The 57,671-nt window shown below is 37.7% G+C and carries 52 protein-coding genes and 1 pseudogene (1 of these 53 only partly in view); 15 read left to right on the top strand and 38 right to left on the bottom strand.

Annotated features, from left to right (window positions below):
- Positions 1–164 carry the beginning of a biotin transporter BioY gene (locus BN1243_RS15355; protein WP_062108212.1) on the bottom strand. 433 nt of this gene lie to the left of the window's left edge, so 164 of the gene's 597 nt are visible here — the first part of the coding sequence; its start codon is at positions 162–164; its stop codon lies beyond the left edge, outside the window.
- Positions 165–318: 154 nt separating this feature from the next.
- Between BN1243_RS15355 and BN1243_RS15350 the strand changes: the two genes are divergently transcribed.
- Genes BN1243_RS15350 through BN1243_RS15340 form a run of 3 tightly spaced genes read left to right on the top strand, consistent with a single transcriptional unit; the run spans position 319 to position 2,067 of the window.
- Positions 319–819, top strand: coding sequence for an RNA polymerase sigma factor (locus tag BN1243_RS15350; protein WP_062108211.1), 501 nt, complete (start codon positions 319–321; stop codon positions 817–819).
- Complete coding sequence (locus tag BN1243_RS15345; RefSeq protein WP_062108210.1) at positions 812–1,354, top strand: zf-HC2 domain-containing protein; 543 nt, start codon at positions 812–814, stop codon at positions 1,352–1,354. The genes BN1243_RS15350 and BN1243_RS15345 overlap by 8 nt, the downstream gene beginning before the upstream one ends.
- Complete coding sequence (locus BN1243_RS15340; protein ID WP_062108209.1) at positions 1,351–2,067, top strand: YfjL-like protein; 717 nt, start codon at positions 1,351–1,353, stop codon at positions 2,065–2,067. Before BN1243_RS15345 ends, BN1243_RS15340 begins: the two co-directional genes overlap by 4 nt.
- Positions 2,068–2,108: 41 nt before the next feature.
- Here the strand turns inward: BN1243_RS15340 and BN1243_RS15335 are convergent, their stop codons facing one another.
- The 3 genes from BN1243_RS15335 to BN1243_RS15325 all read right to left on the bottom strand — a co-directional run bounded on the left by BN1243_RS15335 (position 2,109) and on the right by BN1243_RS15325 (position 4,698).
- Entirely contained in the window at positions 2,109–3,146 is a 1,038-nt protein-coding gene (locus BN1243_RS15335; RefSeq protein WP_084781955.1) for a lactonase family protein, read from the bottom strand.
- A gap of 85 nt (positions 3,147–3,231) precedes the next feature.
- The gene (locus BN1243_RS15330) at positions 3,232–3,840 is read right to left on the bottom strand and encodes a nitroreductase family protein (RefSeq protein WP_062108207.1); all 609 of its coding nucleotides are present in this window, start codon (positions 3,838–3,840) and stop codon (positions 3,232–3,234) included.
- Between the two features lie 15 nt (positions 3,841–3,855).
- Positions 3,856–4,698, bottom strand: coding sequence for a VOC family protein (locus BN1243_RS15325; protein ID WP_062108205.1), 843 nt, complete (start codon positions 4,696–4,698; stop codon positions 3,856–3,858).
- A gap of 176 nt (positions 4,699–4,874) precedes the next feature.
- On the opposite strand from BN1243_RS15325, the gene BN1243_RS15320 reads away from it, so the two are divergent.
- From BN1243_RS15320 to uraA, 3 genes are all read left to right on the top strand, one after another.
- Entirely contained in the window at positions 4,875–5,207 is a 333-nt protein-coding gene (locus BN1243_RS15320; protein WP_062108203.1) for a winged helix-turn-helix transcriptional regulator, read from the top strand.
- 228 nt (positions 5,208–5,435) lie between these two features.
- Complete coding sequence (gene pepT / locus BN1243_RS15315) at positions 5,436–6,662, top strand: peptidase T (protein ID WP_062108201.1); 1,227 nt, start codon at positions 5,436–5,438, stop codon at positions 6,660–6,662.
- Positions 6,663–6,957: 295 nt separating this feature from the next.
- Complete coding sequence (gene uraA, locus BN1243_RS15310; RefSeq protein ID WP_062108199.1) at positions 6,958–8,253, top strand: uracil permease; 1,296 nt, start codon at positions 6,958–6,960, stop codon at positions 8,251–8,253.
- 76 nt (positions 8,254–8,329) lie between these two features.
- On the opposite strand, the gene gndA is transcribed toward uraA, so the two are convergent.
- The 6 genes from gndA to BN1243_RS15280 all read right to left on the bottom strand — a co-directional run bounded on the left by gndA (position 8,330) and on the right by BN1243_RS15280 (position 16,164).
- The gene (gndA, locus tag BN1243_RS15305; protein ID WP_062108197.1) at positions 8,330–9,745 is read right to left on the bottom strand and encodes an NADP-dependent phosphogluconate dehydrogenase; all 1,416 of its coding nucleotides are present in this window, start codon (positions 9,743–9,745) and stop codon (positions 8,330–8,332) included.
- A 191-nt stretch (positions 9,746–9,936) separates the two neighbouring features.
- Positions 9,937–11,403, bottom strand: a complete 1,467-nt coding sequence (locus tag BN1243_RS15300; RefSeq protein WP_062110668.1) for a catalase — start codon at positions 11,401–11,403, stop codon at positions 9,937–9,939.
- A 398-nt stretch (positions 11,404–11,801) separates the two neighbouring features.
- A complete protein-coding gene (locus BN1243_RS15295) occupies positions 11,802–12,650 on the bottom strand; it encodes a glycerophosphodiester phosphodiesterase (protein WP_062108196.1) in 849 nt (282 codons plus the stop codon).
- 167 nt (positions 12,651–12,817) lie between these two features.
- The gene (locus tag BN1243_RS15290) at positions 12,818–13,933 is read right to left on the bottom strand and encodes an NAD(P)/FAD-dependent oxidoreductase (RefSeq protein WP_062110666.1); all 1,116 of its coding nucleotides are present in this window, start codon (positions 13,931–13,933) and stop codon (positions 12,818–12,820) included.
- A gap of 70 nt (positions 13,934–14,003) precedes the next feature.
- The gene (locus tag BN1243_RS15285) at positions 14,004–15,236 is read right to left on the bottom strand and encodes a peptidase U32 family protein (RefSeq protein WP_062108195.1); all 1,233 of its coding nucleotides are present in this window, start codon (positions 15,234–15,236) and stop codon (positions 14,004–14,006) included.
- 13 nt (positions 15,237–15,249) lie between these two features.
- Positions 15,250–16,164, bottom strand: a complete 915-nt coding sequence (locus tag BN1243_RS15280) for a peptidase U32 family protein (RefSeq protein ID WP_062108194.1) — start codon at positions 16,162–16,164, stop codon at positions 15,250–15,252.
- 609 nt (positions 16,165–16,773) lie between these two features.
- Here BN1243_RS15280 and BN1243_RS15275 point away from each other — a divergent pair.
- Positions 16,774–18,135 (top strand): IS4 family transposase, encoded by a 1,362-nt coding sequence (locus BN1243_RS15275; RefSeq protein ID WP_062108193.1) that lies wholly within the window; start codon positions 16,774–16,776, stop codon positions 18,133–18,135.
- On the opposite strand, the gene BN1243_RS15270 is transcribed toward BN1243_RS15275, so the two are convergent.
- The 6 genes from BN1243_RS15270 to BN1243_RS15245 all read right to left on the bottom strand — a co-directional run bounded on the left by BN1243_RS15270 (position 18,098) and on the right by BN1243_RS15245 (position 24,167).
- Entirely contained in the window at positions 18,098–18,484 is a 387-nt protein-coding gene (locus BN1243_RS15270) for a DUF5412 family protein (RefSeq protein ID WP_062108191.1), read from the bottom strand. The two genes, BN1243_RS15275 and BN1243_RS15270, sit on opposite strands and share 38 nt — an antisense overlap.
- 564 nt (positions 18,485–19,048) lie before the next feature.
- Positions 19,049–19,606, bottom strand: coding sequence for an NADPH-dependent FMN reductase (locus BN1243_RS15265; protein ID WP_062108190.1), 558 nt, complete (start codon positions 19,604–19,606; stop codon positions 19,049–19,051).
- 203 nt (positions 19,607–19,809) lie between these two features.
- Complete coding sequence (locus BN1243_RS15260) at positions 19,810–20,778, bottom strand: sugar phosphate isomerase/epimerase family protein (protein WP_062108188.1); 969 nt, start codon at positions 20,776–20,778, stop codon at positions 19,810–19,812.
- A gap of 48 nt (positions 20,779–20,826) precedes the next feature.
- Positions 20,827–21,855, bottom strand: coding sequence for a Gfo/Idh/MocA family protein (locus BN1243_RS15255; protein WP_062108186.1), 1,029 nt, complete (start codon positions 21,853–21,855; stop codon positions 20,827–20,829).
- Positions 21,856–21,882: 27 nt separating this feature from the next.
- Entirely contained in the window at positions 21,883–22,548 is a 666-nt protein-coding gene (locus BN1243_RS15250) for a carboxylesterase family protein (RefSeq protein ID WP_230200217.1), read from the bottom strand.
- A gap of 161 nt (positions 22,549–22,709) precedes the next feature.
- On the bottom strand, positions 22,710–24,167 hold the full coding sequence (locus tag BN1243_RS15245; RefSeq protein ID WP_062108182.1) for an aldehyde dehydrogenase family protein: 1,458 nt from the start codon (positions 24,165–24,167) through the stop codon (positions 22,710–22,712).
- Between the two features lie 312 nt (positions 24,168–24,479).
- Between BN1243_RS15245 and zupT the strand changes: the two genes are divergently transcribed.
- Positions 24,480–25,289, top strand: a complete 810-nt coding sequence (gene zupT, locus BN1243_RS15240; RefSeq protein WP_062108181.1) for a zinc transporter ZupT — start codon at positions 24,480–24,482, stop codon at positions 25,287–25,289.
- A 48-nt stretch (positions 25,290–25,337) separates the two neighbouring features.
- On the opposite strand, the gene BN1243_RS15235 is transcribed toward zupT, so the two are convergent.
- The 3 genes from BN1243_RS15235 to BN1243_RS15225 all read right to left on the bottom strand — a co-directional run bounded on the left by BN1243_RS15235 (position 25,338) and on the right by BN1243_RS15225 (position 28,435).
- The gene (locus BN1243_RS15235; RefSeq protein WP_062108179.1) at positions 25,338–26,027 is read right to left on the bottom strand and encodes an N-acetylmannosamine-6-phosphate 2-epimerase; all 690 of its coding nucleotides are present in this window, start codon (positions 26,025–26,027) and stop codon (positions 25,338–25,340) included.
- Between the two features lie 85 nt (positions 26,028–26,112).
- Positions 26,113–27,453, bottom strand: coding sequence for a sialidase family protein (locus tag BN1243_RS15230; protein ID WP_062108177.1), 1,341 nt, complete (start codon positions 27,451–27,453; stop codon positions 26,113–26,115).
- A 64-nt stretch (positions 27,454–27,517) separates the two neighbouring features.
- A complete protein-coding gene (locus BN1243_RS15225; protein ID WP_062108175.1) occupies positions 27,518–28,435 on the bottom strand; it encodes a dihydrodipicolinate synthase family protein in 918 nt (305 codons plus the stop codon).
- Positions 28,436–28,598: 163 nt separating this feature from the next.
- On the opposite strand from BN1243_RS15225, the gene BN1243_RS15220 reads away from it, so the two are divergent.
- Together BN1243_RS15220 and BN1243_RS15215 are read left to right on the top strand one after the other, a co-directional pair.
- The gene (locus BN1243_RS15220; protein ID WP_062108173.1) at positions 28,599–29,273 is read left to right on the top strand and encodes a FadR/GntR family transcriptional regulator; all 675 of its coding nucleotides are present in this window, start codon (positions 28,599–28,601) and stop codon (positions 29,271–29,273) included.
- A 117-nt stretch (positions 29,274–29,390) separates the two neighbouring features.
- Complete coding sequence (locus BN1243_RS15215; protein ID WP_230200216.1) at positions 29,391–30,107, top strand: FadR/GntR family transcriptional regulator; 717 nt, start codon at positions 29,391–29,393, stop codon at positions 30,105–30,107.
- 68 nt (positions 30,108–30,175) lie between these two features.
- Here BN1243_RS15215 and BN1243_RS15210 read toward each other — a convergent pair whose 3' ends face one another.
- The 11 genes from BN1243_RS15210 to BN1243_RS15160 form a co-directional block, all read right to left on the bottom strand.
- Entirely contained in the window at positions 30,176–31,801 is a 1,626-nt protein-coding gene (locus tag BN1243_RS15210) for a Na/Pi cotransporter family protein (RefSeq protein WP_062108169.1), read from the bottom strand.
- Positions 31,802–32,081: 280 nt separating this feature from the next.
- Complete coding sequence (locus BN1243_RS15205) at positions 32,082–32,834, bottom strand: HAD family hydrolase (protein ID WP_062108167.1); 753 nt, start codon at positions 32,832–32,834, stop codon at positions 32,082–32,084.
- A gap of 73 nt (positions 32,835–32,907) precedes the next feature.
- Positions 32,908–33,639, bottom strand: coding sequence for a glycerophosphodiester phosphodiesterase (locus BN1243_RS15200; protein WP_062108165.1), 732 nt, complete (start codon positions 33,637–33,639; stop codon positions 32,908–32,910).
- Between the two features lie 259 nt (positions 33,640–33,898).
- Positions 33,899–34,654, bottom strand: coding sequence for an HAD family hydrolase (locus BN1243_RS15195; RefSeq protein ID WP_062108163.1), 756 nt, complete (start codon positions 34,652–34,654; stop codon positions 33,899–33,901).
- Positions 34,655–34,698: 44 nt separating this feature from the next.
- Entirely contained in the window at positions 34,699–35,484 is a 786-nt protein-coding gene (locus tag BN1243_RS15190; protein ID WP_062108162.1) for an endonuclease/exonuclease/phosphatase family protein, read from the bottom strand.
- 62 nt (positions 35,485–35,546) lie between these two features.
- Positions 35,547–36,383, bottom strand: coding sequence for a carbohydrate ABC transporter permease (locus BN1243_RS15185; RefSeq protein ID WP_062108160.1), 837 nt, complete (start codon positions 36,381–36,383; stop codon positions 35,547–35,549).
- 20 nt (positions 36,384–36,403) lie between these two features.
- The gene (locus tag BN1243_RS15180) at positions 36,404–37,351 is read right to left on the bottom strand and encodes a carbohydrate ABC transporter permease (RefSeq protein WP_062108158.1); all 948 of its coding nucleotides are present in this window, start codon (positions 37,349–37,351) and stop codon (positions 36,404–36,406) included.
- Between the two features lie 42 nt (positions 37,352–37,393).
- Positions 37,394–38,836, bottom strand: a complete 1,443-nt coding sequence (locus tag BN1243_RS15175; RefSeq protein ID WP_062108157.1) for an ABC transporter substrate-binding protein — start codon at positions 38,834–38,836, stop codon at positions 37,394–37,396.
- Between the two features lie 495 nt (positions 38,837–39,331).
- On the bottom strand, positions 39,332–41,563 hold the full coding sequence (locus BN1243_RS15170) for a phosphodiester glycosidase family protein (RefSeq protein ID WP_062108155.1): 2,232 nt from the start codon (positions 41,561–41,563) through the stop codon (positions 39,332–39,334).
- Positions 41,564–41,617: 54 nt separating this feature from the next.
- A complete protein-coding gene (locus tag BN1243_RS15165) occupies positions 41,618–42,358 on the bottom strand; it encodes a Cof-type HAD-IIB family hydrolase (RefSeq protein ID WP_069201790.1) in 741 nt (246 codons plus the stop codon).
- Positions 42,359–42,390: 32 nt separating this feature from the next.
- Entirely contained in the window at positions 42,391–43,557 is a 1,167-nt protein-coding gene (locus BN1243_RS15160; protein WP_062108151.1) for an ROK family transcriptional regulator, read from the bottom strand.
- Positions 43,558–43,942: 385 nt separating this feature from the next.
- Between BN1243_RS15160 and BN1243_RS15155 the strand changes: the two genes are divergently transcribed.
- Positions 43,943–44,512 carry a glycerol-3-phosphate responsive antiterminator gene (locus BN1243_RS15155; RefSeq protein WP_062108149.1) on the top strand — a complete coding sequence of 190 codons (570 nt, stop codon included), beginning with the start codon at positions 43,943–43,945 and terminating at the stop codon, positions 44,510–44,512.
- 82 nt (positions 44,513–44,594) lie between these two features.
- Here the strand turns inward: BN1243_RS15155 and BN1243_RS15150 are convergent, their stop codons facing one another.
- The 3 genes from BN1243_RS15150 to BN1243_RS15140 form a co-directional block, all read right to left on the bottom strand.
- The gene (locus BN1243_RS15150) at positions 44,595–45,494 is read right to left on the bottom strand and encodes a carbohydrate ABC transporter permease (protein ID WP_084781950.1); all 900 of its coding nucleotides are present in this window, start codon (positions 45,492–45,494) and stop codon (positions 44,595–44,597) included.
- 13 nt (positions 45,495–45,507) lie between these two features.
- Positions 45,508–46,365, bottom strand: a complete 858-nt coding sequence (locus BN1243_RS15145) for a carbohydrate ABC transporter permease (RefSeq protein ID WP_062108147.1) — start codon at positions 46,363–46,365, stop codon at positions 45,508–45,510.
- Between the two features lie 151 nt (positions 46,366–46,516).
- Positions 46,517–47,839 carry an ABC transporter substrate-binding protein gene (locus BN1243_RS15140; protein WP_062110662.1) on the bottom strand — a complete coding sequence of 441 codons (1,323 nt, stop codon included), beginning with the start codon at positions 47,837–47,839 and terminating at the stop codon, positions 46,517–46,519.
- Positions 47,840–48,383: 544 nt separating this feature from the next.
- On the opposite strand from BN1243_RS15140, the gene BN1243_RS15135 reads away from it, so the two are divergent.
- Positions 48,384–50,063, top strand: a complete 1,680-nt coding sequence (locus BN1243_RS15135) for an alpha amylase family protein (protein WP_062108145.1) — start codon at positions 48,384–48,386, stop codon at positions 50,061–50,063.
- A 122-nt stretch (positions 50,064–50,185) separates the two neighbouring features.
- On the opposite strand, the gene BN1243_RS15130 is transcribed toward BN1243_RS15135, so the two are convergent.
- From BN1243_RS15130 to BN1243_RS15120, 3 genes are all read right to left on the bottom strand, one after another.
- The gene (locus BN1243_RS15130) at positions 50,186–50,806 is read right to left on the bottom strand and encodes a TasA family protein (protein ID WP_062108143.1); all 621 of its coding nucleotides are present in this window, start codon (positions 50,804–50,806) and stop codon (positions 50,186–50,188) included.
- 384 nt (positions 50,807–51,190) lie between these two features.
- Positions 51,191–51,880 carry a copper homeostasis protein CutC gene (locus BN1243_RS15125; RefSeq protein WP_062108141.1) on the bottom strand — a complete coding sequence of 230 codons (690 nt, stop codon included), beginning with the start codon at positions 51,878–51,880 and terminating at the stop codon, positions 51,191–51,193.
- 3 nt (positions 51,881–51,883) lie between these two features.
- Positions 51,884–52,900, bottom strand: coding sequence for an asparaginase (locus BN1243_RS15120; protein WP_062108139.1), 1,017 nt, complete (start codon positions 52,898–52,900; stop codon positions 51,884–51,886).
- 161 nt (positions 52,901–53,061) lie between these two features.
- Here BN1243_RS15120 and BN1243_RS21405 point away from each other — a divergent pair, with 161 nt between their 5' ends.
- From BN1243_RS21405 to BN1243_RS15110, 3 genes are all read left to right on the top strand, one after another.
- Positions 53,062–53,184, top strand: coding sequence for a small acid-soluble spore protein P (locus BN1243_RS21405; protein ID WP_069201789.1), 123 nt, complete (start codon positions 53,062–53,064; stop codon positions 53,182–53,184).
- Positions 53,185–53,321: 137 nt separating this feature from the next.
- Positions 53,322–54,629, top strand: coding sequence for an alkaline phosphatase family protein (locus BN1243_RS15115; protein ID WP_062108137.1), 1,308 nt, complete (start codon positions 53,322–53,324; stop codon positions 54,627–54,629).
- Positions 54,630–54,701: 72 nt separating this feature from the next.
- Complete coding sequence (locus BN1243_RS15110) at positions 54,702–55,982, top strand: MFS transporter (protein ID WP_062108134.1); 1,281 nt, start codon at positions 54,702–54,704, stop codon at positions 55,980–55,982.
- Positions 55,983–56,277: 295 nt separating this feature from the next.
- Here the strand turns inward: BN1243_RS15110 and BN1243_RS15105 are convergent.
- Positions 56,278–57,042, bottom strand: a pseudogene (locus BN1243_RS15105) (aldo/keto reductase); the annotation flags it as partial.
- Between the two features lie 36 nt (positions 57,043–57,078).
- On the bottom strand, positions 57,079–57,671 hold a 593-nt coding region (locus BN1243_RS15100; RefSeq protein WP_084781948.1), incomplete at its 5' end, for an IS200/IS605 family accessory protein TnpB-related protein.

The following is a 57,671-nucleotide window of genomic DNA, read 5'->3' as shown; positions in this document are numbered from 1 at the left end:
ACAGCGAAAAAGGCCTGCAATGTAATCGGTACACCACCAATTGTCATAAACGGAAGGAACGAAGTAATATTTGCCCCAATCATCATTAAGGCAGAAAACATTCCGACATATGTTACATCAAGCGCCGTTAATTTCCCCTTTGATTGAATAGTTGCGGTATTCATATTTTCACCTCATACTTTTTATATATTATGAGAATAAACGAAGTAGTTAATATATGTCAACCTAATAATATTTTTAGTTAACATATAATTTTTTTGTAACGAAACATAATCTCGTGTTACTAAATTATTGAAAGGCAGAAGGGAGGGGGCCATCGTGAAGGATTTGGAAAAGTTATATACAGAAATCCAGCCGAAGATTTATGCCTTTTTCTATATAAAAACAATGAATCAGTCATTAGCCGAAGATTTAACTCAGGACGTTTTTTATCAAGCTTTAAAAGGAATTCATTCCTTTTCGGGCAAGTCGACTTTAAAAACATGGGTTTTTTCTATAGCTAAAAATCGCTTAAAAACATATTATCGATCAAAAAAGTATATGAATTCTCTTCATGAAAAGCTAGTTCTAGAAGACCCCCCTTCCCTATCAGCTTCTCCAGAAGAATTATACATTTCTAAGGAAGAGGAATCTCAATTTTTAAAAAGGTTGGAGCGATTAGCTGATTTACCGAGAGAAATTATGATTTTGCGACTTTACGGGGAACTCTCTTTTAAGGAAATAGGAGAATTAGTGAATAAAAGTGAAAACTACACACGTCTCGCTTTTCATCGAGCAAAATTGCAACTCCAAAAAGAAATGAGGGTGAATAATGAATAAAGATTGCTATATCGTGGAGGACTTACTTCCTCTCTACAATGAAGGTCTTTTGCAGGAAGAAACGACTAAATGGGTAGAAGCACACTTAAAGTCTTGCGAAAATTGCCGGGACCTTGCTTCCCTGTCAAATGAACCTCTTGATAAGGAACCTATTAATTCATCAATTGATAATGAAAAGATGATGAAAAAGATTAACTTTAAAATCGCCTTTTATCAGATCATCTTCGTTGCGATATCTTTCATCTTTGCAATCAAAACTTCTTTGTTAAATGAAAGTTTTGGGTTTATCTTGTCCTATACGGTTCTAGGATTAATCACTTATCTTTTTTACCGTAGAATCTACCTTGTTATTACAATTGCCTTCATACCAAATTTCATTTGGTCAATCGTTGATAGTCTATCAAATGAAGCAACTGTTTTTCATGCTATAGTTGGTTCGGCTTTCTTAGCTTTCGTTCATTTAATCTTTGCGATCATAGGATGTGTCATTGGTCTGCTTGTTTTAAAAATAAGAGAAAAAGGTGAAACAACATGAAGAGGAAGAAATGGATTTACATCGTGCTCATTATCATTTTGGTTGTCCCCATTTTATTTTTCTATAACGCTTTTAACGGAAACCCCATTTGGAAGATGGCTTCCGAATCAGCCTTAAAAAACTATTTAAAAGAGACATATCCAAATCAAGAGTTTAATATTGATGAGGGTTTTTACAACTTTAAATTTAGCGAATACTCGTTTAAAGTCAATAAAATCGGCGTAGAGGATCAGAAAAAGTATGAAATAAACGTGCGGGGATTTTTCAAACCAACTGTGGCTTTTGATGAAATCTATATGGATAATCTTGATGAACCATTAATGGAAAAGCTCGGAAATGAAGCAGCGGCAGAGTTACAAACAGTATTCAATGATGTGAATAATATCGTTACAATTAACGTTCGGATTGAAGTTTTAAAAGGAACTTATGATTCCTCGATCAATTGGAGCAAGGACTTAAAAATCGAAAAGCCAATCTATATCGATATTTTAATGGATGCAGGCAATATGCCGAGAGAGCAGCTGCTCGAGGAAATGAAAAAGATGCAAAGCCATTTAAACACGGAAGGATACACCTATGATTACGTTAATATTAACGCAAATCTATTCGATGGCAAATATGGAAAAGATGATCAAGGTTATGTGAAGTATGCGAGCTCCTTTACGAAAGATAAGAAGCTCTCCTTGAAAGATATTGAAGAGTATAACCAATGAAATGGAGAGGTCATCACTGAATAATGATGACCTCTCCATTATTATAAAAACTTCACACAAACTCCTTCAGGCACTTCCACTTCCGCATCCAATTGTGTCAATTTTCCAGTTTCCTGGTCACGCTTAAATAAAACAAGATTCCCAGTTTGTTGGTTTGCTACCACGAGATAAGCACCACTTGGATCTAAGCAAAAATCACGTGGCCATTCTCCACCAGTCGCGACGAATTCGATAAATGTCAACTCGCCAGTATTTTCATCGACTTTAAAAACAGCAATGCTATTATGACCACGATTCCCTGCATAAACAAAACGACCGTCAGGAGAAATGTGAATGGCACTCGCATCATTTTGGCCGACAAAATCTTCTGGTTTTGCTAAAATGGACTGATTCACTGTAAAGCTACCATTCGTTGCATTATATTCAAGCACAAACACTTCAGATGATAATTCGGTCAAAAGGTATGCTAGCTTTCCATTTGGGTGAAACGTCAGATGACGAGGACCGCTTCCTTGGTTTACATTTAATGTACTAACCTTTTGTAACTCGTCATTTTCTATTTTATATGTAACCACTTCATCCGTTCCCAAATCTGCGACAACAACATAATTTTGATCAGGGGTTAGTGCAGTATAATGAACATGAGGTTTATCCTGACGCTCATGTGGACCGTTTCCTTTATGTTGTTCCACATCTACTGCTAGCTCAATGCCGCCATCACGGTTAATGTCAAACAGGTGGATTTTTCCTTCATGATAATTACCTGTCACTAGATGATCGCCATACACATCAAGATGACATGGAGGGGCACCTTCCTCAACCTGCGCATTTACTTTTTTCAATTCGCCCTGTTCATTTACAATTTCGAAGGCCGCTACGCCACCCAATTTTTCCTGTTGCGCAACGGAATATAAGTATTTTTTATCCTCACTAATAGCTAAATAGGTTGGACTCCCCACCTCTGCAGCTACCTCAGGAACAGATAGTTTTCCTGTCTCGGTATCAAGTATAAAACGATAAATCCCTTTACTCGTTTGCCTAGTATAAGTTCCAACATATCCAATATATTGAGTTCCCATCTCTACAGCTCCTCCCATCTTAACTATGTTTCATTATACATTTGAACTTCGAAATAAACAAAAGCGCCCCTTTGGACGCTTTTGTTTATTTAAATACTTTCATTCTTTCTTCTAAACTGGCAAATTGTTTTTCACCTGTTACCTCAGTTGGATGACCAAATGGCATTTGTGCCATAAGCTGCCAATTATTTGGAATATCCCATATCTTTTGAACAGCATCATCAATTAAAGGGTTATAATGCTGAACAGAAGCACCTAAACCTTCAATATGAAATGATGTCCAAACAATATATTGTAAAATACCTGTAGCTTGAAAAGAGTATTCCGGCATTTTATCTTGGTAAAGAGGGAATCTTTCTTGCAAATCTTTTACAACATCTTGGTCTTCAAAAAATAAAACAGTCCCAAATCCATTGCGAAATGCTGCCATTTTGTCAGCAGTTGCTTGGAATCTTTCAGCAGGTGTTACTTCCTTTAGAGCTGCTTCTGTTATATTCCATAACTTCTCATGATTTTCACCAAAAAGAACGACCACCCTGCTACTTTGTGAATGAAAAGCTGTAGGCGCATGTTTTAAAGCATGGGCTACTACTTCTTCAATACGTTCCTCCGTTACTTGTGTTTCTTTGCTAATCCCACGGATAGATCGTCTTTCTTCTACAACTTTATAAAAGTCATGTTTAGTTTGAATCATTTATTTTCTCTCCTTCTAGTTGAATTGGATTCTAATAGAGATACCAGAAGGATCCTTCACAAATAACATTTCATCCTTCTCCTGTGCGTCTGCATGTATCTCGCTCAGTTGTTCTTTAACCTTAACATAATCTTCATTACTGGATAAAGTAATTGAATACCATTTTAACCCCGTGCTATTTTCGGGCGGTACCATGCCATTTAATGAATTCCAAGTATTTAAGCCAATATGATGGTGGTATCTATCCTTGGAAACAAACAGTGCTTGCGGACCATATCGGGCAACAACGTCAAAACCAAGCCCCTCACAATAAAATTGTTCAGTTTTTTTAAGGTCTGACACTTGCAAATGAATATGCCCAATAACGGTATCCACTGGTATTCCCTTCCAGCCAATTTCCGTCTTTTCCTCCAATAAGTCCCTTATATCGAGCGCTTCTGTCGTCATATGAACCTCATCTTTATTCCATTTCCACAATTGTGAATCACGATCAGTATAAATTTCAATCCCATTTCCTTCAGGATCTGCTAAATAGAGCGCCTCACTCACAGAATGATCAGATGCTCCTTGGATTGGATATTGAAAGTCAATTAAATATTGAACAAAATTAGCAAGGTCTGGTCGACTCGGCAATAAAAATGCGATATGATATAAACCAGTCGTCCGAGGTGGCCTTGGAATGGAACCCTCTTCCTTTTCAAGGATCAAAAGGCCAGCCGCTCCATTTGCTGATAAAACAGCTTTTTTATCTGAATGCTTGATGACCTTAAAACCTAGGACTTTAGTATAAAAGTCTAAAGTTAATTCAAGATCTCTTACATTTAAAACGACCTGATCAACAATAGGTTGGTTTTTCATATGAACCCCCCCTTAAGAAGTTACTTACTTTATGTAAGTGACTATACATTAAACATATTATAATGTCAAAAAAATAAATTGGAAATTTTATCCTCATCGCCCGTTAATACAGGAGCTGAATTTAAGAATACGTTAAGCAAATTAGTGATATATAATATAAAAGTGGAGGGAACGATATGAATTCTAACCTGTGTCCTAAATTCGAAAAAGCCATGGGAATTTTTGGTCAGCGTTGGACCGGACTCATTATTAATCAACTATTAAATGGACCACAACGTTTTTGTACAATTGAATCATCCATGCCCATTAGTGCGAGGGTACTGTCAGAAAGATTAAAGGATTTAGAGCGTGAGGGGATCGTAAAAAGGAATGTTTATCCTGAAACACCTGTACGAATTGAATATTCATTAACAGAAAAGGGTAAAGAGTTACTGCCCCTTATGAAAGAAATGCAAATTTGGGCCGAAAAATGGATCGAGTTAACCAACTCAACTAATACCGACTGTTAAATCAACAGCCGGTATTTTACTTTGTGAAAAGTACGAAATGGTATTCTTATTATTTTTTTTTTATTAAAGTTACGAGGTTCATTTCATGACTGTTTTTTAACCTTTGCGATACAATAAGAAAAGCAGATGCGCCCTCTAGCTAAGTACGTTGACTTCGCCAAGCCTATTCTAGAACAACTTGGGCTAGAGCTAGACATTTAGAAAAAGTTTTAGGAGATGAAGAAAACAATGAGGAATGAAATAATTGAACGTTTTACATCCTATGTCAAAGTAAACACGCAATCAAATGAAGATAATAACAACTGCCCATCAACTCCTGGTCAACTTGAATTGGCCAATATGTTAGTAAAGGAACTGGAAAGCATCGGAATGCAGGAGATTTCCCTTGATGAGAATGGTTATGTCATGGCAACACTTCCTGCTAATACGGAGAAACAAGTTCCAGTTATTGGCTTTTTGGCCCATCTAGATACTGCTACAGATTTTACTGGAGATGGAGTTAATCCACAAATTGTTACGGATTTTGACGGAGAGGCCATACAACTAAATGAACAAATGGGACTCTCTCCGAAAGACTTTCCCTTCCTTAAAAATTACATTGGACATACGTTAATTACAACTGATGGCACCACTCTTCTTGGTGCAGATAATAAAGCGGGCATTGCGGAAATTATGACAGCTATGAATTATTTAATCCAGAATCCGCAAATAAAGCACGGAAAAATTAGAGTTGCTTTTACACCTGATGAGGAGATTGGGAGAGGCCCCCATAAATTTGACGTAAAAGCGTTTGGTGCGAGCTTTGCTTACACAATGGATGGTGGTCCAATTGGAGAACTACAATATGAAAGCTTTAATGCGGCCGCATTGAAAGTAAGATTTAAAGGAACAAATATACATCCTGGAACAGCTAAAGACGTTATGGTGAATGCCTCCAAAATCGCTATGGAGTTCCACCAAGCACTTCCGGCCAACCAAGCTCCTGAATTTACTGAAGGTTACGAAGGATTCTACCATTTACTCTCATTTAATGGTGATGTCGAATCTGCTCAACTTTATTACATCATCCGGGATTTTGATAAAAAGCAATTCGAGGCGAAGAAAACCCGCGTTGAAAAAATAGTTAATATGCTTAAAGAAAAGTATGGAGAAAACCGGATAGAATTTGATATAAACGACCAATACTATAACATGCGAGACAAAATTGAACCTGTTCAAGAAATTGTAGAGATCGCTGCAGACGCTATGAAAAACCTCCATATTGAACCGATTATATCTCCTATTCGCGGCGGTACAGATGGGTCTCAGCTTTCCTATATGGGACTTCCGACACCTAATATTTTTACTGGTGGCGAAAACTTCCATGGTCCCTATGAATTTGTCTCTGTTGATAACATGGAAAAGGCTGTATTAGTCATTGCGGAAATAGCTAATTTATTTGAAGAGCGAGCCTAAAAAGGGATTGACTTTCCCATACCTACCTGCAATAATATGAATAACAAAAGAATCAGGCTGCCTTTAAACCAGTCCCGTGAGGCTGACAAGGTTGAATGCACAAGCTAATTGTGTATACTTTTGCATAAAATCGATTGTATCATCCGATTACATATGCACCTTGCCAGTCATTGGGCAAGGTGCTTTTTTGCATGAGGAATTAGAACTAACCCTATCAAAAAGGCTTCTTCCAAATGCAACTCCTAAACCCAATGACACAGTCTGAATTCAATCTAGTAAAAGGGAGAGATTTCGGATGAAACAAAGAGAAATTGGAGTCGATGAAAGACTACCGCTTATACAAAGCTTACCGCTAAGTTTTCAACATTTATTCGCTATGTTCGGATCGACTGTTCTTGTTCCATTACTTTTCGGCGTTAACCCAGCTATCATGCTATTAATGAACGGCTTTGGAACTATTCTTTATATTTTTATCACTAAAGGGAAAATTCCTGCTTATCTCGGGTCTAGCTTTGCTTTTATTTCGCCTGTAACAGCAGTACTAGGCAAATACACAGGTATCGATGGTTATGCCCATGCACTCGGGGGCTTCCTCTTAGTCGGTATTGTCCTAGTTGCCGTTGGTTTACTTGTCAAAGTTGTTGGCACAGCGTGGATTGATGTCATTTTCCCTCCAGCAGCTATGGGGGCAATCGTTGCGGTTATTGGACTTGAGCTTGTCCCAGTAGCTGCACGGGATATGGCAGGCCTGGTTCCTCCTGTTGGTGTATCGCTGGCTGATTGGGTCCCAGATACAAAGGTTATTATAGTCGCCTTATTAACCCTAGGACTGACGATTATTTACTGGGTAACACTAAGAGGGTTTTTGAAAATTATCCCAATTCTACTTGGGATTGTCTCTGGATATATCATTTCTGCATTGCCTGGTATTAACTTGCTTGACTTATCAGCCGTTAAAGAAGCAAAATGGTTTGCTTTACCTACGATTTATACGATGAAAATTAATTGGTCTGATATGCTGATTATTCTCCCAGCTGCATTAGTATTAATACCTGAGCATATAGGGCACTTAATCGTAACTGGAAATATTGTCAAAAAAGATTTAGTCAAAGACCCAGGGCTCGACAAATCATTCTTAGGTAACGGTATTTCAACTGTTATCTCAAGTTTTGTCGGTGCTACACCAAATACAACTTACGGAGAAAACATCGGTGTTCTAGCCATTACAAGGGTATACTCGACATGGATTATCGGTGGAGCTGGAATCATCGCCATTATACTCTCCTTCTGTGGTAAACTAGCTGCGCTAATAATGGCCATCCCGGCACCAGTTATGGGTGGAATCTCCTTACTGCTATTTGGAATCATCGCCGTAAGTGGCTTACGCATGCTCGTAGAGTCGAATGTAGACTTCAGCCTTTCTAAAAACTTAATTCTAACATGTGTAGTTCTCGCAATCGGAATTAGTGGTGCCGCTATTAAAATTGGTTCTGCAGTCTCCCTTTCCGGAATGGGCCTTGCCACCATCGTTGCCATCATCCTAAGCCTCTTCTTCAAATTGCTGGAAGTACTAAAGCTGTCAAACGATTAATGCGGTGCCTGGCACGCCTCGAATTTTGTCGAAAAAAATCCCCTGGGAGAATTTCTTCTCCCAAGGGATTTTTTTATTATTTGCTCATCCATTCTGTATGGAAGACTCCTTCTTTATCCACACGTTTATAAGTGTGTGCACCGAAGTAGTCACGCTGAGCTTGAAGAAGATTTGCAGGAAGACTTTCTGTACGGTAGCTATCATAGTAAGCAATTGCACTTGAGAAACAAGGAACTGCAATTCCTCTTTCCACGGCAACTGCTATCACTTTACGAAGAGCACCTTGGTAGTTTTCTACAATATCTTTAAAATAAGGATCTAACATCAAGTTTGCAAGTTCTGGATCTTTGTCATAAGCTTCCTTGATTTTTTGCAAGAATTGCGCACGAATGATACAGCCGCCTCTAAAGATCATCGCAATATCACCGTATTTTAGATCCCAGCCATATTCCTCAGCAGCTGCTCTCATTTGAGCAAATCCTTGGGCATAAGAGCAAATTTTACTCATATATAAGGCTTTGCGAATCGCTTCAATTAATTCTGCCTTATCGCCATCATAGGAAATAGCTTCTGGTCCTGATAATACTTTACTTGCTGCAACACGCTCTTCTTTCATAGCAGAAATACAACGAGCAAATACGGACTCTGTAATCAATGGTAGTGGCACACCTAAATCAAGAGCATCTTGACTTGTCCATTTTCCAGTGCCTTTTTGACCGGCAGTATCTAAGATTAGGTCAACAAGCGGCTTGCCTGTTTCTTCATCTTTTTTCGTGAAGATATCTGCAGTAATTTCAATCAAATAGCTGTCTAGTTCACCTTTATTCCATTCAGAAAATACCTCGTGAAGTTCATCAGCACCTAAACCTAGAACATGCTTCAACATAAAATAAGCTTCACTAATAAGCTGCATATCCCCATATTCGATACCATTATGAACCATTTTCACATAGTGACCAGCCCCGTCAGCCCCAATATAAGTTGTACATGGTTCACCATTTACCTTAGCAGAGATCGCCTCAAAAATCGGTGCCACAAGATCATAAGCTTCTTTTTGGCCACCTGGCATAATGGAAGGACCTGTCAATGCGCCTTCTTCCCCACCAGAAACACCTGTCCCAATAAAATGAAGTCCTGCCTCACTAAGTTCTTGGTTACGTCGAATCGTATCTTTAAAATTCGTATTTCCGCCATCGATAAGAATATCGCCTTTTTCCAAATACGGCTTTAATGATTCAATAGTCGCATCCGTCGCAGGGCCGGCTTTCACCATCAATAAAATTTTGCGTGGCTTCTCAAGGGAATTTACAAATTCTTCTATGGAAAAAGCACCGACGATATTTTTCCCTTCAGCTTCCTTTTTCATAAAATCTTCAGTTTTGTCAGAACTGCGGTTATATACGGCTACAGAATATCCACGGCTTTCGATATTCATAGCCAAATTTTTCCCCATAACGGCTAGTCCAATAACACCAATTTGTTGTTTTGACAATGTCTTATCCTCCTAGTGTATGTATAGTCATGATTCAAGGTCAAACAAATGTCTGTAAGATGATTTTATCATACACTTTGTCTAAAACTGAAACAAGTTAACTGAACATAACATACTAAAGTTTAATTGAAACGTAAAAAACCGCATGTCCAACACAAACTGTGGACTTGCGGTTTTCATTTATACTGAATTTATACTTGAGCAATTGCAGCTTCTACTTCACTCATGTCAATTCCAAGAGCTCTCGCTACACCTTCTCCATATGCTGGATCAGCTTTAAAGCAGTTGCTGATATGTCTTAACTGAATTTCTTTTGTTGTTCCTTGCATTGCACGGGCAGTGTTTTCAAATAATCTTTGTTGTTCATCTGCGTCCATTAAACGGAACAATTTTCCTGGCTGCTCATAATAGAGATCATCATCTTCACGGAAGTTATGATAGTCTGCAGTGCCTAGAAGGTCCAGGGCAGGTTCTTGATGTTCCTTACTGTCATTCCACATACCATAGCTGTTAGGACTATACGAAATTTCTCCACCTTCAGCTGCATTAAAGATTCTCATCGCCCCATCCCGATGATATGGGCAAAAGTTCTTCGCATTTTTCGGATAGTTAACAGGAATTTGCCAATGGTTTACCCCTAAACGATAACGCTGTGTGTCACCATAGGAGAATAAACGCCCTTGCAACATTTTATCTGGTGAGAAGCCAATCCCAGGAACATGGTTCGTAGGGGCGAATGCCGCTTGCTCCACTTCTGCAAAATAGTTTGCAGGGTTTCTATTTAATTCAACTTCTCCAACCTCAATTAATGGGAAGTCTTTTTTATACCAAACTTTCGTTAAATCAAATGGATTATAAGGGAGATTTCTAGCTTCCTCTTCTGTCATCACTTGGATAAACATTTTCCACTTTGGATAATCTCCACGTTCAATAGCTTCATACAAATCTCTTTGGTGGCTTTCGCGATCTTTACCAATAATTGCTTCGGCTTCTTGATCTGTTATATTTTTAATGCCTTGTTGGGTTTTAAAGTGGAATTTTACCCATACACGCTCATTATTTTCATTGAACATACTGTAAGTGTGGCTTCCAAACATATGCATATTGCGATAGCTTGCTGGAATTCCACGGTCACTCATAACAACTGTTACTTGATGCAAAGCCTCAGGAAGCGATGTCCAGAAATCCCAGTTAGCTTGAGCACTGTGCATATTTGTCTTCGGATTCCGTTTAACTACATGGTTTAAATCTGGGAATCTCTTAGGATCTCTTAAGAAGAATACAGGTGTATTATTACCCACTAAATCCCAGTTCCCTTCTTCTGTGTAAAATTTCATCGCTGTACCACGAATATCACGTTCTGCGTCAGCAGCGCCACGTTCACCCGCAACGGTAGAAAAGCGTACAAACATATCCGTTTTCTTACCCACTTCAGAAAATAATTTTGCTTTTGTATATTTTGTAATGTCATTAGTAACTGTAAATGTTCCGTAAGCACCAGACCCTTTTGCGTGCATTCGGCGTTCAGGAATAACTTCTCGATCAAAGTGAGCCATTTTTTCTAGGAACCATACATCTTCCATTAATAGGCCGCCTCTAGGGCCAGCTGTTTTGGAATCGTCATCGTTTACTACTGGTGCACCGAAGGCAGTTGTCATTCTTTTTTTATCGTTATTTTGTTCCACTTTATTTCCTCCTCATCGACTTCCCTTATTTATAATAATTATAATATCATAATGATTATATTATCACAATTACTTTAATCAATGTTTTAATATTTTATTAATTTGATTAATATCCTCTTACTATCAACGGTTGTAAATCCCCTATCTTTCTTTATTTATAAAATGTAAAATCAGCTTTTTTTCATTTATTAACTATTTTCCACGTTAAATGATAAGGATCACTTAAATAAAGTGGAAATTCAATCAGTGGGGGTTTTCTTCGTCCCCCACTTACAATCCCTGCTGAAGTGGGGGGCCTTACAGCCAGTAAAAGCGGGATAAAATTGCAAAAAAAAGACTGACGAGAATGACAGTCTTAGGTGATTTTTCAACTATTCGCTAGCAAGCTGTTGTGAAGTTATTATCCATTTTGGATAGTCTGTAATAATACCATCAACATTTAAATCTAGAGCCTTTTTCATACTTTTTGGGTCTCTTATTGTCCAAGCCATTACTTTTTTATCCCTTTTATGAATCTCCTCTACATCAGTTTGACGTAAATAACGAATATTGTAATTGATATAGGTTGCATATTCTGCAATTTGGTTTAATTGTTTGCTAGAAAGTGGATGCTTTGACCTAGAAACTAAAACAGCAACTGGAATTTCTGGTAGAAGTTCATGCATTATTTTCATAGATTCAAAGTCCGTCGATTGAATAATAATATTTTCAGTATTGTTATACTGGTTAATGACGTTGGCTAATATTTCTTCAATCCCCTTGTTTAACTTTGGATTTTTAATTTCAATGATCATTCCAACCTTATGCAGCAATTCATCAAATAATTCTTCTAATGTGATAATCCGTTCTCCCGCATAAGTGGAATGGAATTTCATACCCGCGTCCAACTGTTTTATATCTTCCAAGGTGAAATTTCTTATATAACCTGACCCATTTGTTGTTCGATTCACGGTTGTATCATGAATGATGACTAAATGATTATCCTTTGTTAAATGCACATCCAATTCGATATAATCTACCCCTTGGTCAACGCCCTTTTGAAAGGCTGCCATCGTATTCTCTGGAGCCGAACTGGATGCTCCTCTGTGCGCAACACTAATAATTCCTTCAAGTTCAAAACTTGGTGTAGGTTTTTCGATCGAACCAATAAGTAAAGTAAGGCTAGCTATAGAAATAATAGCAAGGATTGATGTTTTTAATACTCTTGATGTTAGTTTCATATATATTCCCCTCTGCTATTGTGATGTTAAATGTAAGCGTTTTCTATATACATTATAACAGATTATTAGGAGTAATGGCCTGATTCTTTGTAAAAATGTGCCTATTTTTTTCAAAAAAAAATACGTCCTAAACTTTAGGGCGTATTCGATAACTTCTGTGCTAAGCATCACTTCATTGCAGCTTGTACTGTATAAAGTTCAAGGTTCATTTCCGTTTGTTCGCCTAAAACTAATTTTGTCAATTCCGATCCAAGATATGGACCCATCGTTAATCCACTTGAACCAAGACCGTTGGCTAAAAAGATACCTTTATATCTAGGAAGCGCTCCAATAATAGGTAAAAACCCTGGCGTATAGGGGCGAAAACCCACTCTCGTTTCAAGATAAATGCCTTTTTCAAGTCCTGGTGCAACTTCTAACGTTGCCTGCAAGATCTCATTCATACCACTAATCGTTGGATCCAAATCAAATCCAGTATTATTTTCATGGGTAACGCCTGCGACAATTCTTCCATCATGAAAAGGCACAATATAATGGGAGCCTGGGGGCATGATAACTGGCCATTGACCTGTAGCGACATTCGGTATTTTCATATGAATAATTTGACCCTTTTGAAAATCAACTTGAATGTCTATACCTAATGGCTTTAGTAAGCTTGGTGCCCATGCGCCATTAGTGACAATTACTTCATCAGCGAAGTACTCCGTTTCTCCCGTATTAGCCCCTATCACTTTATCATCTTGAATGAGTAATGCTGCAGTACCATTTACTAAAACAGCAGCATTGCGTGCCGCCGCTCTAAGTAGCGCATCCCGAATCGCTCGGCCATCCACACGGGCAGCACCCGACACATATACAGCTCCATATCCATCTGCAAGCGGAGGAAAGATTTCTTTTGCTTCACTAGAGGTTAAAATCTGTACATCCCCTATTTCGGGAGCGTCCTTAGATCGTGACTTTGCCCTCTTTTCCATAGCGATCAGTTTTTCTACATCTTTATGAATGCTTATCGCTCCGACGCGAGCATATCCCGTATCCATTTCTCCCTCTTTGCCAAGTTCCTCTATCAACTCCGAATAGTAGCGCGCTCCGTTTTTGGCGAGCCCGTACCAGGCTTGATTACGTCTTTGTGATATCCATGGGCAAACAATCCCGGCTGCAGCATCTGTTGCCTGTCCCTCGTCTTTTCGATCGATCACCGTCACTTTGGCGCCCTTTTTTGCCAGATGATAAGCTGTCGATGCACCGAGAATACCTGCGCCAATCACTATATATTGTTTCATTTTAAACAATAACATCTCCTTAATTTTAAGCCCTTTTCTCGTAAGAAAAGTATAACATAACACCTATTGTTTACTTTCTCTTCCGAATCATATCATGAGGCTTCACTGGAGAATTTACCTTCATTTTCACAATCATCATCGCATTCGGTGCACGGTCAATGCGATTTCCCTTCTCATCCCATAGAGCAGCGATTGTTTGATAGACATGTGTAAATCCAGGACCGTAAAACTCAATCTCATCCCCTACTCGGAAGTGATTCCGTTGCTGGATCGTCGCCACTTGATTCTCTTCGTCATATTCCAACACTTGGCCAATAAAAGAATAGGCTGGTATTTTTCGCCTTTCTCCAAATAATTGTTCCTCTTCGGTAGGAGTTCCATAATAAAAGCCTGTTGCCAACTCGCGCTGAGCAACCTTCCATAACTCATCTTCCCATTCCTGATTAAATTCAAAATGGTCCGGATCATTGCAATAAGCATCGACAGCTTGGCGATACACATTAGAAACCGTTGATACGTAATGGATTGATTTCATTCGGCCTTCAATTTTTAAACTATCGACACCATTTTCGACCAAATCAGGTATATGACGAATCATAGACATATCGACCGCACTCATTGAAAAATCTTCAAGTGGAGCACCGCCTAACTTAGATATGCGATTATCTGGCTCTGGCATTTGAAATAAGTCATATTTCCAACGACACGATTGTGAACAACCACCACGGTTCGCATCTCGATCAGACATGTGGTTCGATAATGTACACCGGCCCGAATAAGAAATACACATTGCCCCATGAATAAAGGCTTCAATCTCTATATCTGTCTTTCTTCTTATTTCCTTTATTTCCTCCATGCCTACTTCTCTCGCTAATACAACACGTTCTAATCCTTCATTTTTCCAAAAATTGAGGGTTTCATAGTTCGTTGCCGATGCTTGGGTGGACAAATGAATCGGCAATCCCGGCGCATCCATTGCACAAATTTCAATCAATGCTGGATCTGAAACAATAACAGCATTAATCCCAATATCCCTTAATGTCCGGAAGAACTCTCCCGCTCCATCTGAATCCCCTTCATGAGTCACCATATTAGCTGCTACGTATACCTTAGCCTGAAATTGTTTAGCAAATTTAACCCCTTCTCGCATCTCATCGTATGTGAAATTACCGGCCCGGCTTCGTAAACCGTACTGATTCCCACCAATATAAACAGCATCAGCTCCATAAATGATCGCTATTTTTAGCTTTTCCAATGTTCCCGCTGGTGCCAAAACTTCTGGCCTTTTTGTGATTACTCTCATTTATAATCCCTCACTATTTCACATCATTCGGATCTTTTATAAAAAAGCCAGGATCCAAAGATCTTTCTTTTGGATGAAGAGCTGCTAACCGTTCATTTAATTCGTACATGAAGCTTTCTGTCCATCTACCTTCTACAATGGCATGCTTTGCTTGAACAAACAGACTGGCAATTTCCACAAATTGTTCACCGCGTGTGAAGATTCCGTCTAACTTCCACCGTTTTACACTGACTTCCATTAAATCCTTGAGATAAGGTAGTAAATTGATATCATTTGTAGCAAATACATGGGTTCCATTTACATCTTCGTAAATCGAATAGTGTGTATCCGGCTTTTTCGGTTCCGATATAAATAGTCCTTCCATACTTGACTCTACTTCGCCCGTAAATTGAAAATAATTCGCTACTAGCGGGCGCTTCGAATGATGGATACACGTTGCTCCATAAACTAAAAGTTCGACTGGAATGGAAACCTCTGATCCAATTGCCTTTAACTCTTCAAAGGTTATTTCTCTCGCCAGGACAGAACTAGTAGCCCCCCGCTTCGCCCAAAAGTTGATTTGCCTTGAACTCGTCACCAATGTATGGGCATCATAAATGTATGGAATTTTTATTTTATATTTTTGAATTAAACCAATAACCCCTGGGTCACCAACCGTGATCGAATCCACACCGACATCTTGTAAAAGTTCTAAATATGGGACAACCTTTTCTATTCGATCATTATGGAATAATGCATTTACCGCTATACAAACCTGTCTTTTTTGCTTATGAGCATATTCTGTAATGCTCTTAATCTCTTCGCAGGAAAACGATGATGGTAAGCGCAGGCCAAACTGATCTTCACCGATATATATAGTATCAACTCCAACAGCAATCAACTCTTGAGCTTGTTCAACCGATTCTGCTGTAGCGATTAATTCAATCATTTCGATTCCCCTTTTCAAAAACTAATCCACTAAGCGAAAAGAGTATCATAAAAAAATACGATCTGTTGTGATTAATATCACAATATAATTAAATATGTAATTATACCCGTTAGCAGGAAGGTTACTACCCTCAACTCTTAGAATATCCTTTTTTAATAACCCTATTAACGGCTGAGGGGTGAAAGGCGCGCCCAACAAGTTCTGACTATATTTACCTATCAAAACAAGAACGGGATAGTAATATTAACGAAAATAATATAAGATATCGGATATTCGCTAAAAAAACCGAGCGTTTGCCCGGTTTTTTTAGCCCATACTTTTTGGAGTAGTTGATAAGTTACCTGCTACTATAGCTTTTTGGATGCACCATTTCTTATTCTTACTTAATATGATCCTTCCAATTATAATAAGTTTTCGGATTATGAATATCGATTTCTATATTACTCAACTTTCGCACCAGAAAAATAAGTGCTAATCATTGGCTGTATTATGTTTAAGGTCAATTAAATATGTTGCTTGACAGTGTTTATTAAAATGAAAAAACACCTCATTCTTTGGTATAGTGTAATTGTCAAGAGAACACTACCATACAGAAGAGGTGCTCCCTATATGATAGACCAAAATAAGCAATACAATCAACTACCAAAAGAACTTGATTCTGTTTTTTCTGAGCTTGAAATGCATAAACATCTACGCCAAGCAGGAATAAAAAAATCCTTTGGTTTTAGCTGTTCTTACTTATTTCAGCTCGTTTTCTGTTTGATTTTCCAACATAAAAATTGGTTTTCTCTTCTTGATTCAAAGAAGGCTGATCAGTTTCCAGCCAAAGACGCGGTCTATCGCTTTTTAAACCAATCAACTTTTAATTGGCGCCGTTTTTTATTACTGTTGAGCACTTTTACCATTCAAAAGGTTTCTCATCTTACGAATAAAGAGCGTCCAAAAGTACTGATTCTCGATGATTCTGCGTATGACCGAAATCGTAGTAAAAAGGTGGAACTTCTCGCTCGTTGTTTTGATCACGCTTCTCTTAAAATGCGTTTCTATAAAGGCTTTCGTATGCTCACTTTGGGCTGGTCAGATGGCTATACATTTATGCCAATTGACTTTTCTTTAGTCAGTTCAAAAAAGTCTCAAATCAATGGTATTTCTGAAACTATTGATAAACGTACCAGTGGCTATAAGCGTCGAGAAAATGCATTACAAACAGTGCCTGAACAAATTCCTGACATGATCAAACGTGCGCTAGCTAATGGAATTGATGCGAGTTATGTTCTTATGGATTCTTGGTTTACATTGCCACCACTTATAAAAGCTATAGTTGAACAAGGTTTGGATGTTATTGGAATGGTCAAAGAAACAAAACAGCGCTATAACGTAAACGGGACATTGGTATCTTTAAAGCAACTATACCGCTTGGCGGGACCGGTCCAATCAAAGAAAGGGATTCTTCGTTCCATCCATACGACAATGGCCAATGGAACACCAATAAAAGTTGTTTTTATTCAAAACAGAAACAAGAAAAGTGACTGGCTTGCCATCCTCAGTACCGATTGCACTCTTTCAGAACAGGAAATCGTCCGAATCTATGGAATGCGCTGGGATATCGAGGTTTTTTTTAAGACGGCCAAATCTTTTTTGAAACTTGAAAAAGAGTTCCAAAGCCGGTCTTATGATGCGCTTATTTGCCATACAACTATTGTGTTTACCCGTTATATCGTACTCTCATGGCAGAATCGTTGTAACACCGATCAACGCACAATAGGTGGGCTATTTTACGAATTATGCGATGAAATAAATGAACTTGATTGGGCTGTCGCACTACAGCAGTTGATCGAGCTTCTTCAGGATGCACTAAAACAAACGAATAAGAAAATCAAAAAGTTAATACAAAGTCAACTTGAGCAGTGGGTCTCTGGCCTTCCAAGCTATATCAAGGCTTATTTGCCAATTTCACTCTGCGAAAGTTGAGTATATTATTGATAATAATTGTATTGTCATCTTTCCATTTAACAGCAAGTGGATCTCCTGCAGGATATTGCCAGTAGATTGTTTGATCACTGAATTCCACTCCATAGTCGTGCACAGAATTGATTCCTACCCTTTGGGAGAAACCTACTGTCGCTCCGCCTTCACTCCATACATATGTGACCGCTTGATACTTATTATTTGTAGAAACATAAATATCTTCAATGTATCCTTCTCCATTAAGCTCATCAAGACTTGTATGTAATAGGGAGAAAAGCAAGAGAGCTAACAACCCAATCAAAATAATAATACTAGAAATAAACCATATAATTTTTTTTCTTAGTAAAGTCATATTTTAATACCTTACGTTTGACATCAAAAGACAATTCCATTTGCATAGTCTTTAATCCCATCATTAATAGCTGCAGTATCTTTGGGGTCATCAAAATAAGAAGTTACAAAACGTATATCGCTATCATTTATAATTTTCTTATCTCATTAACTTTGTGTTAACTCCCCCTTTATACACCGGCTTTTGACAGTTGAATGGTTAATATAAAGTTACCCATAACAAGCTTGTCTGTTTATAAGACGTGATGATGAAAGAAATAGTTTCCGTTTTTTTGAAAAATGTGTTTTTTTTTAGGAAAAATTTCCGCTTTGACATTAATCGAGCCTGTAAAGTATTAGCCTTTATATTCCGTCATGGTTACAATATATGCGACTGAAAAAAACAATTATTATTAGATTATGATCCCGTTTAATGCAGAATGTTCCGTTATTAAGATTCCATATCACGATGAACAAGTTTTCTACTGCCAAGCATGTAGTGGATTTTCACCACCAAGTTATAGCCCATGCCTGCCACACCAAAAAAAGCCTCCATCAAAAGACGGAAGCCTCATCAAAAGTTATATTATCGAATTGTTTTCAAAGCCTTACTCCAAGAAAGCAGTTGATCAAGCATTTGGTTAGCATTATCTGCATGATAGTCAGCAGGCTTAAAGACACTCATATTTTCAAAGTCTGTCATTAGCGAGAATGTCACAGCTGTTCTAACATCAGCTACTTGTAACTCACCTAAAATAAGACGTAGGTTTTCAATAGCACGGGAACCACCTAGGCTGCCGTAAGCAACGAAACCAGCTGCTTTATTATTCAATTCTGGGTTCAAATAATCTATAGCATTTTTGAGCGCTCCATTGACCGCGTGATTATATTCAGCTGGCACGAAAATATAACCGTCGAAAGAAGCCATTTTTTCTGACCAAGCCTTGATCGCTGTTCCAGCGTCTTGTTGTGCTGCTTCAGGTAGAGCTGCACCTAATAATGGAAGATTATATTCAGCTAGATCCACTAACTCATACTCAGCTTCATCGTTGCGATTTTTCGCGAAGTCGTTAATCCATTGGGCAACAGCCTCCCCATTACGACCTTGGCGTGTACTTCCTATGATAATCCCTATTTTTAACATGATAAGCCTCCCTAAAATGTTTGTTTACTATTCACATACCTCTAATTCGCGATATTTGAATTCAACACAAATAATATCATCTTTTATAACTATATTCAAGATATTTAATTGTTTTTCGTAATAAGCTTACAAAATGTAAGTTCGATTCCAAAAAATGTAGAAGGGATATTGCCGACAACATCCCTTCTACAGGTTCTTATCAATTACGCCCACCACATATCAGCAGGTTTTTCTTTAATCAATACCGATTTTAAATTTCTTACTGCCGTTTGGAAACCTTCTTCAATCGACATGAGTGGATCTTCATGCTCAATTGACACAACATAGTCATATCCATACAAACGAAGAGCACTCATCATATCAGACCAAACTTTTACATCGTGGGCACAGCCAACAGAGCGGAATGTCCATGCTCTAGTTTTCAGCTGGTCATAGTTTTGCATATCTAAATAACCATGCATATTCAAATTATCTTGATCAATGTATGTATCCTTCGCATGGAAATGATGGATCGCATTTTTTTCTGCAAGAATTTTAATAGCAGCTACAGGATCAATACCTTGCCACCACATATGGCTTGGGTCTAGGTTTGCACCAATAGCATCAGAAGTAGCTTCTCTGAGCTTCAACATCGTATAAGGAGAGTGGACTAGGAATCCACCATGAAGCTCGATACCGATCTTCACATTATGTTCTTCCGCATACTTCCCAATTTCCTTCCAATATGGAATTAGCTTTTGTTCCCATTGCCAGTTATAAACATCTAAATATTCCGGTGGCCATGCAACTGTTGGCCAGTTAGGTTGTTTCGCATCTTCGTGGTCACCTGCTGTTCCAGAAAATGTATTAACAACAGGAACATTCATAAGGGATGCCAATTTAATCGTTTTTCTTAAAGTTTCGTCCGCCTTTTGGGCGATCTCTTTATCAGGATGAATCGGGTTATTATGGCAGCTGAATGCACTGATCGTTAAGCCGCGTGATTCTACTTGATGCAAATAATCTTTCCGTTTCTCTTCACTTTCAAGCAAAGCATCCATATCACAATGTGCATTACCTGGATAACCGCCAGTTCCAATCTCAACAGCTTGAAGTCCTGAATCTTTTACATGGTCAAGCATTTCTTCAAAAGATTTCTGCGAAAATAGTACAGTAAATACGCCAAGTTTCATACTGCAACCACAATCCTTTCCATTTGAATTCTATTATCTATTATATCTTTACTTTGTTACTTGAACAATTTTCTTGGTCTCACTAGACTCTAATGCAGCCAATACGACTTTTAACGATTTTCTACCTTCTTCGCCATTAATTGGTGGTTCGCTATTATTAACTACGCAATCGACAAAAGTGTCAATGACATGTGTGCTCGTTTGCCCACCTTCGTCATTTGATTGAATTTTCCCAAGGTCGAATGTTTCTGTTTCGCCATTACGGTGGTGGACAATTAACGAATACTCCGGATCATCTTCAAGACGTAATACTGCCTTTTCTCCGTAGATAACAGTGGAATTATCTTCTTTTCCATATGCCCAACTTGCCGCAAGTGTCCCAATAATGCCGCTTTCTGTTTTTAAAATACAGACAGCTTGATCATCTACAGTACTGTCTTCTTTTGCCCCTGATTCCACGAAGGAACCAACTTCTACAAACTCTTCACCAAGTATATAGCGCATTAAATCCGTTTTATGAACACCAAGATCACCCATTGCACCAATAAATGCTTTTTCCTTTTCGAAAAACCAACTATCTTTCCCGTCGACACTCCATCCTTCTGGACCTCCATGCCCAAAAGCCGTCCTAAAGCTAAAGATTTTGCCAACTTGACCACTTTCAATCATTTCTTTCGCCTTTTTATGAGAAGGAACAAAACGCTGATTATGAGCGATCATGAGCTTCTTTCCGCTTTCTTTTGCGGCTTGAATCATGTTCTGAGCTTCCTCTTCCTTCGTCGCCATCGGCTTTTCACATAATACATGTTTACCAGCTTTTAAAGCATCAATGGATATTGGTGCATGAAGATAGTTTGGCGTACATACAGAGACTAGATCAAGATCTGCTTCGGCTAACATCAATTTGTAATCTGCATAAGCCTTCCCGCCGTATTTATCCGCCATTTCATTTGCTCTCTCTTCGACAATATCGCAAACGGCCGCAATTTCTACTTCCTTATTCATAGCGTATTCTGGAAGATGGCGAAACTTCGCAATACTGCCACAACCAACTACACCAACTTTTAACTTAGTCATTAAAGAACCTCCTTAGAAATATCTATGCTATTGTTTCCGATGACTTAAAAGCCATGAGTAAAATTCGGGATTATTATATGTATCTGTCCAAGAATCATGATTTGCTTCTGGGTAAACCGTTAACTTTACATTAGCTCCAACTTCCTGAAGTGCGTTTACCATTTTTTCACTTTCCTCTAAAGGAACAACATCATCCTTTGCACCGTGAAACGCCCAAACTGCTACATCCTTTAAACGCTCAATTCCCTTGACCGAACCCCCGCCACAAATCGGTGCAGCAGCGGCAAATCGATCAGAATAACGCTTAGCTAACTCCCATGTTCCATATCCACCCATGCTGAGGCCCGTTACATAAATTCTTTTTTTATCAGCTCTATAATTTTCAACTACATCATCAACAAGAGCCACAAGATCATCTAAATAAGTCTCCCATGTTGAATGCCCCGTTTCGAGTGGGCACTGTGGAGACACTAAAATAAAGGGAAAACTCTTTTCTTCAGCTAATTTAGCGGGACCGTGTACTTTTACAAGTTCAAGGTCATCTCCTCTTTCACCCATTCCGTGTAAAAAAAGAACGAGTGGATACTCTGTTTCAGAGTTTTTCTCATAATCTTCAGGAAGTGATAATAAATAAGACATATTAGCTTCTTTCTTAACAGTAATTTCCTTTTGAAAATGTTGTTGACTCTGCACTATACTTCCTCCCCTTTTTGATGAAGACCCTTTATTTATTTTGAATGCGCTCTCTTGCCTTATTTTAACATAGCAGACTCCCTTTCTGAATTAAAAGTATCACTAAAAAGGAACAAAGAATTCCGAAGTGGAATCCCTTGTTCCTTTGTTTTTTTAAAAGATTAGAATGGATATTCTCGATGCCGATTTTGAGCAGATATCCATTGAAAGGTCGTGAACTCATCTAGTGACCATCTTCCTCCAAATCGGCCAATTCCTGATTGTTTCTCGCCGCCAAAGGCAATCAACGGTTCATCATTTACACTTTGGTCATTAATATGAACCATCCCTGTTTCTAATTGCAAGGCAATTTCTACACCCTTTTCAATTGAGCCCGCATGCACTGCCCCACTTAAACCATATTGAGTATCATTACAAATTTTGATTGCTTCTTCTTCTGTTGAAAAAGGGATAACTGTTACAACAGGTCCAAACATTTCATTTTTGGCAGTTGCAACATCATTTGTATTAGATGTTAGAATAGTTGGATGAATAATACTTCCTTCTACTTTCCCCTCCAAAACAACTTTGGCACCTTGAGATTTAGCCTTTTCTATTTCTCCTAAAATACGCTCAACCGCACCTGGATTAATAAGGGGACCAATCATGTTTTCCTTATCTTTTGGGTCACCTACCTTAATATTTTTGGCGGCTGCAATAAACTTTTCTATAAATTGATCGTGGATGTTTTTATGAACGATAATACGATTGATCGCCATACAAATTTGCCCATTGTGCATAAACTTCCCAAAAATTGCCGAATTGACAGCGCGATCTATGTCAGCATCTTCAAGAATAATCAAGGCATTGTTGCCGCCTAGTTCAAGAGCTACCTTTTTAACATTCCTTCCACACAGTTCACCGATATGTTTTCCGACTTCTGTTGATCCTGTAAAGGAAATCATTCTAGGAATCGGGTGTTCTACAAATCCATCTCCTACCTCTTCAATCGAAGGAATCACGACATTAAAGAGGCCTTCAGGTATTCCTGCTTCCTCAAAGATTTTCCCTAACACGGTTCCTCCTGACATTGCGGTCTGTTCATCAGGTTTTAATACTACACCGTTTCCAGCACCTAAAGCTGTTGCAACCGAGCGCATCGATAAATACATTGGGAAATTAAAAGGGCTAATCACACCAAGAACACCTAATGGACGACGGAACAAGCGATTTTCTTTCCCGGGTACTAAAGACGGGACAATTTCTCCACCCATTCTCATCGGATAACTCGCCGCTTCATTGGTAATAGAAATGCAGAAGTCGATTTCTACATTTGCCTTTAATATGGAGGAACCAGATTCAATCATTAAAAGCTCAACCAACTCCTCCCGACGATTTTTCATAATTTGGACTGCTCTTGTTAGAACCTCAGATTTATCAAACGCACTAACCTTTTCCCATTGCTTTTGCACACGTTTTGCAGATTCATATGCTTCATCGATATCTTTTTGGCTTGCCATTTTAATCTCGGTTACAACTTCCTGATTATATGGATTTTTATCCTGATAAACAGTCTTCCCTGTTCCATCTCGCCAAACACCTGCAATATACTGTTTATTAAGATCAGTGTATTTTACCATTGGATTGAACTCCCTTTACAGTAAGATATCGTTAGTTTTCCTTTATTTAAAGGGATTAAACATAAATCTTTTACCTTGCAGCAAAATAAGAATACAATCTCAAGTTCGATGGAAAGTTAAGTTATAACTTTCCCAATGAATTACAATTATTCCGTTTATTAGCTATTGAAGAATAGTTAAAATATATTTAGCTGAATCAATCTATTAATCTAAAAGGTTTGCTATAATTAAAATTGTTTACCAATAGCAACAAAAATAGTTTTTTGCATATAAAATATCATGTCATATAACCCGCGAAGGAGTTAACGTTTAATGTCTGGGAATCTGTGGATTGCATTTGGATTAACACTTATGGCAGGTCTAGCAACAGGAGTAGGCAGCCTGTTCGCACTTTTTACATCAACAACGAATACGAAGTTTCTTTCCTTTTCACTTGGCTTTTCAGCCGGGGTTATGATTTATGTATCGATGATTGAAATATTTGCAAAGGCCAAGGACGCTTTAACTGCGGCATTAGGCGTAGAATCAGGAAATTGGGCAACTGTCGGCGGCTTTTTCGGAGGGATGCTCGTCATTGCCTTAATTGACCAGTTTGTACCTAAGCAAAGCAACCCTCATGAATTGAAAAAAGTCGAGGAAATGAATAAACCACAAAAGGGACTTAAGGACCCTGCATTATTAAAGATGGGTACCTTTACGGCATTAGCAATTGGTATTCACAATTTCCCTGAAGGAATTGCGACATTTACGGCGGCGCTACAGGATCCATCACTTGGAGTTGCGATCGCCATTGCGATTGCCATTCACAATATACCTGAAGGAATTGCAGTTGCTGTCCCGGTTTACTTTTCCACTGGTAACCGAATGAAGGCCTTTCGACTGTCTTTCCTATCAGGTCTGGCAGAACCGATCGGTGCCCTCGTCGCATTCTTAATTTTAATGCCTTTTCTAAATGATATTATGTTCGGAATTATTTTCTCTGCAGTAGCAGGGATTATGGTATTTATTTCCCTTGACGGTTTACTGCCTGCAGCCAAAAAATATGATGAAGCACATACATCCATTTTCGGGTTAATTAGTGGTATGGTCGTGATGGCTTTAAGTCTCTTGCTCATTATTTAAGATGAAAAAAGGATCAACGCGCGTTATAGTCGTTGATCTTTTTTCTTTCTAAACTCCCTGAATACCGTCCACAAATGACTTTGTTATCAACTGTGGACGTGTAATCGCACCGCCGACAACAATTGACCAAGCTCCTAATTCAATCATCTTCCTTGCTTGCTCAGGGGTATGAATTCTCCCTTCAGCTATGACAGGAAGCGACGAAATATTAGATACTTCCTTTACAAGCTCAAAATCAGGTCCCACAAGACTAGGACTATCCGCTGTATAGCCCGATAAAGTAGTCGATAACATATCAACACCACATTCAATCGCATATTCTGCATCCTTTATCGTTGCGATATCAGCCATGACGAGCGTGTCACTCTCATCATGAATAAATTGGACCAAATCCTTAAGCTTCTCATCATTTGGCCTTTTTCGGATTGTTGCATCTAGTGCAATCACATCTGGTTTCACTTCGAGTAATTCCTTTACTTCCTTCAAGGTTGCCGTAATGAACACTTCGCTACCAGGATAATTCCTCTTCAATAAAGCAATAATTGGCAGTCCTGTTTGTGCCTTAATTGCAGCAACATCAACAGCAGAATTGCTGCGGATTGCAACCGCACCACCCTCTTTTGCAGCTTGTGCCATTTTGGCCATCATTTCCGACCCGTGTAAGGGCTCATCCTCTAAAGCCTGGCAAGATACGATCAATTTATGATGGATCGTTCCAAAAAAGTCTCTCCCTTTCATTACATCAAATCCTTATTGAAAATTTATGTTCCTTTTAAAAAGCCTTGCCCACTTGTTTACAAGAGCAAGGGCAAGGCTTCTCTTATTATGATTTTAACCAATCTAACGTGAAAGTGCCAAACGCTATTTCTATTTTGCTCCAATCACTATGATCTTTAATGCGCTCATAAAGAACGCCCACTTCGCCATTATTTAAGACAGTTAGACAAGAATAGCTGTAGCCGCCCTCCTCGATCACTTTACTATACGGCCAAGTCTTGCCACCATCCTCACTAAGGCGGATGGTTCCATTTATTCTTGCCTTTTCATCAGCAGGATTTGAGAATAGAACACGATCTTTTCCATCTCCCAAATCTGGATAAAGAATGACGCTGGATTGACAGATCGGATCAAGCAAAGCATCATCAAAGATTACTTCTCCCCAAGTTTCACCACCATCTGTGCTCGTCGTAACCGCCGTTCTTTGAAGTCCATAGTGGTTTCTTAAATAATATTTTAACTCACCTGTCGGAAGCTGAATAACTTGAGATTCAGTTAAAAATTGTTTTTCCTTTGAGATTGTCTCCGCTGTTAATTCTTCGCCATCTACTACTCTGCCATCATTTGGTGATTCCCCACGTTTCCAAGTCATCCCGTGGTCATCACTGTAAATACAAGCACAAGACAAGCAGTTTGCTTCATTAGCGAAATAAATCGGAAAAACAAGACGGCCCTTTTTCTCACCATGTTTCAACTGAATCCCGCACCCTGGTCCCGATCCAATAAATCGCATCCATTCTTCTTTTACCATGAGATTTAATTCTCTAGGTTTTGACCAAGTTAGTCCATCATCATCACTTTGAATGATTTGTAAAAAGGATGTTCTTGCTTCTAGTAAACTTTCTTTCGGATCAATGCCTTTTTTAAAATAGATATTTCCACATTCTTCTCCTGCTTGAAAGACATATCCTGCCTCATCAACAATATAGTCTGTAGGATTACCTTCTGCGTCCGTTACCGCTCCATCATCATATAATAAAAATTCTTTACCATTTGCATCATATAATTGTCTCCGACCTTCTGAATCAAACCCAATCCCAGGTTCGCTCGCCCACAAACCAATTCCTCCGGGAGTATGACAATAAATCATGAAAATCGTACCTGTCGTTTCATCTTGCAGGAGCGCTGTATCAATAGCTGCGGCACCATCTAACCCTTCTCCAGCAAAAGAAACGAGCTTTTGAATAGGGCCCCATGTTTTTCCATTATCCTCACTGCGTCTTATAGTCGTATCGATCTTATTAGGATTATCTGCAGAAGAAACAATTCGTGCATCTATTCCGGCAATAACTGTTCCCCTTTTCGTTGTAATCATTGATGGTATGCGATACGATTTAGACCCAGCTAAATTCGGATAAAAAATTGCTTGCGTTTCGATCGTTGCCATTTTATATAATCCTCCCATTTTTTCATACTACTATTTGTATCCTCATCTTAATGCGAAGAGAATATTAACCTTTTACTAATGTAATAGATTCTTCGATTTCCTTATTAAGTACTTTTAAATCGTCCCAATGACTTTCTTCGATTGGTAATAACGGTAATCTTGGTTCTCCTGTTTCAATCCCTCTTATGCTTAAGATAGCTTTACATGCACCGTACAAGGAAGGATAACTTAGCAATCTAGTAATAATTGAATTAATTTTTTCTTGTAGAGCTTGAGCTTCCTTAATCATTCCCTTTTGAAAATAGGAATCTAACTGACAGAACAATTCAGGCATCACACCATATGTCCCACCAATTCCTCCATCGGCCCCCATAATTCTTCCTCCCAGAAATTGCTCATCTGGTCCATTAAAAACTAAAAATTCCTTTCCAGCATTTGCTTTAAACTGTTGCAATTCATAGACGCTTTCACCCGACATTTTAATTCCAATTACCTTCTCTTGGGCAGCCATTCTCTTAAATAAAGGCTGAGTCAGCTGAAAGCCTGTAGTTTGCGGGATGTTGTAGATAATAAATGGTAGCGAGGTAGCATCAATCATTTCTTGCCAATGCCGTTCAACTGATTGCTCGGACAACCGATAATAAATAGCAGGTACAGAAGAAATAGCATCGACCCCACATTTTTCTGCATGAATAGCTAATTCTTTACTTTCCCTCGTTGAATTAGCCCCAGTATGAGCAATTATCGTTAGTTGACTGCCAACCTCTTCCATTATGGCTTCTAATACTTTTTTTCTTTCATCAGATGATTGAAGAATACCCTCTCCAGAGCTACCACCTACGTACAATCCTTTCACACCTGAATCAACATAGTAGTTTGCTAGTTTTTTCACCCTGTTTACACTTATTTCTCCTGATACATCGTAAGCTGAATACATGGCCACAAAAACACCTTTAAACTTTTGTAAATCCCAAGAAGTCATTTAAAATTCATCTCTTTTCATATTTAATTGTATTATGGTATTACCACCGTCTTTAATTACTAACTTAAGCGTTTCCATTACCTTTGTCAACGGCCTTTAAAAACTTTCAACGGATTTTATTAATTCCTTATATTATAATAAAGAGAAAAATAGGTGAAGCGTCGTGCAGCGAAAACAAACATTATCAGAAATTGTAACTGACCGGATCAAAAACTATATTTCCGACCAACAGTGCCAACCTGGGGATCGCCTTCCTACTGAAAAGGAAATAATAGATATGCTGGGAGTAAGCAGAACGGCTGTTAGAGAAGCCTTAAAGTCCCTCCAATCCCAAGGGATTATAGAAATAAGGCAAGGGGTTGGAATTTTTGTTAAGGAGGTTCACCTTAGAGGGTATTTTAAAAATATATCTCCTTTTTTAAAATTTGACGAAACAAAGTTTAAAGAATTAGTTGATACAAGATTGGTACTTGAGCTTGGAGCGATCGAACTTGCGATCAACCATTATGATTTAAATAAAATCAAGCAAATGGAAAAATGGAACGAATTAATATACCATAAGGCAAAACTCGGTGAGAAGCCGAAAAATGAAGACCTTTATTTTCATAAAGCCTTGTTCGAATCAACATGCAATGAAACATATATTCAGCTGTCCTCCATTATCAGTGATTACTTTCAAGCCAATCAATTAGAGGAAGTTGTGGATATAGAGGAATACGAAAATTCTTATAAAGAGCATAAACTAGTAATTGAATATATGATCAAAAAGGACAAGGTAAATGCTAAAGAAGCTATGAGAAATCATATAAGTCATCTCTACCATTTACTGGGTGATTAACAGAATAAACAGCTGTTATTTACCTCTTCCAGGCTAAAGGAGCTTGCATTTTGAGCTCTCATTTTATATGGTAAGAAGTAGTGGTATTACCACCCTCAGCACATGATTTTCATTAGATTGTATATTAACTCTAACTATAAGACGGTGATTGCTTTGAAACCGATTCAAGACAATGAACGATTTACCTTAAGTAAAATAGTAAGTGATGACCTTAGAGAGTATATTGTCCAAAACAACTTAACAACTGGTGATCGCCTCCCTTCGGAAAGAGATTTATCAGCACAGTTGAATGTAAGCCGTGTAGTTGTTAGAGAGGCTTTGCGTTCATTAGAGGCAACAGGAATGATTACTATAAGGCATGGTGAAGGAGCATTTGTAAATACAGATGACCCTAGTATTATCTTTAATCATCTCCTTTATTTTTGGAAGATTAATAATCAAAATGTAAAAGAGCTCTTAGATTTGAGGATTTTACTAGAGAAATCCGCGATTGAACAAATCATTCACCATACTGATACTAGCTATTTGGAAGCTCTTGAAAAGGTTATTCAAAAAATGGAACTAACGAATGATCCTGAGGCTTTCAAAAGGTATGATGCTGAATTTCACATGGGATTGATTCAAGCAACTAGAAATGGACTCTTCAACCAACTTGCGGATATTATTTTACAATACTTTAATGATATGCCTTCTTTGTCCTTAACAGATATTGAAAAGGAAACAACATTGCACGAACATCGTTCCATCATTAATGCCTTAAAAGAAAGTAATAAGGAAAAAGCATTGGAGCTGCTAAAGTTACATTTACAACATTCGAAAGTGTTTAGAAATTAACAAAAACGACCAAGTCGCACATGACTTAGTCGTTTTTACTATCTATTTAATAGTACTCGAACGTTTTTTTACTTATCCTCACCAATAACCCCATCTGCAATATTCACTGCATGGTCACCGATTCGCTCAAGGTTACTTACAATATCAACATATACAATTCCTGCAGTTCCAGTACATTGATTTTCATTTAGGCGCAGGATATGGTTTTTGCGAAGTTCCCGCTCCATTTTATCAATAAGAATTTCCTTTTCTCGAACAGCTTGGGCTTGTTCGATATCGTTATTCTCTAATGCATTTATAGCCTGTCTTAACGTAGAGATCGTTAACCCAAACATCTCATCTAGATCAGCTAGAGCTGACTCAGAAAATTTCACCTTATTTTGGATCTGAATATCGATCAATTCCATAATATTTTCGATATGATCCCCGATTCTTTCCAAGTTAATCACTGAATCCATTAACACATGGTGTGTTTTCAAATCTTGATCCGATAAAGAATGGTAAGAAACTTGCATTAAATATTCTGTAATTGTCTTATCTAAATTATTAAGAGCATCTTCGATTTGTGGAAGTAATTCACGTTGTTTTTTATTTTGCGTTTTAAAATACGTACCGACTTCATCCATTCCCTTTTCAGTTAGTTCAGCCATCCGCAATACTTCCTTTTTCCCTTGTCCCAAAGCAACAGAAGGCGATTGACGGATAAACTGTTCCCCTAAATGAATAGCCTTATGCTCAATAGCAGTATCTTCACCAGGTACCAGCTTTGTCACAATCCAAGCTAGACCCGCTATGAAAGGAAATTGGATAACCGTATTAGTAATGTTAAACGTCCCATGTGCAAAGGCAATGGTCATTTTATTATTCAAGTCCAAACCTGATTGGAAAAACTCTATCAAATGAGTAAATGGTGTAAGCAATATAAGGACTAGTATCGTCCCAATTAAATTAAAAAGAACATGTGTAGCCGCCGCTCTCCTAGCTGAAATAGAAGCACCTATTGAAGCTAAAACAGCGGTAATCGTTGTACCAATATTTTCCCCAAAAAGAATCGGTAGGGCTGTTTGTAATGTAACAACATTTTGATCATACAAAGTTTGCAATAGTGCGACAGATGCTGATGAACTTTGAACAACCATCGTAAAGAGCGCCCCGATGCCAGCACCTAATATTGGGGTTTCCCCTAAACTGACCATCATATCAATAAATGCTTGTGCATCTCGGAGTGGCTTCATAGCGTCACCCATTAAATTTAAACCAAAGAATAAAGCTCCAAATCCAAAGAAAACTTGACCAAAATTATTGATCTTATGATTTTTAAAGAAGAATATAAGAAAAGCACCTAATGCTAAAATAGGTAAAGCATACTCACCAACATCAACACCAATAATAAAAGCCGTTACAGTTGTACCAATATTGGCACCCATGATGACACCGATCGCTTGTCTAAGAGTCATAAAACCAGCTGTTACAAGACCTACCGTCAGTACGGTTGTTCCGGAACTTGATTGTATTAAGACTGTTACAAGTATACCTGTTAACACACCCATTATCGGCTTTGTTGTAAATCGATCTAATAAATCTCTTAGTCCATCACCTGCAACCTTTTGAAGACCATCCCCCATGCTTTTAATACCATAAAGGAAAATCCCCAAGCCACCAAAAAATGTAAAAAGCAATGCTTGCAAGTCCATGTCTTCTCCCCTAATAATTTATTCATTTCGACATATTTCACTCTTCCCTTTCCCATCTTAAATAAGAACAATAGAAATGTAAATATTAAGGAATGTAAAGATTTTGTAAAGGAAATGGTGTAATCGCTTAACAATTGATTACGGGAGCCTTATTTAGAAAGAGGATTTTTTACGAATATTCATTTATATGTTAGGAAAAAAGTGATGGCAAATCCCTATCTTTGCAATAGAGATTCGCCACCACTTTCAAAAAGAAACTTCAACCTATTATATTTATGAATTATGATTTTACATAAGTCCCCAACAAATAACGTTCAATCGCTTTGGCTACGCCATTATCTTCATTCGTCCCTGTTACAACGTCCGCTGCCTTTTTCAATGACTCATCACCATTTCCCATTGCAACACCAAGACCTGCTGCACGGATTAATCGCTCGTCATTCAGATTATCACCAATAGCCATAACCTGATCCATAGTGATATTAAGTAACTCACATACCCTTCTTACACCTGTTTCTTTAGAAATCCCCTTTACTGAGATTTCTATATTAGTAGGAGCTGAACAAGTTATTTCTAATGTACCTCGCTTTTGCAAAAGTTCGCGAATCTCTGTAATTTTAGCTTCATTCGTATCGCTCATTCCAAACTTTAGCCATTTTCTTTCAAACATTTCAGTTGTCCAACTATGTTTATTTGTAAAACTTTCCACACTATAGCCCCAATAGTGAACTCCTGCCTGCTCTGCTTTGTCATGGAGCCAACGTAAATCGTCTTGGTTAAGAAAGTATCGCTCCCAAACTTGCTCTGGGCCTTTCCAAATTTCTGCTCCATTGACTAAAACCATTGGTGACTCTAGAGCTAATTCCTTCCAGTAGTCAATTGTCGTTTGAATGCCACGTCCAGTGGCGAAAATAACAGTTACCCCTTCATTTGTCGCTTGGCGAATCCACTTCTTTGTTTCATCTGTAATTCGCTTATCATCTGTCAATGTAGTTCCATCCAAATCAAGGGCTAACAGTTTGTAATTAGGCATTATATTATTGTCTCCTTAATTTTTTTCGCTTCAAGTCCCTCATAGGAGGAACTAGGCAGTAGGGAAATTTTATTTATCTTAATGAAACTTCTCTAAGACTCAACGCTTTCTCGGGATAATCAGTAAAAATGGCCGCAACATTACATTTAAAAAACTTTTCCATGCTCTCCTTTTCGTTCACGGTAAATACTCGAACAGGAAAACCCTTCTCTTGCGCTTCTGCAATCATTTCTATTTCCGTTTCAGGTTCATAAGTATGAAGAGCTGTCGCCCCAATTGCTGCGGCATACTTCCAAGGATCATCCATCTTTTTTGTATATAAAATGGCACTTTCTACTTCTGGAACGAGTTTTATTACTCGCTTGAGAGAATCATGGTTAAAAGAGGACACAACAACTCTATTTAATAAGCCATACTCCTTTATCTCTTGTATCATTCTCTCTTCAATACCTGTTTCATGTTTCACTGGGCTTTTAATTTCAATATTCAATTCTATATTTGTGTCCTTCAACAATTCTAGAACCTCTCGAAAAGTAGGGATTCTCTCACTTTGAAACTCTGGAGAAAATTTCGATCCCGCATCGAAGCCTTTTATTTCTTCTAGTGTATACTCATTCACTTGCCCTGTACCATTAGTCGTGCGATCTAGTGTATAGTCATGAATAACAACAAGATTTTGGTCTTTTGTTAATTGAATATCCAATTCAATTCCATCTACTCCAAGTCGGATCGCCTCTTTAAATGAAGCCAGTGTGTTTTCTGGATGTGTTCCAGAACTCCCTCGGTGCGCAAATATTTTTGTCACAAGAAAAACCCCTTTGATTCTAGATTTATTTATTTCCCTTTTGCTAGCTTTTCTACCTTTATATTAAGATTTGTGGTCTTTTAATTCAAAGAACAAAACCCTAAAAAGATTAATAGAATTCAAACATCTTGTTCGACTCATTAACTTTTTTAGGGTTCTCTTCTTCTCCACCCGATATTCATTTTCACCCAATTATATAAATTGATTTTTCACTTGTCAACCAATACACAATTTTCTAACATAACATTTTTAATTACTTTTATGACATTTCTTTCTCTAGTAGTTCATAAATGGAGTGAATAATAATGTTCGGAATGTATTTTTTCTCAAACTGAAGATCGCGGTAGATACCCTTTTTAAATAACTTTTCCACATATTCCGTTTGCTGTGCACGGTTTACCGGAGCTAACTTTCTCATTTCCTCTGGCATTTCCCGATCGATTAGTATAGATTGAATCCCTAGCTCATTAGCAAATGAAACATCATGATCTAGTCGATCACCAACATGTGCAACTATTTCCCCTTCTCCTGGCAATCTCTTAACCATACTAATATCAGGCTTAGCACAATCCGTTTGACAAGGTGTCACTATCATATCCATAACATCCGCCAAACCGATAGACTCCATAACTGGAAATTGATATTTATAAAAGCCATTTGTTACTACTCCAAGAGAAAATCCCTTTTGCTTGACGCGGTCTAAAGTATTTAAAAGATTCTCCTCTAACAAATAAACTTTTGGCGGAATTGAATGTTTACGGACGAGTGATTCAATATTAATCTCAAGTTGGATGCCTTCTTCTCTTAATACCTGTTTTATAATATTGTCCCAATCATAGGCATCCCTTAATTTTTGTTGGTCCATTCTCCTTTTATGTTCATTTCTTATTTTTTTTAGAATTCCATCCTTGATGTGGAATGAAGATACAAGGTTCTCTACTTCCGGAAAAACCCATTTACCAAATGGATTTTGCATTAGCGTTTCATCCAAGTCGAACGTAATCCATTTCTTCAAAATTTCAGCCACCCTTCCTAATTACTAACACTAATGGACCTCTACTATTTATGCTGAAATTTTTTCATTATGCACTGAATTGGATAATGATCTGATAATGTATCCACTTCTGACCCATGGACAATCTCTGCTTCTGGTTCAAATTGTAAGAGAGCTGAATTTGCGAGCATATAGTCAATCCTTAAATACGTAGGATTTTCTGGCTTCCCTTTGATTTTTGTAGGCATCGAATAATCGGAAGAACCATTAAAACCGATATCCTTCAGACCAGCTTCAAGCAGAGTTTGCATTGGTCTATAATTAATTTCTCCCTCAAAAATATGTTGCCTGTTCTGAAAACTTCGGTTCTGAATTTTCTCCTTCATATTAATTTGATTATGATACTCCTTGTCTAAAGGTGATAAAGTATTTAAATCACCCATGACTAAAAGAGGTGCTTTAATCTCACGAATATACTCTGCAATTTTTTTAGTTTCCAGTTCACGAATAATGGATTCAAATGGACTTAAATGTGTAACGATTATATTGATATCACGAATCTTCACATGTAAAAGACCATGATGAAATGGGGCGGCTTCCTCCGTATAAATAAGTTCTATTGGGTATTTAGCAGTTATCCCCAAAAAGTAAGGACTAGATTTCATTTCGAACAAATAGCTATGGGAAAAACCTATCTTTTCCATTTCTTTTTGAAATTCCTTCTGAGTCCAGTCATTTAATTCATTAAATCCTGCAATATCGTATTTCTCTTGAATGAGTAACTGCTTTAACTGATTATAACGTCCGCTTTCCTTACAACCATCCAAAACATTATACTGTAATATTTTCATAACAATATCACCTTTTAAAGTTTATAGAGTCTTAGATGACCCAATAAAAATTTGTTCAACAATTACCCTTTAACAGCACCCAGTGATGCTCCTTTCAATATCCACTTTTGGAACAATATAAAGATTACAATTGACGGAATCATCGCAATCATTACGCCTGCGAATAACGTTACCCAATCAGCTGTATATTCCATAAGCTTATTTGCTTGATACATTTGCACCCCTATAGTGTACTTTTCAGGGTCACTCAAATAAATAAATGGACCTAGGAAACTATTGTAATAGCCGATAAATTTGAAAATCGCTACAGTAACAATACCTGGAGAAGATAACGGAATAATGATTTTCAAAAAGATTTGGAAGTAGGAAGCACCATCCAAGAAGGCACTTTCTTCTACCTCTTTTGGAATTGATTTCATAAATCCTCCAAGAAGCATTAAGTAAAATACACTTTCTCCTAAACTGGATAATAAGATCAAACCTGTTAGACTGTTTGTTAAACCTAGTGACCTCATCACAACATATTGCGGAACAAGTGCGTTAATTCCAGGTAAGAAAAGGGAGAGCATAATTAAAGCCCAAATGATTTTCCTTCCCTTAAACTCTATCCGTGTTAATGCATACGCGTTAATTGTAGTAAAAAATAAGCCAACAACGAGGGTACCGCCGACATAATATAATGTATTTAATAGCGCTTTTGCAAACCCATAATCATTCCATGCATTTGTATAATTGTGAAATTGCATTTTTTCTGGAAAGGCCCATATATTCTGGAAAAATTCTGGATTTGTTTTTAACGACTGATAAAAAATCCATCCCAATGGAAAAAGAATAGTAAATGCCCATAAATATAATAATAGGCGCCATACGACATCCATCATTGTTCGCCTTTCTACCAACTTTGCTCAACCCCTTTCAATTAATAATCAATTCCGCGTTTATCCATATATTTATCCATCAGAATCTTTGTCATACACAAAATGACAAACAATAACATGCCAATAGCTGAAGCGTACCCATAATTATGAGAGCCTTCGCCAAATGCAAGATTAAACATATAAAGACCGATTACATCCGTCGATCCAGCTGGCCCGCCATTAGTCAAAATTAAAATAAATTCGAATCCCTTGATTGTACCTACGGCTAAAAATAATATACTTACTCTCACAACAGGCATGATCATAGGTAAGGTAATTTTTCTTAATAGGGTCCAATCACCTGCGCCGTCCATAATAGCAGACTCATAAAAGGACTTAGGAATCGCAATCATTGCATTGACAAAAATTATGACATATAGCCCAACGCCTCCCCATACCCAAGCTGGCACTATAGCCCATAATGCCGTTTTTTCATTCCCAAGCCAGTAAAAATTCCCGATATCTAAACCAACGAATCGTAATACCCCATTAAGTAATCCATAATTCCCGTCATAAATAAATGCCCAAAGAAGAGCAACCACAACGGTGGATAACACATTTGGAAAAAAGAATAATACCTTTAACAATCCATTTTCCCTATAACTCTTATTTGCAAGGAAATAGGCTAGAATGAGCGAGATTACGATAACAAAAGTAGGTATAACAATAATTAATAGCAAATTATGATATAGCGCTCTCCAAACAAATTCATCCTTAAACATCGCAACAAAATTTTTAAAGCCCACAAAAGTGGGATCTGTCATACCATCCCAATCTAGGAAAGCATAGTAGACCGACAAGATGTTGGGATACAATGTAAAAAGTAAATAGCCGCCGAATGGGGGACCAATTGCTAGTAATAAAAACATAGTCTTTTGCACATTAGCTTTTTCAAGTGATGACTTTTGAAATGGGGCCTTCAACTTTTGGGCAAGGGAAGTAACAGACACAGTATCACTCCTCTCCTAAGAAGGGGGAATCCCCTCCTCGATTTATTTTTCATTATCTTTTAACGCCTCTTGTATGAGTTTCTCTGCTTTTTCAAATATCGGTTTTGGATCTTGTTTACCTAAGAATATGTTCGAAATAGCCTCGTCTCTTACTTTGAAAGCCTGTTCCCGAGATGGATGTGTAATTGATACAGATCTGTAAGCTCTAGCTAATTGCACATTATTTTTATCTATATAATCGAGTACAGATTTAGCTGAACTTTGAAGTTTCTCAAATCTTTCAGGGTCATTCACAAAGTCATTTCGAACGGAGAGTGATCCACTCTCAGCAGCCTTTTCTTGAATATCAAGTGTTAACATCCAAAGAATAAATTCTTTTGCCCATTTTTTATTTAAATCTGGTTTTCCTGCCCAAATGAAGTGGCCATTAGACGTTCCTTGCCGTACCCATAATGTTTGATCTGTTGAATCAATAAATGGAACCGACATAAACCCCCATTCAAAATCCTCTGGGGCAGAGTTCTTCATTTCATTTTCAACATGACTGCCTGTAGATACCATTGCAACATCAGCTTGTAGTACTTGCATTTGTGATTGAGTGTGGTTTAATGCTGGTAACCCTTCAGCGAAATAACCCTTTTTGCCAAGTTCATAAATCTTTTCCCAGCGCTCTTCATCCTCTGGCTTTGTAAAAACTAAATTTTGATATGTTTGGTACTCCTCCATATACTGTTCTGCGTTTCCATTCTTATCAGCAATTTCAAATGACTTTACATCACCGAACGCCCAATCATGGTAACTTGGATGAATACCCGGAAATGTAATTGGAGTTATTCCGTCACTTTTTATCTCCTCAAGAAGTTGGACAAATTCATCCCAAGTTTTCGGATTCTGATTCCATCCATGCTCTTCAAATAAATTTTTATTAAAAAACAATCCGCCAACACTAGCTGATGTTGGAATTTCATATGACTTCCCATTCACTCGGTTAACCGATTCAAATAATCCATTCATCATTAAATCTTTAACCGTATTATCGGAGGCATCCGGTATGCTATATCCCCAAAAATCATCCATCTCTTCTAATTTTCCTGCTTCCGCTAAGGTTACTACCCCACCAGATGGTTCACGGTTAAAAATATCGAACATATCTTTATCATTATTTGCTGAAATTTTAGTTGATAATATTTGAGAGATATCAGGTGAAGCTGTAATTTCGATTTTTACATTTGGGTACTTTTCTGTAAAAGTATCTATTGCATAATCTACCCATTCACGTCCATACCCCCCGACAAAAAAGCCATACTTTAATGTCACCTTTTCATTTTTCGGTAAGCCATTTTCGTATACTTCTACCTCACCTGACTCGTCAGGGTTATTACTATTATCAGTTTTCTCCCCTGCAGTGTTATTAGAATTACTACAACCAATTATAATGAATAATGGTAACATCAATATGAACATAACCTGTAAGGCTCTTCTCATTAAAGCTCACCCTCTTCAATTTATTACACCTGATTAGTGTGTTTTTTTTAATAAATAAAACCTCTTCTATTTCCTTGTTTATACAAAGGCTTTTTCAAAAATAGATGTATCTTTTACAATAAGCTCTCGACTTATTCCCCTTACAACCTGTCTTCATATAAGTGCTATGCTACAGATGACTCACCTCCTTAATCCATTGTCCAAATGTAAACAAAAGCTTTCTATCCATTTTCTATCCTAATCAACAAATGTTATGAATCTATTCACTTCTTATTAAAGTTCTGTAAATTCTCAACTTGTATTTCCAACTTGCAGATGACATCATTTAATTTCCGGGCATATCTGGAGTTTCAATGACCATTTTATACATTCGATCTTTATTAGATTGCTTTATAAAAGCCCTATTGGACTCATAATACTTCTAAACCCGCGGCGGGAATTGGAATCCGAACATTCGCACTATTTCAGGTATGACCCTTTCGTATAAAATATCAGTCATTCCAGCTCTTCAAAACTATAAAAATATTCAGCTCGTAGTCTATTAAAATAGAGTGTTCCTGCATTCTTGTTTGCGTCATTTGTTTCAACGATAAATAGATAGTGCAAAGTAATTGGAAATGCAGTGCCTTCTGCCACTTTAGCATGAACGTATTTCCAGCCGTGCCAATCTAGTCCTCCGTGCTCTGTAAAATTCAGGGGTCTATGTTCCCCGTTCGCATCAGTAATGCCTAATCTGAGCCAATGACCATTAGCATCTCCGTATACCCAAACACCAAATCGGTACGGACGCCCTTCGATTTGTAGCCCTTTTTCGCCTGATTGATTGGAAAACTGAATAACCGCTTTAGAGGAGCCAGAAATATTTGTAAAATCATAAGTTAACTTTCCAGAAAATGTACCAAAACGAACAGGTTGGGGTCTTGGCGCCCGGGTTAAAGTAACTGAACCTGGGACTGCTCTATCACTATAAACTGACATTCCTTCTAATGATTCAAAATTTGTAATGACATACGGCGGTTTTCCCACACTAATGTTTATTTTGGCGTCAACACTACTATATCTAACAATAATAGCCCCCTTAGTTGTTTCTCGACTCGCCTTTAAAATTCCGCTCGGCGTTATTTCACCTATTAATCCTTCTACAGACCACTCAAGAAGTTCAGGTGACACCCAAACAACATTTCCTTGCTCATCAAATGCTTGAAGATCAATCCTCCATTCACCGCCAGGCTCTACAACAATGCCAGACTGTTTCGCCTTTAGGCCAGCTATTCGCTCCACAACTTTAACATGACAATCTTGAACAATTTTTCCACGGCGTACTATTACATGACCACTCGCTGCTTTTTTTGATGCTGTAAATTCTCCATTTGTCTGTATACTTCCTAACTCTTCATTAACCAGCCACTCTAATTCCGATTGCTTAACAGGAACTGCATTGAAAAATTGATCTTGTCCCTTTACTTTAAACGTAATTTTGCTACTTGCTAAAACTCTTATCGTTGATTTAGGGGTTAACACCAACTTGTTTAATTCTGAAATAGGGGCAACACTCTCAAAAAACAATGCATTTCCAACTGTTCTTTCATAGCCATCAGAGGGTAGATTAATTAATGACGGATATTCATCCCCGGCATGACGTATATAACAAGCCGTTGAGCCACCACCGTCAATATTAATTGCATTCTCCATACCTTTACTTTTTAAATAACATGCTCCTTCAGCCAGAGTAATACCATCAGAATGCTCTGGTTGACGGCCATCGACTACAACTATGAACATCTTTCCTTTTTGCGTTGCTACCATTGTTCGCGGATGCCTATCATGATTGTGAGGATTATCCGGATCCAATATCGCTTTTGAGATCTCTCCATCCTTTAGAAGCATATAACCTAATGTAGAATTTCCAGAGATTACATGTTTAGCTTCATCCACACCTCGATCGCAGGAAATATCAATCGAGACTTTTTCACCTACCTTCAAATTTTCACGAGCCCAATCCGCTTTCAAGCCAGTTAACGATAAAACAAGTTTTCCATGCTCAATCGAAGTATTATCTGTTTCCTTAATAGAATCCACAACGCCATTTATTCGTTTTCCTAACAACAAACGGTCATCGGATACAGTGAGAACTACTTCTACGCCGCCCTCTGGTGTACGGGTCGTAGATCCAAACCTCCAACTATAAATTACTGCATGGTCTTGCTGTGTTAAGTATCTTGTGCGATTAATGTTATCCACCTTTAAATTGCAACCGCATTCATCAAGGATAAAAGCACTCATTGTTACTTGATCTTTAAGCTCTACGGTTCCATCAGGCATAATTGCCAGTAATACTTTGATATAAGAGGGAGAAGTAACAATCTCCCCGTTCTGGATTTGCAAACCTGATGGTACACCTAACCAATTAAAGAAGTCACCATTCACGCCAGCCACTATTCTCTTTCCTACTTTTAACAATTGGTCTTGCATTTTCCCCACCGTTTCTAATCGATCAACTTTTCCGTGTGAAGAGAAAACGATAGGTTGAATATATGGACTCTTTAGATCAACTTCAAGAATGTGTATGGATTGCAATAATTTCCCGCGAAATAGTTGATGCGAGTGGATAAGCCCCGGCGCCACTTCGAAAGTATCCTCTTCTTTCAAAGCCCAATATCCATCATTCTGATTACTATCAAGTAAGCTAACATGTCCATCTTTATTCCCTATTATTTGCTTATCCAATTTCTCATCTCCATCCCCACTGATGTAACTATGACATAGGCTTTTTAGGGACATTTAAGAACCTAACAGATACCTTTCTATTGCCTTCGCGACTCCATCCTCTTCATTTGTTTCTGTAATCACATCTGCTATCTTCTTTAATTCCTCATCTGCATTTCCCATTGCTACACCAAGACCAGCAGCACGAATCAGATGCAGATCATTCAAATTATCACCAATAGCCATTACTTGATCGATTGTAATTCCGAGTAACTGACAAACTCTTCGTACACCAGTCTCCTTAGTAATCCCTTTTAATGAGATTTCTATATTACTAGGATCTGATCGGGTAATTTCAATGCTTTCCCTACTTTTTAACAATTCGCGAACTCTGCTGATTTCACTTAAATCTCTATGATTCATGCCAAACTTCAGCCAATCCCTTTCAAACATTTCATCTGTCCAATCACGACTATGTGTTAGGCTCTCTACACTATAACCCCAAAATTTTGCGCCTGCTGTTGTTGCTTGCTCGTGAAGCCAGCGAATATCCTCTCTGCTGATAAAGTGGCGTTCCCACAATTGACCAGGGCCCTTCCAAATTTCCGCACCGTTCACTAAAACCATCGGTGCATCAAGAGCAAGGTCCTTCCAAATATCTCCGGACGTCTGGATGCCACGACCTGTAGAAAAAATAACAGTTACTCCTGCATTTATTGCATTTCGAATCCATTCTCTAGTTTTTTTCGTTATTTTCTTATCATCTGTTAATGTTGTTCCATCCAAATCTAGAGCTAACAACTTGTAATTCAGCACATGACTCCCCCTTATCATTAAAATTTAGAATCCTATAAATAATATTGATCAATAGGAACAGCAAAAAACTCATGCATGACTAAACCGACAGCCAACTTTGATTCATCTGGAGTTTTTGATAATTGAATAAGCTTTACTTTCTTACATGACTCAGGGATTAATTCTCTAACATGTTGTTCTAGTAAAGGAACCAATTCATCTGTCAATGTATCAATGATTTGTCCTGTAAGCAGCACATGATCTGGATTTAATAAAGTTATTACATTTGCAATAGCATAAGAAATGGCTGATTCAAGTTTGCCAAAAAGTTGAAGGGCCTGTTTATTCTTCTCTCTAACTCCCAAGGAAAATTCCTCCAATAAGTATCCTTCATTCCTTTTTAACCCACTTAAAGAAGCTAAAGTAGTTAAACATCCTTTTGAACCACAGTGACAAGGATAAGCCTCTTTTCCCATAAAAGCTTTGTAATGCCCAAATTCAAATGCCACATTGTCTGCACCGTGAACTAATTGTTTATTTACAACAGCGGCTCCCCCAATTCCATAGTCAAATTTCAATGTAATATTTTGGCGAGAAGATGCTAACGTTCCGTTTAAATTTTCTACAATAGCAAGCAGGTTTGCGTCGTTTTGTAGATAAACGGGATAGCCAAAGTGCTCCTGAATTTTTTCCTTCAAAGGGAAATTATTTAGTCTTACACCTGCTGCGTAAACTACTATTCCATTTTCTGAATCAACAATCCCTTGAATACTGCAACCTATCCCTTTTAGTGCTTCACGATTTGGGACAAATTCTAATAATCTCTCAACAACTCTAAAAATATATTTTAATGGTTGCTCTTCATCCCTATAGATAGGAACTTGTTCTATTGATTCCGTAATAATATTATTTTCAAAGTCCATTAGCGTCCCGCGAATATATTTAACAGCTATTTCTATACCAATGGCGTACATATTCCTACCATTTATAATGAGTGGAATGGGCTTTCGGCCACCTCCATTAGAAACCCCGCTTGTTTCCAAAACTATTCTTTCTGAAAGCAAACGATTAACAATGTTCGTTATCGTTTGTTGTGAAAGTCCTGTTTTCTCCGCTAGCTTTACACGGGGAATGGGGCCTTCCATGTAAATAAGGTTTAAAATTGACTTTTCATTAATAGCTTTGATCATTTTACTATTTGAGGCTTTTTTTATTTTCATTTCAGTCTCTCTTTCCTGTTGTGCGTTTAAAATTAATCATTTCACCTATAAATTTCTCTCTCTATTTTGATTATAAATCAAAATGATTTAGTAAAGAGACATTCATTAATCAATTTGATTGAATAAGTTTTGAGCATTAATCAAATTGATTGAATAAATCATAATACAACGATTTGTGAATATCAAGCATTTTTAGAATATTTTAATTTATCCTTACTGAATGGAACTATCTGAATAGGATTAAGGAGAAAATTTCCCCTTGTCTTCTCCACCTGTCTTTGGTCGCTATATTCGGATTAGAAGGTTTTATTCCTTTTTTAGAGATTCGATTAATGATAGAATGGAAAAAACATTAAATTGAAATAATATCGAGGGAGATATAGACATGCTAGATATAGTTGATATGGTAGACTCACTCATCATCCCTTCTGTCCAAAAGGAATCCGATATTGAAAAGGCTATCAATAGCAAAAGTGATGTCGTTTTTATTTTAACTGGGAATTTGCTAAACATGGATAAATATATAAAGGAACTTAAGAAGGCTAATAAACATGCGTTTATCCATATTGATTTCGTCGAGGGCCTTTCTAATACGAAGAGTGCCATAGAATATATTGCTAAGGCTTGGAATCCAGCTGGTATTATTACAACTAGAGTTTCCTTGATAAAATATGCCAAAGAATTAGGTTTATATACTATTCAGCGCATCTTTCTAATTGATCACAGCGCTCTAACAAAAGGGATTGAGACTTCAAAGTCCTGCCATCCTGATGCAGTTGAAGTGCTTCCAGGACTTATGCCTAGCATTATTGATCAACTTTCTCATGAGATTGATTTTCCAATTATTGCTGGGGGCTTCATCGACAATAAACAAGGGATATTAGCTGCTGTTAAGGCAGGAGCACTTGCGATTTCTTCAGGAAATTCAAGACTTTGGAATATAGACATTGAATAGTTAACTAGATCATATATAAAAACAATAGAAAGAACCCAAAACTCTTTTGGGTTCTTTCTATTCATCTCATCATCGCCAAAACTTACCCCTTCACCGCACTACTATAGGCTCCCTTAATAAAGTACTTTTGGAATGCGACAAAGACAATTAAAATTGGGATTAGGGCAATAACAGCACCTGCGGAAACGAGTCTTGTATCTGATACAAAGGCGCCTTTTAGGTTGTATAGCCCTACCGTTAGCGGGTATGTACTTGGTTCTTGTAAAACTAGCAAGGGCCAAAGGAAATTATTCCATGATCCGATGAAACTTAAGATTGCTAGTGTCGCAAGCATTGGCGTCACCATTGGAAGCAATATATGCCACCAAATTTGCCATGGATTTGCTCCATCAATAATCGCAGATTCATCGATTTCCTTCGGTATCCCCATATAAGCTTGTCTCATCAAGAAAATTCCGAATGCGGATACTGCTCCTGGCAGAATGACTCCAGAAAATGACCCGATTAAATGTAACCTCTCCAATATTAAATAAATCGGAATCATCGTTACTTCTCCAGGAATCATCATCGTCGCAAGAATGACCATGAATACGATATTCTTCCCCTTAAAATTCATCCGCGCCAATGGGAAGGCAGCCAAGGAGCAAAAAATTAATGGTAGAACTACACCCCAAAAGGCTAGAATCGTACTATTCCATAAATAACGAGGGATGGGAATTGTTTTCCATACTGTTACAAAGTTACTAAAAGTTATATTTTCCGGAATAAAATTAGGGGGAAATGAATAGATTGCTTCATTTTGTCCTTTTAATGCCGTTGAAACTGACCATAAAAAGGGAACAATCGTAACCACAGCCATAAGAATTAAAAAGAAATATGAAATTAGATAACTAATCGCTTTTCGTCTACTTGGCATCCAGCGCCTTTTAATTTTCGGATTTACCCCTACTACTTGATCTGGGTTCACTTTATTGTAGCTCATAGCGGCTCCCTCCTTACGTTGATTCCTTATCCAAGGTAGTTTTATTAAGAAGAGTTAACAACATGATGATAATAAATAATAAAAATGAAATTGCACTCGCGTAACCCATATCTAACTGCTTAAAAGCCTTATGGAAAACCATATAAACAACCGTAGTCGAAGCCCCGATCGGTCCGCCTTCTGTCATTGTTAACATAAGAGTAAACTCTTTAAATGCTGACATCGTCGAAACAACGGCAACAAAAAAGATGATTGGACGCAACATTGGAAATGTAATATGTACATGTTTTTGCCAAAAGTTTGCTCCGTCGAGTTCAGATGCCTCATATAAATCTGTTGGCACAGATTGCAAACCGGCCAAATAAAAGAGCATATAGTAGCCAAGTCCTTGCCAAACGGTTACCAACGCTAGACTTGGCATGACCATTTTCGTACTCGTTAACCAATCTACAGCACTAATTCCAACAAGACTTAGTAGATAGTTTAAGATACCATCACTGGAGAACAACCAATTCCAAAGTATTGCAGTGATGACGACTGAAACAAGAACAGGAAAATAGTAAGTTAGACGAAATAGCTTTATTCCAATTAGCTTTTGATTGACTAATATAGCAAGAAAAACAGGCAGTACGACTAAGGCAGGAGTAACGAGAATCCAATAGTAAAACGTATTTTTCAACGCTTGCAAAAAATCTTCATCTTTAAATGCTTTTATAAAATTGTCAAATCCAACCCAATCTACAGACTGCTCAAACACATTATACTTTGTAAAGCTCAGTCCTAATGCGGCTGCAGCAGGAATAAGGCTAAAAACGGCCAATAATAATCCTGCTGGTATTAGAAACGACCAAGCATGTCTAGCTTTATACAATACTACCCCCCCTAGCAATCTCGTGAATGTCAAAGTGCATAAAGTGAAACTTACTGATTTAGTAAAGAAGGCATTCATCATGCTATTGCACTAGAATGCCTTCAAAACAGTATTAAACTAGAATCTTTTTAAAATAGTTTCTGGCAAACTATTACTCATCCTTCAGTAGTTCATTAACTTTTGCTTCAGCATCGTCAAGTGCTTTCTGTGGATCTTTATTGTCAATTAAGACTTTATGGAACTCTTCATTAATTGTCTTATTAATCTCCGAGATATTTTCAACTGGAGCAAACATATCCTTCGCTATATCCAATTGTTTGGCACCAAAGAATTTCCCTTTTTCCGCAGGATCATCTGAATCTTCGCCCTGAGTAAAGAACTCATCTTCAGTCGCTTCAATAACAGAAGGCAGGATAGCGACAATTTTAGCGAATGCTAATTGACTTTCTGCATTTGTCACAAACTTAGCGAATTCAACAGCTTCATCTGGATTTTTAGATTTCGCAGCTACAGCAATATTCATAATGGAAACGTGCCTGAATCCAGAAGATCCAACAATAGAAGGTGCTGCATCCGATTTTTCATACACTTCAGGAGATAAATCTTTCACCTGGCGGAAAAGCTGCGGCCCTGTTCCCCACCAAGCCATCTTTTCTTGCGCATACCATTCATTCGGTTCAGCTTGACCTAATAAAATCTCTTTCGGAATTAATCCTTTATCAAATTTTTCTTTGAAATCCTTAAACACCGCAAGAACTTCTGGTGTGTTGAATGCTGCACTCTTTAGATCTTCCGATACTAGAGGCATGCCATTTTGCGGCAGATATAAATGGACATCTTTCGGAGTACTTCCGTATACCCCTAACTTTTCATAAAGGGCTTCCGAAATTTCCCAAGCCTCTTCATCTGTTGCTGGAGGATGATCATATCCGACTTTTGCCAATAACTCTGTATTATAGAGTAAACCACCCGTTGAGAGGTACCAAGGTAGAGCATATGTTTTATCACCTAAATTACCAGCTTCCCAAACACCTGCAAAGAAATCATCTTTTACATCAGCTGCTCTTTCTGTTAAATCAAGAATCCCTCCTACAGCGGCAAGTTTTTTCAGGTAATCCGTGTTCAAATTCATAACATCAGCAAGTTGACCAGAAGCTGCTGCTGTCAATGTTTTCTGTTCAATCGTGTCATATGGAATGTCCTCCCATTTAACAGTGACACCAGGGTTCTCCTCTTCAAATTGATCAATTAATCCATTAATATAATCATCAAACGTTGGGCTTAATGAAATTGTCCAAAACTTAAGTTCTACATCTTTCGGGGGTTTCTCTGTATCCGTACCAGCCTTTTCCCCTTGCGTATTTCCATCTGAAGAGCCGCCTGTCTTTGAAGTAGAATCAGAAGTACCGTTTCCTGAACAACCCGCCATCAGAAGTAAAACAAAAACAGCCAACAACACTGAAAGCCTTTTCATTTTTAGCAATCTTTATCCCCCTTTTAGTGAACCATTCTTAAGTTATTATTATTCTATTTTCAGATGGTATTTGCCTCCATAAAATAATACTACGAAGGTATTTACCACCAACTTTATTTTATATTATTCACACTATTTATGTCAATACAAAAGTTATGACTATTCATTATATTATGCCGTTACTCGAATATTTGTTTTATACCAATTTCTATTCATTGCCAAAGATACTATAGGCAAGTTGTAAACCTTAAAGAGCAATGCTTGATTTCCTACTCTATAAAATTAATTGGTTCATATAAAAAGATATCTACTGTTTATTTGAATAACAACTATTTGCCTATCTACCGTTTTTTTTTAGTCCCTTTTTGGACGTTATAGGGATTAATTCCTCTTTTTATAATATAACTGGAGAATTGATCTACTATACTGAAAATTATGTTATTATCATCTTGAAGTCTAGCCCTGACTTCAGAATGTTGTATAGAAAGGAGGAGGACACTATTTTCTTTAGTTTTAGGGCATATTTTAAAAGGAGTGAATTAATTTGAAGAAATGGTTTTCTTTATGTTCTTGTTTCCTTTTAGTTTTTATGATGGCATTACCAGTAAGCGCAAGAGATGGGGGAAGAGATCATCTTCGACCTATGATGCTTGAAAATTTAATTAAGGACAAAAACTCAAAAGCAAGAATCCTTTGGTACGATTTATCGGCAAACTTATTTAATCTTGATACTCCTGAAAAGGTTAAAGACATTGTTGCAAAAACAGCAGATGCAAACTTTGATACGATCATCCTTGACATAAAAAACTCCACAGGCTATACAGCATACAATAGTAGACTGGCTCCGCACATAAGCACATCAACAATACCTAATTATCAAGGCTATCCTGCAAACTATGATTTACTCCAAACGGTGATAGATGAAGCAAAAAAATATAATATAAAAGTACATGCAGCTATTAATGTATTTTCAGAAGGTAGTACGACTTATCAAGAAGGACCTGCTTACGAGCATCCAGAATGGCAGAGCGTCCTTTATCAAAGTGTTCGCCAAGTCAAAAATAACAACGGAGCGACTTTTAATCTATCAGGCACAAATATAACTAGAAATACAAATTATTTAGTGATGTATACGAGAGATGCTTACGAAGTTTCACCAGCTAATCGTTGGGGAGCAGAAGTACAAGTCGTCGATGGGATTATTACGAAAATTTCCGATCAAAGTACAACAGGTGAACCAGCTTTAGATATTCCTGAAAATGGATATGTCCTATCTGGCCATGGTACAGCTAGACAATGGATCTTGGGCAACCTTTCAGTCGGTGATGAAATCGAGGTGAATTCCGAAGCACAGCTTATTCCTGCATCAGAGGCTCCAGGTCATTCGACTTTTGTTAATCCTATCAACAAAGATGTGCAAAACTATGAGCTTGGCATTATAGAAGAATTGGTTCAAAATTATGAGTTGGACGGCATTGTCTTAGACAGAGCGAGATATAATAATGTTAACGCTGATTTTAGCGATTTAAGTAGAGATAAATTTGAAGAATATATTGGACAACAAATTGAGAGTTGGCCAGCTGACATTTTTACAATTGATCATGAGAATGGAGACAAGCTCGTCCCGGGTGTTCATTATAAGAAGTGGATTGAGTGGAGAGCTAAGAATATTCAATCCTTCTTTAAAAAGGCTGAAAACTTAATTCATGAAATTAATGAAGATGTATATTTCAGTACCTATGTTGGAGCGTGGTATTCCGATTATTATAGTGAAGGTGTGAACTGGGCAAGCCAAACATACAAACCAGAATATAGTTGGGCAAGTGAAGACTACCATAAAACGGGTTATGCTGAGACACTTGATTTCATTATGACAGGCACCTATTTTGAAGATATTACAAAAGAAGAGGCAATCGCAAATAATCGCCCGGAAGTATATAGTGTAGAAGGATCTGCCGAGCTTGCCATGGAGGCAGTTAATAGTGCTACCTTTGTTTATGGAAGCCTATATTTAAATCAGTATAAAGATCGGCCTGAAGTTTTCAGAGAAGCAATACGGATGGATTTAGAGAAGACACACGGGATCATGATATTTGATCTAATCTATCTCGAATTGTTTGATTGGTGGCATATTGTGAAAGAAGAATTAGCGGAGCCGCAAATAACACCACACCATATCCCAGCCCTATTGCAACTAGTAAGAGATAACAAATTAGAAGACTAAAACGGACAGGCAATGCTCTTTCCACAATGAAGGAGTTTCTTCCGCAGCTAGACAAGGATGCATCCCTAAGCAAAAATAAAGGAGTACTTTGGCTTGTCCAAAGCACTCCTTTAATTTGTAAGTTACCTGTTCGTTCCATCCGTTTGGTGGGCATCAAACGTCCACTTTAGTTTCAATTTATCCCCTTGGAATTGATTCTGCTCTTCGCCATTGTCAACAAATTCAATTAAGACATACATAAGGTCATTAGATTCTGCCTCCAAACCGCTCTGCTCTGTTAACCAGAGTGGAACAAGCTTTTCCACGGCATCTGGCCTTAAATTTTGCAAATCGTATAATGTTACAGATGAAACAATATCATTGTAATTCCACTCCCATGTTGTCGGATCCAAATCCGTTTTCTCCGTATTTTCCAAGAAGTGGACCATAATATGTTTACCAAAATCCTCTGTATTATCACCTTTTGCATCTTCCACATCATATTCTGTATGAAGAACGATTTTAGAAATATCAAGACTACCATCATTTTTTAAATAGAAATATCTTTCGACCGTATCCCCAGGTTTTAAGCTATCTACTTCTACGATCACGGATGGATCAACGTTCAAATCTAATGTACCTGCTGCAAAGGTATTATTTGTTTCAGCCTCGTCGCTGAAATAAGCATATGTTCCTCCACCGATTAAGCTGACAGCCAACAGGGCATTTGCAACTCCCATTCCCAATTTTCGTTTGATCCCCATATTTCTCCTCCTAACTATCTTTTCAATAAGTCTTCACGCAAAAAGTTACTAGGTGAATGTAAGTTTCATTCATCCATAACATTACAGCACGTTGTCTATCCTATTAGTCCTCCTTCCCTTTTCAAACAGTAATAGTTAACGCTTCAACTTGTTCTTCTATTATATGTAACCCATGATGGCCAAAAAGATAAATCCTCCAATTTTTCTATCAATTCTGGATATTACCTTTAGAATAAAGGAGGGTATTTCGAAAGTCAACCAAAATATTCTAAAGATTCAAAATATAGATAAAAGGACTTAGTGACCTTCAGACTAGTTTCTTCTTAATAAAAGAAAAACAAGCACCTTAATTCAAGATGCTTGTTTCTAATAAAGAAAGTAGACTTATTTTAATACTCCCTTTAACACGTCTATTTTATTAGAATCAAAGCTTTCCGTAAATAAATCATTGATTCTAACAGCTTTTCCAAAGTGGTATTGGTTAGCTTTTACTTGTTCATGAATTTCTTTAATGTTTGTTGAGCTTAACCCTGCTCCTGGTAAAATTTCTGGGCCATTTAAGTCTTTTGAAAGTTCAACTAGCTTTTGGAGTTCGTTTACTCCTTCTAAACATGTTGATTTACCACCAGATGTTAATATTCGTTTAACATGTTTGCTATACGGAATAAGTGATCTATATGCTTCTTCTAAAGATCGAACTTCATCGAATGCGCGATGGAATGTTATATCTAAATCTAATCCGAGATGTATAATAGACTCTATTAAATCTATATTTACTGTATGGTCAGGGTTTATAGCACCAATGACAATTCCTTTCACACCAAGTTCATGCAAATATTTAATATCTTCAAGTAGCACTTTTATTTCGTCCTTTGAATAGACATGACTGTACCCGTGTGGCCGAACCATAACTTGGACAGGAATCGAGACATTTTCCAAAACACTTTTTACAACACCAGCACTTGGAGTTAACCCGCCCTCCTCAATGGCAGATACAAGTTCGAGTCGATCAACACCTAGTTCTTCAGCTTTAATCGCATCAACAAAGTTTTGGACAATCACTTCAATAATCAATGACTAAACCTCCATTAAATTCTTTAATGAAAATGCCGTTTGCACTTGACCTACTTCAATTCCAGCATCATTTTTTACAATAGCTGGGCGCAATTCCTGTAAGGCGTTAATTGTACTCTTATTACTATAATTGATTTGCTCTAAAATCGATGCCAAAATATTTGGCCAAACAGCCTCAGACCCACTTAGTACTTTTAACGCAAATGCGATTCTTTCCCTTTTCAAACCAAAGCAATATACTCCTTGTGCTCCACCCTTTGCGACAATATTTTCATCTCTGAGGAGGACTGAGCAAACAAAATGTTCAGAAGCTACGATATCGGGATGTTCATTCATCACCTTTACCATTTTAACGACAGCATTTCTTATTGCTTCATCTTCAATTAAATCTGGACAAGCTAGCTTCAAATAAGTAATGGCCATATTTTTAAGCGGGATAGCAAAAACTGGAACTCCGCAGCCATCAACTCCTACCTTAATTTTAGAGACAGGAATCTCAGCAAGTGTAGCTAGTATACTTAATAGCTCTTGTTGAAGGGGATGGTCAATTTCCCAGTAACCTTCAACAGGATAGCCCAGCTCATGACAAACAGCGAGAAAACCCAAATGCTTCCCTGCACAGTTATGGTATAATCTTCTCTTTTCTGTTTTATTCCGAATCATTTCATCTCTAGGTTCCTGATTTAAAGGTAGAGAGGCTGCACAATGTAAATAATCTTCCTTTGCGGGCAGTTTCTCTAGCAGTGATTCTAATGCAGCGATGTGATAAGTCTCCCCGCGTTGGGATGCTGTAAATAAAGCAGCTTCTTCATCTGTCAATTGATATTTCTCCACAATACCGGACATAAATGCCGGGATTGCTTGAATAGGCTTAGAGGCCGAACGATAGTAGACGTATTGCTCTTCATCTCCGACTTTATGAATGGACTTAAGTTGATCATTCACTCCGCAAATCAAACCTTCGTGAATATTTTCAATTAACCCCGCTCTTGTTTCTATAATCAAAGGTTCATGACTCATGTTGATGTCTTCCTTTCTGATGTATGTGTTTCCATTGATAACTAAATTATACATGATTCGTAAAATTTCTACATATTATTCATCATTATTTTCCATTAAATCATAATTCCTTTATTTTAAGACAAACTAAATTGTAATCATTTCAATAGGAGGGTGAAAACATGTCAAAGAATGATAATAAGTCCAAGTTAAACCGTTCTGGACAACCTGAACCATTAAGTGGTTCGAAAAAAACCAAAAATAAAAATCACAGTCGTCAAAATCATGCTGGTAAAGGTATGTAAAAATAAGGGAGCTCTCAATAGGAGACTCCCTTTATTATGCTGATTATTTTAAGATTAAGAAGATAATTCCCTACTCCTACAGTATAATAGAAATATAATTTGGAATTTACTGATTATAGGAAAGGGTGAATAATACTATGAACCGTCTGACTGAGCATTTAATTGTTATCTCATTTGATTGTCTATCCTCCTTAGATTTCCCCATCATTGAACATCTTCCTAACTTTAGAAAACTTTTAAAAACAGCATCTTACTGTAAAAATGTGGAGACTATTTATCCATCCGTCACTTATCCTTGTCATGCAACCATTGTGACAGGAAATCTCCCTAATCGTCACGGAATTATCAATAATACTTTACTACAACCCGGCAGACACTCCCCTGATTGGTATTGGCACCGCTCACATATCCAAGGAACAACCTTATATGATGAAGCAAAAAGGGCTGGAATGAAAACAGCCGCCCTTCTTTGGCCAGTAACTGCAAAGGCAAATATTGATTATCATATGCCTGAAATTTTTGCAAATCGCCCTTGGCTCAATCAAATAACAGTATCCCTTCTGAATGGCAGCTTTTTCTATCAACTTGATATGAATAGACGGTTTGGTCATATTCGGAAAGGATTGAGCCAACCTGAATTAGATGATTTTGTCCTTGAATCAGCTGTACATACAATCCATGCGAAAAGACCGAACTTGATGCTAATCCACTTTACTGATCTTGATACTCAACGGCATCTTCACGGGTTTTCCTCATCTGAAGCCCATGCTGCCCTGATTCGTCACGATAAACGACTTGGAAGAATCATCGATGCCCTCACAACAACAGGAGTCTATGAAAATACTACTCTTATCGCTTTAGGAGATCATAGTGCGCTTGATGAATCAAAGGCTATTAAAATAAATGGATTACTAAAGGAACACGGCCTCCTCCACATTAATGAGCGTGGTAAAGTCGATGCTTGGAAAGCATACTGCAAAAGTTGTGATGGCTCTGCCTATATTTACTTACAAGATGACAATGATTTGCTTACAAAAGACGCCATTCTAAGTCTTCTACAGGAGCTTTTAGATCATAAAGAAAATGGAATTGAAAACATAATGACAGGTAAGGAAGCCGCAAAAAGGGGTGCTGATCCCCATGCCGCTTTTATGTTAGAAGCTCGCCAAGGATTTTATTTTCACGAGAGCTGGGAAGGAAATTTTATTGACGAAATAACAGAAACAGATGTGATAGAAAAACGCTACACACATGCAGCCCATGGATATTCTCCAGAAAAGGAAGATTACACAACCGTTTTCATAGCCTCTGGAAAAGGGATCCGAAAGAAACAGATTATACCTACCATGCACCTTGCAGATGAAGGACCAACTCTGGCTAAATTGTTGGGGATCCATCTAGGTGAGACGGACGGAAAAGTAATCGATATTATTTTTAAGAGATGAACTTAATTAATTTTAATTATCTAAACTATTCAAATTGCACATCAAATATAATAGAAAAAAGGAGATGATACTATGGGGACATTTACAAAGGGAGAAAAAAGCTGGATCTTATATGATTGGGCAAATTCAGCCTATTCTATTATCATTACGACAGCGGTATTCCCTATTTTTTACAAATCGGTTGCTTCAGCTGCAGGGGTCAGTGATGTTAACTCGACTGCCTATCTTGGTTATACGATTGCAATTGCAACGTTTATTTTGGCATTACTTAGCCCAATCCTAGGGACAATTGCCGATTATCAGGGCTATAAGAAAAAGTTTTTTACTTTCTTTTTTATCTTAGGAGCCGGGGCAACTGCCTCACTTGCTTTCATTCCTGGGGAACAATGGCTCCCACTATTAATTTGTTATACGATTGCTACAATTGGATTTTCTGGTGCTAATATTTTCTATGACGCTTTCCTTGTTGATATCACGACTGAAGAGAAAATGAACCGAGTCTCTACTCGTGGATATGGGTTGGGGTATATCGGCAGTACAATTCCATTTATAATTAGCATCGCGATTATTTTGTTGTCCCAAAAAGAAATTCTCCCGCTTTCTCCAGCAGCTGCAAGTAGAATTGCCTTCTTAATCACGGCCATCTGGTGGGGCGTCTTTTCGATTCCAATGTTTAAAAACGTCTATCAACTCCATTATATTGAACGGGAATCTAAACCAATTATTAACAGTTTTAAGCGCCTTGGGACTACCTTTAAAGATATCCGAAAGTATCGGGCATTATTCCTGTTTTTGCTAGCTTACTTCTTTTATATTGATGGCGTCGGAACCATCATTTCGATGTCAACCGCCTACGGAACAGATTTAGGGCTATCTGCCACTACTTTATTGATTGTCTTATTCTTTACTCAAGTTGTAGCCGCTCCCTTTTCCATTTTATTTGGCAAGCTGTCAGAAAGGTTCACAGGAAAGAAGATGCTTTATGTTGGAATATTTGTTTATATCATCGTATGTATTTACGCATTCTTCTTAAAAACTGCATTAGATTTTTGGATTTTAGCCATGCTCGTTGCTACGTCACAAGGAGGAATTCAGGCGTTGAGCCGTTCTTACTATGCTAAAATGATCCCCAAGGAAAAGTCTAATGAATTTTTTGGGTTTTATAATATTATCGGAAAGTTCGCTGCTGTCATGGGGCCAATTTTACTTGGAGTTACAGCACAAATTACCGGTAATACTTCTTATGGGGTATTCAGTTTAGTCATTCTCTTCATTATCGGTATTGTTTTGCTTTCTCGTGTTCCTGAACCGAAAACTAGGAATGTCCCTTCGGACAGTACAAAAACATTTTAAAGAACAAAAGCGCAAGCGCCTGTTTAGCGACGTACAAATTTTAATAATAAGGATGAACGGCTAAAAACGCGCCGTCCTGGCGCAACGCCGTTCTGACCAACATCCTGTTGGCCTGAGATAAAGGAAACACGGCGAAGCATGAGCCGATGTTGACTTATCGTAGGAAGAAGACGTAAATTTGCTAGTCGCTAGGCGCTGGAGCTGGACGACAAACCTTCCTGTTAGAACTTATCCACACGCTAAAATTTTATAATTTACTTAACAAACACAAAGAAAGGGCCGCTAAGCCCTTTCTTTATTCACTAAAAATACGGTCGATTTCTTGAATCTCTTCCTCCGTTAAATGCGTATCTAGAGTTTTCAAATTTTCCATAACTTGATCAGGTCTTTTAGCCCCTGGAATAACAGAATCAATTGTATCTCTTGTCAAATACCAAGCTAAAACAACATGACTTATCTTTGCTCCTTTTTCATCAGCAATTTTACGGAGCATCTCCACCTTTTCTAGATTATTCATATAATCCTGCCCCTGAAATTGACGTCTTTTTAGCTGAGCTTCAGTAAGCACTGTATTTTTATCGTATTTACCAGTTAACAATCCAGATGCTAATGGAAAATATGGAACAAATGAAATATGATGATCTCTCATATATGGGAGCAATTCTTTTTCCGCTGTGCGGTCAATAAGGTTGTATCCACCTTGATAAACATCAATATAGCCATCTTTATTGGCCTCTAACAATTGCTCCATAGAGAAATTGGATACGCCAATTGCTCTGATCATCCCTTTATCTTTCATTTCTTTGAGCGCTCCGACCGCCTCATCCTTTGGTGTGTCTTTATCAGGAAAATGAATATAGTAAAGATCGATATAGTCGGTCTGCAACCTTTTCAAACTTTCCTCCACCGACTTTTTCAAAAAGTCAGGAGAATTATCTACTTGCACCTGCTCTCCGACAAATTTATGCGCGCCTTTTGTTGCAAGTACGATGTCTTCTCTCCCCCCTCTATCCTTCAATACTTCCCCGATTACAATTTCCGATTTTTCCGGTCCATGAACCTCCTACGACTGAAGTCGCAGGTTTCAGGGTTGGTGCTAATGCACATTGACCGCTAGAGGCTGGGTACACACAACCGCTATCCCGTTGGCAAATGCCTTTGGGACTACTTTTCTTAGTATATTCACCGAGCCATTTACATCGGCGTTGATTAAAATTCCTTTTTTTGAACGGTACATCCCTCTCGAGATTCGCTTTCCGCTAAAGATGTCATCACTTTTTTCCCCCGATTTGTAGGTTGGGATCGGGTCTTCATCTAAAAAGCTTGCTCGAGATGTATAGCTTTCTTCTGTTTCAATGACGGCTATGCCCTCGGTATTTGCTTTGTACCGAATCATTGACACCAACATCGCATGTGGGATTTGAACAAAATTTTGATTATTTTTGGAGCCTAAAGCGACTTTCTGTTTCCAATCCATATTTTTACCGATAATGATGGTATCGATGCGATGTTCTTTTGCTACTTTCACAATGTTAAAACTCACTTTATGAAAGAAATCTTTGATTTGATTATGACGCTTGCTGTCTAACTTGCTTAATCTTTTTGAATATCTTTGACCCTCTTTTGAACTCCTCCCGTTTCGTAATGCAGCATAATAATAACTTTTTAATTTATTGTACCAACGATTAA

Source organism: Bacillus niameyensis (genome assembly GCF_001375535.1).
Classification (GTDB): Bacteria; Bacillota; Bacilli; order Bacillales; family Bacillaceae_C; genus Lederbergia; species Lederbergia niameyensis.
The sequence above is the reverse complement of the archived record's forward strand: the minus strand, read 5'-3'. Positions and strand labels throughout refer to the sequence as shown.

What these genes read in the sequence shown, in the direction of transcription:
- BN1243_RS15140 (WP_062110662.1), bottom strand. Translation starts at nt 47,839, where the DNA reads ATGAAAAGGCTTTCAGTGTTGTTGGCTGTTTTTGTTTTACTTCTGATG.
- BN1243_RS15115 (WP_062108137.1), top strand. Translation starts at nt 53,322, where the DNA reads ATGAACCGTCTGACTGAGCATTTAATTGTTATCTCATTTGATTGTCTA.
- pepT (WP_062108201.1), top strand. Translation starts at nt 5,436, where the DNA reads ATGAGGAATGAAATAATTGAACGTTTTACATCCTATGTCAAAGTAAAC.
- BN1243_RS15245 (WP_062108182.1), bottom strand. Translation starts at nt 24,167, where the DNA reads ATGGTAAAATACACTGATCTTAATAAACAGTATATTGCAGGTGTTTGG.
- BN1243_RS15325 (WP_062108205.1), bottom strand. Translation starts at nt 4,698, where the DNA reads ATGAAAAACCAACCTATTGTTGATCAGGTCGTTTTAAATGTAAGAGAT.
- BN1243_RS15225 (WP_062108175.1), bottom strand. Translation starts at nt 28,435, where the DNA reads ATGACTTCTTGGGATTTACAAAAGTTTAAAGGTGTTTTTGTGGCCATG.
- BN1243_RS15290 (WP_062110666.1), bottom strand. Translation starts at nt 13,933, where the DNA reads ATGAAACAATATATAGTGATTGGCGCAGGTATTCTCGGTGCATCGACA.
- BN1243_RS15295 (WP_062108196.1), bottom strand. Translation starts at nt 12,650, where the DNA reads ATGAAACTAACATCAAGAGTATTAAAAACATCAATCCTTGCTATTATT.
- BN1243_RS15320 (WP_062108203.1), top strand. Translation starts at nt 4,875, where the DNA reads ATGAATTCTAACCTGTGTCCTAAATTCGAAAAAGCCATGGGAATTTTT.
- BN1243_RS15120 (WP_062108139.1), bottom strand. Translation starts at nt 52,900, where the DNA reads ATGAGTCATGAACCTTTGATTATAGAAACAAGAGCGGGGTTAATTGAA.
- BN1243_RS15110 (WP_062108134.1), top strand. Translation starts at nt 54,702, where the DNA reads ATGGGGACATTTACAAAGGGAGAAAAAAGCTGGATCTTATATGATTGG.
- zupT (WP_062108181.1), top strand. Translation starts at nt 24,480, where the DNA reads ATGTCTGGGAATCTGTGGATTGCATTTGGATTAACACTTATGGCAGGT.
- BN1243_RS15345 (WP_062108210.1), top strand. Translation starts at nt 812, where the DNA reads ATGAATAAAGATTGCTATATCGTGGAGGACTTACTTCCTCTCTACAAT.
- BN1243_RS15255 (WP_062108186.1), bottom strand. Translation starts at nt 21,855, where the DNA reads ATGACTAAGTTAAAAGTTGGTGTAGTTGGTTGTGGCAGTATTGCGAAG.
- BN1243_RS15175 (WP_062108157.1), bottom strand. Translation starts at nt 38,836, where the DNA reads ATGAGAAGAGCCTTACAGGTTATGTTCATATTGATGTTACCATTATTC.
- BN1243_RS15330 (WP_062108207.1), bottom strand. Translation starts at nt 3,840, where the DNA reads ATGATTCAAACTAAACATGACTTTTATAAAGTTGTAGAAGAAAGACGA.
- BN1243_RS15265 (WP_062108190.1), bottom strand. Translation starts at nt 19,606, where the DNA reads ATGTTAAAAATAGGGATTATCATAGGAAGTACACGCCAAGGTCGTAAT.
- BN1243_RS15130 (WP_062108143.1), bottom strand. Translation starts at nt 50,806, where the DNA reads ATGGGGATCAAACGAAAATTGGGAATGGGAGTTGCAAATGCCCTGTTG.
- BN1243_RS15340 (WP_062108209.1), top strand. Translation starts at nt 1,351, where the DNA reads ATGAAGAGGAAGAAATGGATTTACATCGTGCTCATTATCATTTTGGTT.
- BN1243_RS15260 (WP_062108188.1), bottom strand. Translation starts at nt 20,778, where the DNA reads ATGAAACTTGGCGTATTTACTGTACTATTTTCGCAGAAATCTTTTGAA.
- BN1243_RS15150 (WP_084781950.1), bottom strand. Translation starts at nt 45,494, where the DNA reads ATGAGCTACAATAAAGTGAACCCAGATCAAGTAGTAGGGGTAAATCCG.
- BN1243_RS15205 (WP_062108167.1), bottom strand. Translation starts at nt 32,834, where the DNA reads ATGCCTAATTACAAACTGTTAGCCCTTGATTTGGATGGAACTACATTG.
- BN1243_RS15335 (WP_084781955.1), bottom strand. Translation starts at nt 3,146, where the DNA reads ATGGGAACTCAATATATTGGATATGTTGGAACTTATACTAGGCAAACG.
- BN1243_RS15300 (WP_062110668.1), bottom strand. Translation starts at nt 11,403, where the DNA reads ATGACAACTGCCTTCGGTGCACCAGTAGTAAACGATGACGATTCCAAA.
- BN1243_RS15230 (WP_062108177.1), bottom strand. Translation starts at nt 27,453, where the DNA reads ATGGCAACGATCGAAACGCAAGCAATTTTTTATCCGAATTTAGCTGGG.
- BN1243_RS15285 (WP_062108195.1), bottom strand. Translation starts at nt 15,236, where the DNA reads ATGAGAGTAATCACAAAAAGGCCAGAAGTTTTGGCACCAGCGGGAACA.
- BN1243_RS15155 (WP_062108149.1), top strand. Translation starts at nt 43,943, where the DNA reads ATGCTAGATATAGTTGATATGGTAGACTCACTCATCATCCCTTCTGTC.
- BN1243_RS15270 (WP_062108191.1), bottom strand. Translation starts at nt 18,484, where the DNA reads ATGACTTTACTAAGAAAAAAAATTATATGGTTTATTTCTAGTATTATT.
- BN1243_RS15160 (WP_062108151.1), bottom strand. Translation starts at nt 43,557, where the DNA reads ATGAAAATAAAAAAAGCCTCAAATAGTAAAATGATCAAAGCTATTAAT.
- BN1243_RS15275 (WP_062108193.1), top strand. Translation starts at nt 16,774, where the DNA reads ATGATAGACCAAAATAAGCAATACAATCAACTACCAAAAGAACTTGAT.
- BN1243_RS15190 (WP_062108162.1), bottom strand. Translation starts at nt 35,484, where the DNA reads ATGAAAATATTACAGTATAATGTTTTGGATGGTTGTAAGGAAAGCGGA.
- BN1243_RS15210 (WP_062108169.1), bottom strand. Translation starts at nt 31,801, where the DNA reads ATGGACTTGCAAGCATTGCTTTTTACATTTTTTGGTGGCTTGGGGATT.
- BN1243_RS15235 (WP_062108179.1), bottom strand. Translation starts at nt 26,027, where the DNA reads ATGAAAGGGAGAGACTTTTTTGGAACGATCCATCATAAATTGATCGTA.
- uraA (WP_062108199.1), top strand. Translation starts at nt 6,958, where the DNA reads ATGAAACAAAGAGAAATTGGAGTCGATGAAAGACTACCGCTTATACAA.
- BN1243_RS21405 (WP_069201789.1), top strand. Translation starts at nt 53,062, where the DNA reads ATGTCAAAGAATGATAATAAGTCCAAGTTAAACCGTTCTGGACAACCT.
- BN1243_RS15280 (WP_062108194.1), bottom strand. Translation starts at nt 16,164, where the DNA reads ATGATTGAATTAATCGCTACAGCAGAATCGGTTGAACAAGCTCAAGAG.